Origin of the sequence: Streptomyces sp. AC558_RSS880 (assembly GCF_019049255.1) — a bacterium.
Taxonomy (GTDB): Bacteria; Actinomycetota; Actinomycetes; order Streptomycetales; family Streptomycetaceae; genus Streptomyces.
This window is the reverse complement of the sequence record NZ_JAGMUJ010000031.1, coordinates 1-55961: the sequence shown is the minus strand read 5'-3', so window position 1 is coordinate 55961 and position 55961 is coordinate 1. Positions and strand designations below refer to the sequence as shown.

Genomic DNA, 55961 nt, shown 5'->3' with positions numbered 1-55961 from the left:
GCAGGTCCGGGGAACCGTACGGAGGAGGCGTCCCCTCCTCTTCCGTACGGGTGGTGAGGGATCGGCGGGTGGCCGTCAGTGCATGGCCACCGGCACCGCCAGCTCGTCCCCGACGGCCTCGTCGGCGGACCCGGCGACCGCGGTGCCGCCCGGCTTGCCGGCGTTGATCAGGACCAGGGCGATGGCCGAGGCCGCCACCAGGATCCCGACCGCGAACCAGATCGCGCTGGTGTAGCCCTGCACCTGTCCCTGGAGCTGGACCAGCTGCTGCTGGGACGGGCTCGTGGCGCCGCCGATGTGGTCGGTGATGTAGGACGTGGTGGCCGAGGCCGCGATCGTGTTCAGCAGGGCCGTGCCGATGGCGCCGCCCACCTGCTGCGAGGTGTTGACCATCGCGGAGGCGACACCGGAGTCACGCGGCTCGACGCCCATGGTGGACAGCGACATGGCCGGCATGAACGCCGTACCCATGCCGAGACCGAGCAGCAGCATGCCGGGCAGCAGGACGGCCGCGTAGGAGGTGTCGATCTCCAGCTGGGTCAGGAAGAGCATGCCGAGCGCGGCGACCAGGAAGCCGGGGCCCATCAGCAGCCGGGGCGCGACCCGGGTCATCAGCCGGGTGCCGATCTGGGTGGAGCCCGTGATCATGCCCGCGATCATCGGCAGGAAGGCGAAACCGGTCTTGACCGGCGAGTAGCCCTTCACGACCTGCAGGTAGTACGTCAGGAAGAGGAACAGGCCGAACATCGCGATGATCGCCAGGCCCAGCGAGAGGTAGACCCCGCCGCGGTTGCGCTCGGTGAGGACGCGCAGCGGCAGCAGCGGCGCCTTGACCTTGGCCTCGACGGCCACGAAGGCGGCGAGCAGCACGGCGGAGGCGACGAACATGCCGATCGTCAGCGAGTCGCTCCAGCCCTCGGACTCCGCGCGGGTGAAGCCGTAGACCAGCGCGACCAGACCCACGGTCGACAGCACCACACCGGGGATGTCCAGCGGCGAGCGGTTGCGGCCGCCCTCGGGCTCACGGATGACGAAGTACGCGCCGGCCGCGGCGACCACGGCGAACGGGATGTTCACGAAGAACGTCCAGCGCCAGTCCATGTACTCGGTGAGGAAACCGCCGAGGATCAGACCCACGGCACCGCCGCCACCGGCGATCGCGCCGTAGATGCCGAACGCCTTGGCGCGCTCCTTGCCGTCGGTGAACATCACCGCGAGCAGGGACAGCGCGGCGGGCGCGAGCAGCGCGCCGAAGACACCCTGGAGGGCGCGGGCGCCGAACATCATGGCCTCGTTGGTGGCCGCGCCGCCGAGCGCGGAGGCCGCGGCGAACCCGCCCAGACCGAGCACGAAGGCCCGCTTGCGCCCCCACAGGTCGGCTATCCGGCCGCCGAACAGCAGCAGTCCGCCGAAGGCGAGGGCGTAGGCGGTGACCACCCACTGGCGGTTGCCGTCCGAGATGCCCAGGTCCTGCTGGGCGGAGGGCAGGGCGATGTTCACGATGGTGGCGTCGAGGACGACCATCAGCTGGGCGAGCGCGATGAAGACGAGCGCTTTCCAGCGGTTGGCGTCGGGGACGCTCAGGGCCTTTCCGGCCGCTGAGGCTGTCTGAGACATGGGGGTACCCATTTCGGAAGTGTGTGACGGAAATTTAGAAAGATGTAACGAAAAATCGGTGTCGTCAGGGAACGACTCGCCCCGGGGACGGCCGCTGTACGGGAATCCTGCTCGCGTCAGAGATCGCTCAGCAGCGCAGATCCTCCACGGTCACTGCCGTACCCGGCAGAACGGTCGGGGCCGGGGCCCGCATCCCGTCCAGGAACAGCTGCAGATGGCGGTGGACGAAACGGTCGGCGCTGACGCAGCCGGTACCGGCCGGGGGCCGGCTCAGCTGGGCGACGCCCACCATCAGATCGCCGTACTCCACGTCGGCGCGGAGCTGACCGGCCGCCTTGGCGCGGTCCATCAACTGCGCGACGAGGCTCTCGGCGCGCCGGCGTGCGTCCTCCAGGTCGGGGTGGTGCTGGTCGAAGGTGCTGGAGACCATCGGGCACAGCGCGCTGATCCGCTCGTCGGCGGCCGTGTGCGCGAAGTGCTCCAGCGCCTCGAAGGCGTCCCCGCTCTCGCTGAGCGCCTGCTCGGCCGCCCGCACCGTACGGTCCATCACGGAGCAGACGACCTCGCGCACCAGCGCGTCGCGGTCGGGGAAGTTGCGGTACACCGTGGCATTGCCGACGCCGGCCCGGCGGGCGACGTCGTCGAGCGGCACATCGGGCCCGAACTCGACGAACATCTCCCGGGCGGCGGTGACGATCCGCTCCCGGTTGCGCAGGGCGTCGGCACGGGGCCGGGGCGCCTTGCGCGGCACGGGGGTGGCGGTCTGCACGGTGCACTCCTAGGTCGCTGTGGGTTTGCCTTGCCGTCATCCCGGCGATCCGGGGAGCAAATCCCCGTTTCGCACGGACACAGGTTCAAACGGGGAAACGATCCCCGGTTATTTCCCACCCCCGGACTCTTTTCCTGTGACCCGCCTCACACCGCCCGGGTCGTACGGCCCCACGATCGGACCTCCCAACAGGCGCCCGCACACCCGGCGACGCAGGGTGATCGCAAGGGTGCAGTCGGAGACCGGCGGCTGCCGTGTGGAGCGGAGGTCCCCGCATGCAGCCGCAGCCGAGCCGACGCCGGATATCCCCGCGCCGGCTGGCCGCCCTGGCATCGGTGACCGCCCTGACCCTCGCGGTCAGCACCTCGGCCGGCAACGGCCGCCTCTCCCCCGCCCCCTCCCCCGCCGGCGCCGGCCCCAGCGCCCTGTCCCCCACCTCCGCGCACGGCCCCTGCACGATCACCGCGGACCGGGAGACCCAGATGTCCGAGGGCATCCCCACGGCTCCCGGCTACACCCGCTCCACCGGCACCGTCCGCGCCCTCACCCTGATGATCGACTTCTCCGACGCGCCCGGCGAGGGCGACGCCCTCGACCGCTACCGCGAGTTCTTCCCCCAGACCCGCCAGTGGTTCGCCACCAGCTCCTACGGCCGCCTCGACTACCGTCCCGAACTCCCCGTCCCCGACTGGATCCGGATGCCCAAGTCGTTCCGCGCGTACGGCATAGAGCGCGGCGCCCCCTTCGACCCCGGTTACCGCGAACTGGTCCGCGACATCGTGGCCGAGGCCGATCCCGAGGTGGACTTCCAGTCGTACGACCTGCTGAACGTGCTGGTGAGCCCCAACGCGGGCCCCGCCGCCCTCGACACGGTCCTGTCCGTGACCTTCGCCGGCAACAAGGAGGCCCCGAGCGCGGACGGCGTCCCCGTCGCCAACGCGTCCTTCGTCTACTCCCGCCAGGACGACGGCTCCGGCTCCTACGACCGCACCGGCTACCGCGTACTGCCGCACGAGAACGGCCACGTCTTCGGCCTGCCCGACCTCTACACCGCCGAGGGCGGCGGGGCGGTCGGCCACTGGGACATCATGAGCGAGGACTGGGGCGCCAACAACGACTTCCTCGCCTGGCACAAGTGGAAGCTGGGCTGGCTGGACGCGTCCCAGGTCGGCTGCGCGACGGACCCGGGCACACGGGAGTACGTCCTCACCCCCCTCGCCCTGACAGGCGGCCCGAAACTCGTCTTCATCCCCCTGAACGGCCACTCCGGCTACGCCGTCGAACTGCGCACCCGCGCCGGCAACGACGAGGCGGTGTGCCGCCCCGGCGTCCTCGTCTACCGCGTCGACGCGAACGTGGACACCGGCATGGGCCCGATCACCGTCCACGACTCCCGCCGCGACAGCGGCGGCTGCACCCGCTCCCCCAACGTCCACGCGGAACTCTCGGACGCGACGTTCACACCGGGCGAGACCTTCGTGGACCGCCGGGCGGGCATCCGGGTGACGGTGACGGCGGCGGAGGCGGAGGAGTACCGGGTACGGGTGACCCGTACGGCACAGGGCTGATCCCCGGCGCGACGGAAGCCGGGCTTCTCGACGCCGACACCCCGACACCAGAGAGGACGCGACGTGACACGACACGACCGGCGACAACCGCCGGACCGCGCCCCTCGAACCGGTTCCAACTGAGACGCTTCGTACGGCAGTTACGCATCGACAGGGGAGCTTCATGGCGGAGACACAGCCGGCAGCCCCGAAGTCCGGGACGACGGAGGTGCCCAGGGGACGGACCCGATGGGGGACGGTCGCCGCGATCCTCGGGGTCCCGTCACTGGCAGTGACCGGATTCCTGACCCTGATGGCACTCTGGGTGCTGTTCGGCGCATCCTGACGCGGGCCGCACGGCCGCCGATGCGAAGGGGGCCTCCGCGGCAGACGAGACGACGACACCGACCGGTGCTCCGCCCACCCGGCAAACCGTCACACCGCACACCGTCCACGGCACGGGCACCCGTCGAACACGGTGTGGCACGGTTCGACATCGTGGCGGATCTTCCGTCACGCCCGCCGCGGCCCGAACCGCACGACGTCAATCGCCGGAGTCGTCCTCACTCCTGAGCAGCACCGCTGAAGAGGCCCACTGTAATGGGCGTGACTTTACGCTTCGTTTCCGTGGTGGGCGACGACATTTCTTCGCTGCCCTGTTCCTTGAGTCATTACGGGGAGCCGGGAGTCGAAAGCTTCCATGTGGTACACCACGTCGAAAGCCGCACGAACCCGACTTTGTCGAAGGGGTCTTTCTCAACCAGGTCAGCGCCGACGGCCGGCTCACCGACCCGCTGCCGTACGGCGCGGAGCCGCTGTGGCGCCAGTATCCGGGCAGGGGGTCGGCGGTGGCACGCCGGTCACACCGTCGCCGGGCCGCCGTCCCGCCGGAACGGGGCGATGATCTTCCTTACGGCCTCCGCGGCTCCCCAGTCGTCGTCGTCATGGGCGATGACACTCAGGAGTTCCCGGAGATGGAAGAGGTCCATCCGGTCCCGCCAGCCGTCGTCGATCCCGGTGATCTCCTCGTACACGGCGAAGAAGCGATCCGAGGCGGGTGGGCGCGGGGAGCACCACAGCATGCTGAGGTCGATCTCCGGCCAGTTGCAGGACACGGCGGGGTCGATGAGCACGGGCGCGCCGTCGGCGGTGGCGACGATGTTCTCCTGCCACAGATCGCCGTGCGTCAGGCACGGGGGCCGGTCCGGCACGAGCTCGGGCAGGGCCGCGCAGAGCCGCTCCAGGGCCTGCCGCTCCGCGGCGTCGAAGGCCGCCTCGACCAAGGGCTCCGACAGCCAGCGCAGGATGCGCCGCTCCGCGAGGAACGCGTGGCCGTCGCCGTCCCAGGTGTTGTCCTGGCGCAGTCGGCCCAGCCAGCCCGGACGGTGCCAGCCGAACCGCTCGGCGGTCGTGGAGGTGTGCAGGCCGGCGACCGTGTGGGCGAGCCGCTCCCAGAAACGCTCGTCGTCGCGGCGCGGCTGCATCTTCTCCAGCACGAGCAGCCGGGGGGAGGCGTACAGCACTTCCGGCGTGATCGCCCCGCCGGTTTCGCGGAGCTCCGTCAGGCCGATGGCTTCGACGGGGAAAATGTCCCGGTCCGGCCCGAGAAGCGTTTTCGCGAATACCTGGGAATCGTCCTCGAGGGTCACCAGCCCGGCAATTGCGACCACTCCGCCAGTGGCTTTCTCCGCCTTTTCGGCCGCGTATCCAGCTTCACGGAGACGCTTGACGAGTATCTCTTCCTCGGACACCCGGAAATCACACCACATTTTCCTCGCACACACCAGGGACTCATTCCGGCCGGTTCGTCGGCAGCCGCGGGCCTGAAGCGTGTACAACTCCGCGTAGAGACCGCCGCGACACAGCAGTGTGGCGTGGCCCTCGGCTTCCGCTGTCCGGCCCCTCGATCACGACGACGAGGTCGTCCGTTCCCACCGTCGAGAAATGGTGAGAAACCAGCAGCATGATCCCGTCGTCGGCCGCCGGCCGCCGGCCTTTCGGCTTGAGCTGCATAACGCTGGGAAAGGGCGTGTTCCGCCTCGGCGTCGAGGGCGGCGGCCGGCCGTCCGGAACCATCAGAAGCGGCCCGTCCTGCATGGACGCGCGGCCGAGCGCCAATTTCTGCCACCGGCCGCCGAAGAGTTCCGCTCCGTCGGTGCGGCTCCTGTCGAGCCGGGTGGCCGGCCCTTCCGGCAGCACGGCGTTGTGCAGGACGAACGCGGTGTCGTGCGCCTCGTCCAGTTCGTTCGCCGTGCCCCATCGGGGCCGCCACCCGGACTCGGCGAGGCAGGGCAGCTCGCTGCGGACGGCCTCACCGACCCCGCCCGGCTCGCCGGTGGTGCTGACATGGAGGATCGCGGCCCATCCGGGTTCATGCGCCGCTCTTCTTCGGCTCGGCATACAGGACACGTGCGGGGAACGCCCTCTCGCAGGCGACGAAGCCCAGTCCGCCGAGTGCGACGAGTACGCCCAGTACCAGCCACAGAGCCAGGCTGTTCCACTGCAGGAGCACCCCGACGACGGCGGGACCGACGACGCCGGAGACGGTCCACGACATCTGGAAGACCGACGAGTACCTGCCGCGCAGCGGCACCGGTGCGGCCTCCATCGACAGCGACTGGGCCGGCGGTCCGGCGGACATCTCGCCGACGGAGAAGAGCATGATGCCGACCAGCGCGAGCCCCGTCGCGACCACCCGGGAGCTGCTGCCCGCGCCCGCGAACACGGCGAAGGCGAGCAGGAAGGCACAGGCCCCGACCAGCACCGCCCGGGTGCGCCGCAGGACTGCCAGGGAACGCGAGACGACCGTCTGGAACAGCACGGTCATGGCCGTGTTCACCGCGAACGCCACGGAGGGCACCCACGCGGGCAGGCCCAGCGTGTCGACGAAGTAAACCGGCAGCACGACGCCGGGCAGCAGCCACGCCACGGTCAGTGCGGTGTGCGCCACGGTCATCACGACGTACGGGCGGTCTCCCAGGACCACGCGCCATCCTCCGGGCCCGGCCGCCGGTTCCGCGTCCGGGACCCCGGCGCCGTCCGCATCGCCCGCGGCGGCCCGCGGGTTCATGCGCAGCCGGAAGAACACCGCGGCCGACAGGAAGGAGGCGGCCACGGCGACGACCAGGATCGCCCGGAGCGTGCCGACGTCACCGGCGGCGAGGGCGACGGCGGCGGTCACCGCGCCGAGGCCGAGGGCAGCGCTCTTGAAGGCGTTGACGACTGCGAACCAGCGGTCCAGCGTCTCCCCCTCGGCGACCTGTTCTGCGATGAACACCGGCCAGCCGACCCAGTACAGGCGCTGCGAGAAGGAGATGAACGCGACCGCCGCGACCAGCTGGAACCAGCCGTGGATGTCGACGAGTCCCAGGTAGCCGAGTCCGCAGCACACGTTGGCCAGCACGAGGGTCCGCTGGGCACCCCAGCGGTCGGCCGCACTGCCGGCCACGGGATTCAGCACCAGGGCGACGAGGCCGCCCCCGGTCAGGATCAGGCCGATCTGCGCGACCGGCAGATCAGTGCTGAGCGTGAGGTAGAGGAACGTGAGGGGGTAGAAGGCCCCGGCGGCGATCGTGTCCACGAGCAGGACGCCGAGCATGATCTTCCGCTGGGAGGTGTCGGCCAGTGGTCTCCGCGCGGCCGTTCCGGTCACCGCGGGCCGTTCCCGCCGGAGAAGGCGACCCGCACCGCGCCGCCGATCCGACGGGTCTCGCCGAGGGGGTCGCCGGACCAGTGTTGCCATAGTCCGCGCAGCCGGGATGTGATCACCGCGAGGTAGGCGGAGCCCGGTTCGGGCATGGTGGTTGACGAAGGCCGCTCCTGATCGCCTTTCACCGCAGGCGTGACCTGGGTCATCTGTGGTTCCTTTCTCACAGAACGGCGTTGCGTGCATCTCGTGCGTGAGTGAGCTCATGCCGTCCCGACGGTCACCGCGTGGAAGCGAGGGTGACCGCGAGATGGCATGAGCGGCTGTGCTGTGCATGCACCGACGCCACGGGCATGCGCGGCCTGGAGGCGAACCGCGTCATCGGCCGGCCTGGATCGGGGCGCACACCGGTGCTCACCAGAACTGCTGAGGGCTCGTCCCGTACGGACCGGGCCGGTACCGACGCATGACGGTGACGGTCAGGGGCAACGAACGGACGCGCTTCTGAGGCGTGGCGTCACTCTGCTGACAACGGTCGTCAGGGGACCGTGGGAAAGCCGGTCAGGGACAAGCGCGTCCATGCCCGGCGCATACAGAAACCTACGGTGTCGAGATGATCGTGATGTTCCGGTACGGCCATGACAGCGTTCAATTCCCCCGTCGACAACCAGAAGTGACGCGACGTCAATACACAGGTTCCGATACGGACAGACACAGAGCGTGCTGCCCCCCGCCATCTGCGGCTTGGGAGCGCTCCCACAAGCCTGGCATGGTCGTTGGCCCGCGTCAACAGATCTTGTTCAGGCCTCCGTTCGACCGGCCCGGCGGGTGAAGCTCTCGAACCCGGGGTCGCCGTGTCCGACCTGAGCTACGGCGACGCGGCCGGACTCCTCGGTCCGCATGGCGCGACCACCTGGCCGTCGAGCCTGCCGGAAGCCGCCTCATCTCCTACGGCGCCGAAGCCCGGAAACCGCACACCCTCCGGCTTCCCCCTCGCCCAGAACTCCACCAGCCGCGCCCTCCACGAAGGAGCCACCCCCTCTGCCGACCCCACCACCCGACGGCTCCACGATCAACCCACCACACCAGCGCCCGTCCGAGCTCCGATCCGGTACGCTGTGGATCGAGCGCCTTGGCGGCCGCTGCCGCATGACACCCGGGCCCCGCCCAACCCACGCGGCAGTCTGTCGGCTACAGGACGCTCAGGGCTTGACAGAGAGACCTCGCCACGGGCACTCCACCGAGTTCCGCGCAAGGTTTCGATCAAGCCCCGCCTTCGTAGCTCAGGGGATAGAGCACCGCTCTCCTAAAGCGGGTGTCGCAGGTTCGAATCCTGCCGGGGGCACCAGGCAAAAGGCCCCGGACCGATCTTGGTCCGGGGCCTTTGGCATCAACGCGGGCGGTCACTCACGCTCAGGGCTACCGGGGCGCCGCTTCCTGAGCAACCGGTCCATGTGGCTCATGGCCTCGCGCTGCGTGTCCTGCACGACGTGCGTGTAGACGTCCATGGTGATGCTGATCTGTGAGTGGCCCAGGATGGGGTCTGATGCACGGTCGGGTGACATCTGAACTGGCTTTCCCTGCGGGGCGGGTGGGAAGGGTGTCGTTGTGCCCAAGCCCTGTCCGGAAGAGTTCCGCCAGGACGTCGTGCGGGTCGCGGGGAACCGCGGGCCGGGTGTGACGGTCGAGCAGGTGGCCACCGATTTCGGGGTCCACCCGATGACGTTGTGGAAGTGGATGCGCCGGGCGGACATCGATGACGGGGCCAAGGCCGGGGTGACCAGCCAGGAGAGCGCCGAGCTTCGGGAAGCGCGGCGGCGGATCAAGCTGCTGGAGCAGGAGAACGAGGTCCTGCGGCGGGCCGCGGCCTATCTGTCGCAGGCGCATCTGCCGGGAAAAGGATCTACCCGCTCGTGAAGGAGCCAGCCGGGGACGGGATGCCCGTCACGGTCGCGTGCCGGGTGCTGAAGCTCGCCAGGCAGCCCTGCTACCGCTGGCTCGACAAGCCGGTGACCGGTGCCCTGCCGGAGGAGGTGCATCGCGCGAACGCGCTGTTCGACGCGCACCATGACGACCCGGAGTTCGGCCACCGCTTCCTGGCCGACGAAGCGCGCGGTTCGTCGTCCTCACCCAGGTCGTGGCCCATCCGCACACTCAGCACCGCGATATCGCCCGCCGCCTGCAACAACGTCTGCTCACAGACCTGCACTCCTCCCTCGGGGGGCATCCTGGGGCCGGCAGAACCTGGGTGAGGTCGTCGGGCTGCCCGGCCCCGTCGCCCCCTGTGTGTTGACCCTGTCTTCCGAAGGGCAGCCCTCGGCACGCCGATGATGTGGCAGAGGAGCGATGAGCCGGCGGTCGTACCCGGCCGGGGCCGTCACCCACCCGTCGTCCGCCGTACGGACGTGTCCCGACGCGATGGCTGTCTGCCTCCCCACGCGATGGCCGCGCGCCACGCCGCTTGCCACGGCCGGGAGTAGCCTGACAGGTACCGAGAACTGTCGGGCGCACGACCACGGCGGCGCCGTTCCCGGCGAGTAACAGACACGGGCAGCCGGAAACCGCCCGGATCGGGATCGCACGATGAACGCCATCACCAAGCCCGCCGAAGGTACGGCCCCAGGTGACGGACACTCCTACCGGATGCCCTTGCCCCGGCTGCGCCTCACGCCGGATGTCAGCCATGGCCCGCTGGACGGCGCATGGTGGCCGCGCTGCGACGCACTGGAACTGGAGCTGCCCGCGCTGGTCGGCTCCTTGGATCCGAGCATCGGCACCGTCACGCGCGTGACCGTGGGGACCGCCGCCTGGCCCGATGCCCCGCAGGAGGTGATGGCACCGGGGCATGTGATCGAGGTGGCCCTGAGCGACGGGGCCGCCGAGACGCATGCCATCACCGTGGACTGCGGCACCGTGGGGCGCTGGGAACTGCTCGTGGTCCCACCGGACGAACCGGCCGAAACGGCAGCCCTGCTGCTGACCGCCGCCTCCGACCCCGAGAACCCCTTGTCGGCCCCGCGCCTGCTGGCACTCGCCGAGAGCGGCCTAGACGGACAAGACACGTGGGAGTCGGAAGGAGGAGCCGGACCCAGGTAAGCAGCCCGACCCGGCCTGCCACGCGTGGCCGGCGGGCCCGGGCATCCACGACCCCTTGATGGAGCCATGGCACCGACAGAACCTTTGTCATACCGGCCCGCCCTGACCATGGCGGGTGAGGGGATGACGGCAGGACGGCGCGCGGACCGCTCCGAGAGCTTCGGGGAAGCTCTCCTCGGAGAGATCCTCGACAGCGCGCACGAATTGCCGCCCCATCTCATCGGGCCCCTGGTCGCTGACGTGGTGGAGCGGCTCGGTGGCCGCCGACCGCAGGTGCTGTTGCAGGACTACGGCCAGCTGCTGCTCGTACCGCTGCCCGGTGAGGGCCTCACGGGCGGGGAACCTCAGGTGATCGACGACTCCGAGGCGGGCCGCTGCTTCCTCGACGCGGTCCCCGTGGAGGTGCGCCAGGAGGACGGCGTCCGGGTCCACCTGCCCCTGCTGGACGGCGGTGACCAGGTGGGGGTCATGGCGGTGACGCTGGACGGCGTCGACGACCACGACCGCCGCCTGTTGCTCAGAATCTCCGGCCTGGTGGCCGACCTGCTGGTGACCAAGCACGGCTACTCCGACCTGTTCTTCGGTGTCCGACGCGGTGAGGCGATGAGCGTCGCCGCGGAGATCCAGTGGTCGCTGCTGCCACCGCTCGCGATGATCATGCCCAGGGTCGCCGTGGCGGGGATCCTGGAACCCGCCTACGACGTGGGCGGCGACAGCTTCGACTACGCGCTCAACGACGACGTCCTCCACGTGACCATGATCGACGCGATGGGCCACGGACTGGACGCGGCCACGATGGCCACCGTGGCCATCGGCGCCTACCGCCACGCCCGCCGCGCCGGCATCGGACTGCCGGAGATCTACGACTTCATGGACCGCGCCGTGGCAGAGCAGTTCGGTCCCGAGCACTTCGTCACCGCACAGATGATGCAGCTGGACACGACGACGGGACGGGTGCAGTGGATCAACGCAGGGCACCCGCCGCCGATCCTCGTCCGCGACCACCGCGTCGCACAGCGTCTGGCCGCCCCGACGACCCTTCCCGTCGGCCTGGGTGGTTCGGTGCCCCGGATCAGCGAGCTGGGGCTGGTGCGCGGGGACCGCGTCCTCTGTTTCACCGACGGAGTGGTCGAGGAGCACAAGAGCGGTGGGGAGGAGTTCGGGGAGGACCAGCTGATCGACTGCGTGAACCGACTGGAGAGGACCGGGCGCGGCATCCGGGCGGTGACGCGATCCCTGTCCCACACGCTCAAGCAGGCGAGGGGCGGACGGACCAGCGATGACGCGACCCTGCTCATGGTGGAGTGGCGCGGCTGACCTCTCGCCCCCGCCGTCCGACACCGTTGTGCCGACCGCGCCCGGCGGCGACGGCCCTGCAGCCCGAAGGACGGGGACCCCCGGCACGCGCTGAGGCACTGCCGGGAGATCATCCGGCCGGTACTCCACTCCATGTGACCGCTGCTCCGCGCCGCGACGAAACGCGGAGTAGTGTGGACAGTACCGAGGGCATCTCGCACACCGGCTTCCACGCCGGGTCGTCCCCGGCGAAAGATGAAACCCGCGCCGCCGCAGAGGCGGCCCGGAGACGGGTCCGCATCATGTCGGCGACCTTGCTTCCGACCCTGCCGCACGCCGAGCCCGTCGCAGCCCCGGCCGCGCGTCTCGTACTGAAGACCGACGGCACCTCCCGGGGACTCCTGGACGGAGCCTGGTGGCCTCGGTCCTGGGATCTGCTGAGCGAACTGCCGGCGCTCACGGACGTGTTGGATCCCCTGTGGGGCCGCATCACCCGCATCGCCGTCAACCCGGAGCACTGGCCGGTCATCCCCCGCGAAATTCCCGTGGACGGGCACATCGTCAAGGTCGGCTGGTTCACCCCGGAGATCGACCCGCACAAGCTGCTGCTGCTCTCCTACGGCACCGGCCGCTGGGATCTCCTCATCGTTCCGCCCGAGACCGGGGCGGAGTCGGCGGCCCGGCTGATGGCTGCCGCGTCCGAGTACGACGGCCCGCCCCTGACCGCGAGCGCGCTCATCGCCGCGGACGAGGCCCGGCACGGCGTCCTGGCGGCCGGCCAGTCACTGGGCCCGGACGAGGCAGGGGAGTACGAGGGCGGCGCCTCCGCGGTGTCCGTAGCCGTTCCCCAACGGACCGGCCCGCCCGGCTGGGCCAGCCGACTGATCATCGGTATGTGAGGTGGCCGCCATGAACGCCTTCCTGACAGCCACCGCCTTCGTGGTCCTCATCGCAGCGGCGGCGTACGTGATCCACCGGCTCGACCTCCAGCACGCCGACAGGATCGCCGCGTACCGGTACAGCGCCCCCCGGCCCGGCCGCCGCGGCCGCTGCGTGCCGCAGCCGTACCACGCACCACGGGTGATCATCCGGCCGCCCGGCCGCGCCTCGGAACCGTCGGCTCAGTCCGCGGCGACGCGTGCCCGGGGCGTACATCCGGGCCCCGGACCGGGCGGGGAGCGGCCGGGACCCGTGGACCGAGGCATCTGAACATCCGAACCGAGGCGTCATGACTTTTCCGCAGCTGAACATCTACCGGCACGACCGGGACAGGCGGGCACTGGTCACCCTGGCCGGTGTGATCGACCCCGTCACCGCGCCCCGGGTGCGCGCCGCTCTGGAGCGGTGCCTGCAGGACGGCATCGCCCTCATCGACGTCGATCTGACCACCGTCGACCGCTGTGACAGCAGCGGCCTGCGCGTCTTCCTCGACGTGTCACGGCACGCCGCCGAGACCCACGCGTCCCTGCGGCTGCACCACCCCTCCCCGCAGACCGAACGACTGCTCATGGACACGGGCTCCGACCGTCTGCTCCGTGTGACGAGGCCGGGAGGGGCGCGGCCTCAGCGGGCCGGGCGCCGAGGAGATCGCCACGCGGAGCGGGCCGCCAGGTAGAGCAGATCGGCGATGAGGAGCAGTACACCGGCGGAGGACAGATAGAGCATGCCGTCGACGCCCGCCCCGATGGCGATCAGAGCGATTCCGGCGACGAGCAGGGTCAGGAAGAGGACCATGGCGGGATGCCTCCCTTGAGGGAAACCGCGGCGTGGATGGCTCCGGGGCAGTCGTGAAGACCTGCGCTGCGGGCCAGATCCCCCTCTCCCTTGGGGGCCAGGTCTCCCTCCCCCCTCAGAGGGGCTGACCGGGTCCCCCGTCGGGAGTCCGGCCCCGGGGATCAGTCGGCGCGTCGTGCGTGGTGGCGGACTTCTTTGAGTCGGACCTTCGAGGGGAGGCTGTCCAGGCCGGCCGAGTCCCGCGCGTGCGCGAGTGTTTCCCGGCTCAGTCGCCCCAGCGTCCGCGCCGGATCGGCGTGCGGCTCCAACACCAGCCGTACGCGCGCGGCCGGAGCGGTGCTTCGGCCCGTCAGTCGTACCTGGGCCCGTGCGACCCCGTCCAGGTCCCGCGCCTCTGCCTCGATCACGTCCTCCAGTGCACGGCCGTCGAGCCGGGCCGCCGCGCCGTCCCCGCTTCCGACGAGGACGCCGCCCAGGCGGTGCCTGCGCTGGGCGAGGAGCCACCACAGCAGCAGGACCAGCAGCACGGCGAGCACCGCGATGACGCTCGGCCACCACCAGCCTTCCTCCCGCCACCGGGTGCGTCCCTCGGTGCCCAGCACCACGTCGTCGGGCCCGCGGAAGGGCCACCAGCCCGGCATGCCGAAGTCCCAGCGGTGCGGCAGGTCCAGCCCGCCCAGCAGCACGCCGCCGCCCAGGGCGAACAGTCCGAGGCCGAGAAGCCCCAGCAGCACCCGGTTCACCGTCCTGAGCATCGGGATCACCTCAGCCCTTCTTCGGACGCCGGACGCGCACGGTCAGCGTGGGCTGCCGGGCGAGACCCAGGAACGTCACGGCTTCGCCCAGCGTGGCGTCCAGGTCCGCGCGGACCTCCTCGAGATCGCGGAAATGAGCGCGCGCCCGGGCCTTGACCTTCCGGCGGCCGACGGAGACCTGTGCCGACTGGACACCGGGCACCCGCACGGCCCGGTCACGCAGAACCAGGCCGGCCGCGCGGCGGTCGAGCCCGGCGCGCACCTCCCTTTTCCCGGGGATGCCGACGGGCTGCCGCATGGGCAGCAGCCTGCGCAGTCCCGGCGTCACCGCCAGCAGGAAAAGCCACAGGCCGAGGGCCATCGCGACCGCGGCCCCGACGATCATCCAGACGTCGTCCAGTGGTCGGGTGGCCAGTTCCTCGGCGAGCCGCCGCCGCCAGCGCATCGCGGACCGGCCTGCACGGACAGAGACCACGTCGTACAGGAGCAGTCCGGTGGCCGCGGCGGACAACAGGGCCACCAAGGCGGCGGGAACCCGCCGCGTCGACCAGAAACGGCGCATCCGCCGGTCCGATGCCTCGACCGCCGGTGTCGAGTCGGCTGTGGTCGGGTCCTTGCCCCGACTACCGTCCGCGGACGGGTCCGCCTTTCCGGGTCCGGGGGGAAGGTCGCTGTCACCGGCCGGCCGCCGACGGGTGTTCGCGCTCATCTCACCCTCTCCTCGCCCGCGTGCCGCGTATGCGCCGAGTGCAGTCGCCCGACCGACACCACGAGATGTGACACGTCCATGCCGGACCATGTCCTGAGCCGTTCGATGACCTCCCTGCGCACGGCGGCGCACTGTGCCCCGATGTCGGACGGATAGCCGAGCTCGACGGTGATGCGCAGCCGTGCCTCGCCGACCGCCGCCTGCCGTCCGGCGGCGGACTCGCCGTCCCGTCCTGCGGTCTGCCGCTCCGGTGCCCGCCGCACGGAGGTGGTCACGTGGGGCGTCCGGCGGCCCGGCGGTACGTGGCCGACCGACTCGGGGAACCGGCTCAGCGCCTCGCGCGCCACGTGGGAAGCGATCTTCGCAACGACCCGGTCGGCGACGGCGATCGCTCCGCGCTCCCCGCCGGCGATGCCCGGACGCCGATCGGCTTCACCGGTCACTGCCGCCAGTCTCCCCGAGCCCGTCGCCGGTCATCGCGGATCCGCTCCTGCCGGTCCCGGCGGCGGACGAAGTCGCCCGGTTCGAGATCGCCTTCCATGAACCGCCCGACCACGAGACCGACGGCGCCCAGCCCGAGAACCAGCAGGAACGCCCAGAAGTCACCGAAATACGCGGCGAAACCCAGCGCCATCCCGGCCATCAGGCCCACCACGGCTCTGCTCATCACGCGCTCCTTCGCTCACGCGGGCTGCTGCGCCCCGGCTACTGGATCCGCTGCCGTTCTTCCCCTTCGTCCTCCTCGTCGGGGAGCTTCACATCGCTGACCGTGATGTTGACTTCGACGACCTCGCGATCCGCCATCCGCTCCACCGCGGAGATCACGCTCTCCCTCACCTCACCGGCCACGTCCGTGATCGAGACGCCGTAGTCGACGACGATCTCCAGGTCGATGGCCGCCTGCAGCTCTCCGACCTCGACGCTGACCCCGCGGGTGACGGACTTGCCGCTGCCGGCGCCGGGCATCCGCTCCCGCATGGTCCCCATCGAGCGGGCGAAACCGCTGCCCAGGGCATGGACGCCGGGCACGTCCCGTGCCGCCATTCCGGCGATCTTCTCCACCACCACATCGGCGACCGTCGTCCGGCCACGAGAAGCGGGAGCGCCACCGCGCCTTGCACCGGTGTTCTCGGTCATCGGGATATTCCTCCCTCAGAGGTCCACATGGTCCTCATTTGCCCGATTATATTCACTTAGTGTGCATTGTGGGATTTGAACGCTGCGAGGCACGGGGGTCCGACAAGTCGCCTGAGAGAGGGGGAGAGGCCGGTGAAGACCGAAGCAGGGACGCAGGCGGTACGGCACCGGTTCGGCCAGGGTCGGCTGCTCCCGCTGGGCGGGCCCGCCGACGGGACATGGATCACCGAGCAAGCGGCCGTCCAGGCCCTCGGGCGGGCCGCGAACGAGATCCCCGGGGTGCGGCTGGAGTCTCTGCGCATCGGGCCGGCGCCGCTCGAATCCGTGTCCGAGCCGGCCGTCCGTCCGCCGGCCGGCGCGATGCCGCCGGGCCCGCTCAGGATCGAAGCCGCCTTTTCGGCATCACTCGGGGAGCCACTGCCCGAAACCGCCGACCAGTTGAGGAGCAGACTGCTGGACGCGGCCGCTCGACGGCTCGGCCTGGCCACCGTGACGGCCGACCTGCGCGTCACGGATGTCCATGAGGTCCCGCAGACAGGTACGAAGGAGCGGACCGTTGCGAGATCCATGAGGCTCACGCCGCACAGCACAGCCGCGGCAACGACCGCAGCCGCACGGAGCTCGCTCCCCGTGACCGGACCGGGCTCCCCGCGAGGGCCCGTCGGGGATCCGGCGGACGTCGCAACGGGTGTTCCGGGCGTCGCCGGCCTCACCACCGTGCTGGGGAGCCGCCCGGTCAAGATGGAGGACCATGCCGACCCACCCGGCCGGCGTGTCGAGGTCCACCTCGCGGTCGCCCCCGGACACCACCCCCTGGAAGTCGCGCGCGCCGTCCGGGCCGCCGTGGCCGACGCGGCGGCCACCGGCGCCCCGGGCCCGGTCACCGTTGCCGTCCTCATCACCGAGACCGCGGCGTGACCGGCCAGGCGTCGAGCGCTCATCAGCCGTCAGCGGATCCGCTTCACCGGCCGGAGTCGGTTCCGCCGGCGTGCACGCGGACCGCTCCGGAGGCCCCGTCCGACACGGTGTGAGACGCCCGCGGCGGGGTACCCACGAGAAACAGAGGGCCTGCGCAGCAGCCGCTGACGGACGAAGCAGACGCCTCCCAGCTCCGTGGCCGCGTGATGTGTCCGCAACCACGGAGGACGAAAGGCCCTGCCTGCGGACCGGTCCCAGCGGCTCCCGGGGCGGCGCCGAGCCAACCGGCCTTCCTCGGAGAGAGTTTCACCATCATGAGCAGTAACACCACGGTCCGACCCCCGCCCTCGGAGGCGTCCGGGAGTGACTTCGCCCGCCTGTCGAGAAAGATCGCCGCCGCCGGGCTGCTGGGGCGCCGTCCCGGCTACTACGCGCTGCGGACCACGGTGGTGGCCGGGCTCTACGTCAGTGGGTGGGCCGCCGTCGCGCTCATCGGCGACAGTTGGTGGACTCTGGCGGTCGCCGCCTTCCTTGGCGTCGTCTTCGGCCAGGTCGCCCTGCTCGCCCATGACGCGGCGCACCGCCAGGTGTTCCGCCGACGCCGGGCCAGCGAGGTGGCCGGACGGATCGCCGGTGCCGGTATCGGGATGGGCTACGGCTGGTGGCAGGACAAGCACACCCGCCACCACGCCAACCCCAACCACGAGGAACTCGACCCCGACCTCGACCCCGACCTGCTGGTCTGGTCCCAGGACCAGGCGCGGGCCGCCAAGGGGCTCCCCCGCCTGATCGGCCGCTGGCAGGCGTTCCTGTTCTTCCCGCTCCTCACCCTGGAGGGCTTCAACCTGCACGTGTCGAGCGTGAAGGCACTGGCCAATCGTTCGCTCAAGCACCGCACGCTCGACGGCGTCCTGCTGTTCGCGCACTTCGTGCTCTACCTGACCGTGCTGCTGTGGCTGCTGCCGCCCGGCATGGCGATCGCCTTCCTCGCCGTCCACCAGTGCCTGTTCGGCGTCTACCTGGGCTCCCTCTTCGCGCCCAACCACAAGGGCATGCCGATCCTGACAGGCGAGGACCGCCCGGACTTCCTCCGTCGCCAGGTGCTCACCTCACGCAACGTGCGCGGCGGCAGGCTCACCGACATCGCACTGGGCGGGCTGAACCACCAGATCGAGCACCACCTGTTCCCCAGCATGCCCAGCCCCAACCTGCGCAGGGCCCGGACCATCGTGCGGCGCCACTGCCAGGAACTGGGTGTGGACTACGTGGAAACCGGGTTGATCGCCTCCTACCGGTTGGCCCTCGCCAGTCTCCACCGGGCCGGAGCACCGCTCCGGCACGCACGTGTCCCCATCTGAGAGCCCTGCCGGAGCCGTCGGAGGCCGTGATGTGGTCACCGTCGACACGCCTTGGTCCGCGCGGAGCACCGCGAAGAGCACGACGGCTGCAGTGGCGCGGCTGACCTCGCCCCGCCGTCCGACACCGTTGCGCCGTCGAGCCCGGCGGTGACCCGTCAGCCCGACGAACCGCGCCCGCTCCCGGTGTCGATGAGGATCTGTTCCGCCTGGCTGATGTTGTCCGCCCGGACCGCCTGGGCCATCGCGGTGCGGGCGGCGTCCGGTGCCGCGTCCGGCGGGACCACCAGGAACGAGAAGATGTCCCGGTCGCCCCGGGTGATCAGGACCGTGTCGTCACCGACCGGGAAGGAACCGATGTGCACCACGCGGTCGTCCACGAGGATGCGCGTCGGGAGACCTTCCCGAGCTGCGGTGTCCAGCCCCACGCGGGTCACGGGGCCGAGGTGGGCGATGAGGGCACTCAGCAGCGCGGGCAGCTCGGCGCCCATGTCGCGCGAGCGCGGCCACCACGCACCATCGAGGACACCTTCACGTGATGCGGTCGTCTCCAGCCGGAGAAGCGCACAACCCGGCCGCACGGTCTCGTGGACACCGCTGGGCAGACGCCGGGGAACAGGAGGTGTGTCCGAGCTGGTCATGAGGACCACCCGTCTGTAGGGCAGGTGCGACAACGGGACCGCCTCGCACCTGCCACGCCACTCCTGGTGCCACGCGCGCCGGCGTCTCCGAAATCGTCCTCCGTCGACCGGCCCCAGCCGGAACGGATCCAGCACACATGAGGCCGGGAAGCCCCGTGAACACACGAGAACCACGGAGGAGTGCTTTCCCAGGCCAGGCAACCTGAAGCGAGCGTTTCCGCAGGTCGCAGACCCGTTCGGAGAAAACTCCTCAAGCGGGTGTCGCAGGTTCGGGTCCTGCCGGGGCGCGGAGAGGAGGGCCGGATCGGGAGGGGTTCCCTCTCGGGACGGCCCTTCGTCGTGTCCAGGCATCGGACCACCGGACCCCTCACCCAGCCCGGTACGGGTCGCCACCACAGGGGGAGAGCGTGTCGGCATCGGAGTCGGGCAACAGCCCGCGCCGGACGGCGATGCGTGATCAGCTTGAGATGTGGAGACCATCATCGCCAGCGGCATAGCCGTCTTGGGAACTCTGCTCGGTTCGGGGATCACCCTGGCGTTCCAGCAGCGCACCACCGACAGGAGCCACCAGTTCGCCCGCCGCGAGAAGCTGCGACAGGAACGGCTCGACGCCTACTCCGCCTACGCCGGCGCACTGGTCAACTACCGCCGCTGCCTCGTTCACCTCTGGTTCTGCGAGCACGAACAACCACCGCCCGAGGACCCCGACACCGTGCGGATCCGTGCCTACGACCTGCGCTTCAACGCCCAAGAGGCACTGTTCCGGGTGCAGATGCTCACCGATGACGAGACGCTGAGCCGGGCCGCGGAGGACGTGCTGGCAGACGTCACGGCGCTGTCCAGGACGGACAGCAGAACCGAACTCGACGATGCCAGGGTACGGACCCGTGACGACATCAACCGACTGGTCGGAGCAGCCAAGCAACACCTCTGAGGGGCCCCGTCGTCGCCGGGTCCGCGTCGAAAAACGTTTGCGGGCCGCGGCGTCCACGGCTACGTTTCCGGAGGCCGTGCGAGAGAACGAGGAGGTGGTACCCGTGAACGCAGTATCGGCATGGGTGCTCCTCTCCGAGGTCACGGCCGGGCGACAGGTCGTCCGGGAGCGCCGTTTCTGAGCACTCCCGAAAGGCACGACCATGCGATTCACCTCCGAGCAACGCCTCGACGACGGCGTCCTCGAGCGCGAGTTCACCCTCGGCGAGATCCCCGGCACCCTGTGGACGCCTGAGTCCGCGGCACCGGCTCCGCTGATCCTGATGGCCCACAACAACGGCCTGCCCAAGGGGGACTCCCGGCTGGTGGCCCGGGCCCGGATCACCGCGGCGGGCGGCTACGCGGTGGCCTCCGTCGACGCCGCCGGGTGCGGTGACCGGCCCCGTTCCGCCGCCGACGAGCAGGCCCGCGCCGAGTTCCGCCGGGCGATGCGGGCCGGCGAGCCGGTCGACGGGATCTTCGAGTCCTTCGTCGGCCCGCTGGTCGAAAAGGCGGCCCCGGATTGGCGTACCACCCTGGACGCCCTCCTCTCGCTGCCCGGGATCGGCGGCCCGGTCGGATACTCCGGGTGGATGGCCCTGGGCATCCGGCTGGCGGCGGTCGAGCCGCGCATCGTGGCCGCATGCTTCTTCGCCGGGGGCTATGTGCCCCGCGCCCAGCGCGAGGAGGCCCGGCAGGTGACCGTTCCGCTGCTGATGCTGCTGCAGTGGGACGACGAGGGGAACCCACGGCAGCGGGCCCTGGACCTGTTCGACGCCTTCGCCGGCGAGGAGAAGACGCTGCACGCCAATTCGGGCGGGCACACCGGCACCCCGTGGTTCGAGCTGGAGGACAGCAAACGGTTCTTCGGCCGGCACCTGAAGTGAGGCCGGGCCGCCAGGCCGGCGGCAGGGCGGCCCGGCGTGCTCAGCCCGTGCCGAGGAGGCGGTCCAGCGCGGGGGCGAGGACCGGGGTGAGGGCCTCGGCGTAGGCCTCGGAGAGGTGGCTGTCGTCGCGGTAGACGGCGGTGTCGCCGACGACGACGGGGCAGGTGCCGGTGCGGGGGGCGCAGACCCAGGGTTCGGGGTCGATGACCGAGGTGCCGGTCGCGGCGGCGGCGCTGCGGAGGGCGGTGTGGCGGGTCGCGTCGTGGATCGCGTCCGGCAGGTGGTTCGCGCAGGCGCGCAGGTGCAGGGAGTTCTTGGCGGCGCAGTCGACCGGGTCGCCCTTGGGCCACGGAGTGTCGAGCAGGACGGCGACGTGGGCGCCGGAGGTGCCGAGGTCCCGGAGGGTGTCCTCGAAGCCGGTGGTCCACTGCTGGAGGGGGTCGTCGGCGGGCTGGGCGGGGTCGCCCGCGTCCGAGGAGGAGACGACGACCAGTGCGGGGTGCAGGGTGCTGATCTTCGCGACGGCGTGGGAACGCCAGGTGTCGCAGGCCGTGTACGGCTCGTGGTCGCTGATGATGGTCACGTCGGCGACCTTGCAGGAGGCCTTCGTCAGCGAGACCAGCTTCCACCCGCGCGCTGTCGCGAGCCGCTGCAGGGCCGGGAACCACTGGGCCGCGTGGGAGTCGCCGAAGAGCACGACGGTCCGGGAGGACGCGGGGTCCCCGTAGACGCAGGACGGGGTCCGGGTGCTGTCGTGGTCGACGTGGCAGCCGTCCCGGTAGACCGCGGACCGGGAGGACTTCACCTTCGGCAAGGCCGGGGTGAGGTTGCTCGGCAGGCTGACGGGGGACGACGCCAGGAGTTCGGCCAGCCGCGTCTGCGGGTCCGGCGCGTCGGCCAGCGCCTCCGCCAGTACGGGCGCGGGCCCGCCGACCTCGATCGTCGGCGGTACCGCCGCCGCCGTCAGGGACAGCGCCGTGGCCCCCGCCGTCAGCCCGGCCCCGAGCGCCAGGGCCCGGCGGGGCCGCCCCCGGAACGCCCGGTGGAAGCGGACGGGGTTCTCGACGAGGCGCAGCGTCAGCCACGCCAGGCCCAGCGCCACCGCGCACAGCCCGAGCGCGAGCGGCACCCCGGCGGTGCCGTCCGTACGGCCCAGCGCCGCCGGGGCTATGACCAGCAGTGGCCAGTGCCACAGGTACCAGCCGTAGGAGAGTTCGCCGAGCCACACCAGCGGTCGCCGCCCGAGCAGCCACCCCGCGCCGTGCGGGGCGGGCGCGCAGCCGCCGGCCAGGACGAGCATGGTGCCGAGGACCGGCAGGAGGGCGTGGTGACCCGGGAAGGGCGTCCGGTCGTCGTACCAGACCGCCGCCAGCACGACGCAGACCAGGCCGAGCCAGGTCAGCGGGCCCGCGAGGGCGGCGGGCAGCCGTTCCAGCCGGGCGGTGGCCAGCGCCAGCAGCGCCCCGGCGCCGAGTTCCCAGCCCCGGGTGAGGGAGATGAAGTACGCCCAGGAGGGTGAGGAGTCGGTCATGAGGACGCTGACCGCGAACGACCCCAGGACCAGCGCTCCGAGCGGCACCACGACCAGCCGGCGCCGACCGCGGGCGGCCCGCCAGCCGAGCAGCAGGAGCAGCGGCCACACCAGGTAGAACTGCTCCTCCACGGCGAGCGACCAGAAGTGCTGGAACGGCGACGGCGGACTGTTCTGGGCGAGATAGTCCGTACCGGCCGCCGCCAGCCGGAAGTTGACCGCGTACAGCGCGCTGGCGAGGGCGTCGCCCGCGTACGCGGCGAGTCGCGCCTTCGACAGGAACAGCCACGCTCCGGCCAGTGTGACGGCGATGACCAGGGACGACGCGGGCAGCAGCCGCAGCGCCCGGCGGGCGTAGAAGGCGCGGATCGACACGCGGCCGGTGGCGGCGAGTTCACGCAGAAGCAGGGACGTGATGAGGAAGCCGGAGATCACGAAGAAGACGTCGACCCCGACGTAACCACCGCTGACCTGCGCCACCCCGGCGTGGGAGAGCACCACGAGCCCGACGGCCACCGCGCGCAGCCCTTGGATGTCGAGCCGTAAGGGGTGGCTTCCGCGCGGTGCGGATCTGCCGCTCGCTGGGACGGTACGGACCTCGGCGAGCGTGGTGCTCAGCATCAGGGGGTGGCTCCTCGTGGGGACTGGCATGGACCGACTACGCACTGTCCATCCGCCACCCGTGGTTCAGATGGCCATCTCCTCAACTTCACAAGAACTACGGCACTTACCTGTGCGTCACGCCTCACACCTTCGTCGGCGCGCTACCGGCCGCCGAAGTAGCAGGTCGGCGCGATGGCCAAGCACCTGGACGGGCGGGTCGCCGCCTTCCGCGACCGGCCCCTGGACGCCGGCCCGTACGCGTTCGCCCGGATCGACGCGATCGGTGCGTGTTGCCCGAGGCCCCTCCGAAGGGAGCGCTGGTTCCCTTGGTCGAGGTTGATGCTCCCGGCCCCGCGTCGGGTGCGGGACGAGGTGCGGTGGTCCGCCGCGCCTCGTCCCGCCGCCGGCGTCTTCTTCCTCGCCGCCCCGGCATCGGCCCGGTGCCGTCGGCTTCAGGCGCGTTCCCGTTCCACCGGGAGCCACAGTTCGGCGTCGGCCTCGGTCCCGTCCGGGGAGAGGGTGGTGCGCAGGATCTCGGGGCCGGGGCGGCTGCGGTACGGGTTGGACGGGAACCACTGGGTGAACACGTCCCGCCACAGCTCCTGGATGGCCTGCGGGGCCGGTCCGGAGGTGGTGAAGACCGCCCAGGTGCCGGCCGGGACGGAGAGCGCCGTGGTGCCCTCGGGGGCGGCCGCCGTCGTGATCACCCCGTGGTAGTAGTCGAGTTCGGTGCCCTCGGCGCGGCTCGGGTCCAGGTCGTCACAGACCGCGACGATGCCCTGCGGCTCCTGGTCCGACAGCTTCTCCAGGCGTTCCCGCGTCTGCGGGCCGATCCCGCGGACGAAATCGATGATCGCCTGGTTCGGTCCCGTGTGCACCAGTGGCACCCGGGCCTTGGGTCCGACGACGGTGAAGTCGGGCTTGTCCACTACGCGATAGCGCATGCTGCTGCTCCCTTCGACGGTGAGGCGGAAGGACAGCCGGGGCTGGGAGACGAGTGCGGCGCCGGTGCGCCGGGCCTCGCCCGGCCCGATGCCGTGCATGGCGCGGAACGCCCGGGCGAACGCCTCGCCCGAGCCGTAGCCGTAGCGCACCGCGACCTCCAGCAGGGACTCCCGCCCCGCGAGCACCTCGGCACCCGCGACCGTGAGCCGACGGCGCCGTACGTACTCCGACAGCGGCATGCCCGCGAGCGCGGAGAACATCCGGCGCAGGTGGTACTCCGAGGTGGCCGCGATGCGGGCCAGCTCGGTCATGTCGATCCGCTGGTCGAGACGGCCCTCGATGTACTCCAGGGTCTGGTTGAGACGCTCCAGCACTCCCGGTCTCCTTCCTCTTTCGCGCTCACCACGCTAGGGAGCGGACCCCCTCCCCGACCCGACATCCTGTGCCCGATCGGATCGGTCCTGGACGAGGGCCACGGAGGGGGACTCCTCCGTGCCGTACCAGGAGGAGCCGGCAAGCCGACACGTGCACACGTGCACATATCAAGGGCTTCGACGCCTTCCCCCGGTCCCGATGGACCGGAAGGTGTGCGGTGCCGCACGACGACGTGGGCACCGCCCGGGGGATCCGCTCCTGGGGCCACGTGGTGCCGGGCCGTGGCGGTCAGCGTCGGCGACGCGGCAGCGATCCGACGGCCAGGCCGGCGCCCAGGCCGATCAGGGCGCCGGCCGAGGTCCTCCGGCGGCGCGCCGTCCCCAGCGCCTTGGCCACCCGGCGGGCCACCGGTGGTGTCGGCCCTGGACGATGACGGGCTGTCAGGTCGATCACCTCCGTACCGGCCCGCCCCTGTGGCCGGACCGGGCCCGGGCAGCCTGCTTCCAGCCGTTGCCCCGGATCGTGTGCGGAACGGCCCGGACCACGCGGTGCCCGTCATGCGGTCATCCGGCCCGTCCGTCGGGTCGTCCGACGCCGGTTCGCTCTGGGGGGATGCGGCGGTGGATGTCCGCGAGGAGGTCGCGCATCGCCATGCGGAAGATCTCGGCCTGGTGGCCGTCCATGAAGGAGGTGTGGCCGAACACCTCCAGGACGACGAGACCGTGCATGTGGCCCCATCCGCTCAGCATGAGCACGGTCGCGGGGGCCGGCAGTGCCGGCGCGCCGTCCGGTGGCAGGGCTTCCAGATGCGCCCGGAGCGGGGGTGAGAGCGTGCGGGTGTCGGCGGCGGCGAGCTGCTCCTCGGTGAACCCGTCGAACAGCACGCGCTGGAAGACCTCGCTCATCCGGCGCATCGCGCGGGTGGTCGGGCCCTCGGCGGGTGCCGCGTAGTCGCGCAGTGGTGTTCCGTACAGGAGCTGGAACAGTTCGGGGTGGGCGATGGCCCAGCGGCGGTAGCCCTCGGCCGCGGTCACGAACCGCGGCACCGCCGGGTCGTCCGGCGCGGTGTCGGCCGCGGTCCGCACGGCGTCGGCCAGGTCGTCGTACGCCTTGGCGATGAGCACCGTGACGAGGGCGTCCCGGTTCGGGAAGTAGTGGTAGAGCGCCTGGACGCTCATGCCGAGGCCCCGGGCGACCGCCCGCAGGGACAGGGCCGCGGGGCCGTGTTCGGCGATGTGGTGCTCGGCGGCGTCCACGATCTCCCGGGTGGCGACGGCCCTGCGGCGCTGGCGCAGCGTGAGCGGGGCCGTCGGGTGTTCGTCTGCGGGCATGGGGTGACCCTACGACGGAAATCCGCGGCCCGGTCGGAAAATCTGACACTGTCAGAAAAACTTCCTTCTGCTCAACAAGTCGTCGTCTCACTAACGTCGTTCGCGGCGACGAGGAGTGCGACACGCACCCGTCCGCACGGGGCGGGTGCCCCTGCGGGGCACCGCGCCGGGTCCCCCGCGCATCCGGCCGACACGCGTCGTCTTCACCTCTTCCGACACCAAGGAGATCGCACGTGTTCGAACGTTTGGCCGAATTTACGATTCGACGATCCCGGCTGGTCCTCGTCGTCGCCGTCCTGGCGGTGGCCCTCATGGGCGTGCTCGGCGCCGGCGCGTTCGGCAAGCTGCTCGGTGGCGGCTTCGACGACCCCGCCTCGGAGTCCACCCGGGCGGCGGAGGTCATCGACGAGAAGTTCGGCGGTGAGACGAACCTGGTCCTGCTGGTCCGGGCCTCCGACGGCCGGGTCGACGCTCCCGCCGCCCGGCGGAGCGGGCAGGCCCTGACCGCCGACCTGGAGGAGGACGAGAGGCTCACCAACGTCGTCTCGTACTGGGAGTCGGGCAGCGACGACCTCCGCTCCCGGGACGGCCGCGAGGCCATGGTGCTCGCCCATGTGACGGGCGACGAGACGCGGCAGCGGGAGCACGCCAAGGAGATCATCGACGCCTACACCGGGACGTACGAGGACGTCCTCACGGTCCGGGCCGGAGGCGGGGCCGCCGTGGGCAGCGACTTGTCGAAGCAGGTGGTCGACGATCTGGTGCTGGCCGAGGCCATCGCCGTACCGCTCACCCTCGTCCTGCTGCTGTTCGTCTTCGGCAGCGTGGTCGCGGCCCTGCTGCCGCTGGTCATCGCCCTCGTCGCCATCATCGGCTCGTTCGCCCAGCTCTCCCTGCTCGCGAGCGTCACCGACGTCGCCGACACCGCGACCAACCTCACCACCGCCCTCGGCCTCGGCCTCGGCATCGACTACGCCCTGCTGATGGTCAGCCGCTTCCGGGAGCAGCTCGCGGCGGGGGCGAGCGTGGACGACGCCGTCCGGCGCACGGTGAGCACCGCGGGCCGGACGGTCGTGTTCTCCGCCGCGACCGTGGCGGCGGCGCTCGGGGCGCTCCTGGTGTTCCCGCAGTACTTCCTGCGCTCGTTCGGCTTCGCCGGGGTCGGGGTCGTCGCCGTCGCCGCCGTCGGCACCCTGTTCGTCATGCCGGCCCTGCTGACCGTCCTGGGGCACCGGGTCAACAGCGGGCGGCTGCCGTGGGCGAAGCCGGGGCGCTCCGGCACCCGGGCGCCGCTGTGGGGGCGGCTGGCCCGTACCGTCATGCGGCGGCCCGCGCTCACCACGCTTCCCGTGCTCGCGGTCCTGCTGCTGGCGGCGAGCCCGCTGCTGGGCATCACCTTCGGCACGTCGGACGAGCGCGTGCTGCCCGAGGACGCCGAGAGCCGCCGGGTCGCCACCGTCCTGCGGGAGGACTTCGGCGGCAGCGAGGACTCGGCCCTGCACGTCGTCATCGACGAACCGGTGGGCGGGGCGCCGCTGGCGGCGTACGCCGTCGCGCTGTCCGGGGTCGAGGGGGTCGTCCGCGTCGAGACCAGTGCGGGCGGCTACGCCGGGGGGCGGTCCACGGCGGCCGGTCCCGGCGACGCCGCGCTCGGCCGTGACGACGCGCAGCGGATCACCGTGGTGAGCGGCCTGGTGCCGAAGTCGGACGCGGCCCAGGACCTGGTGGAGGACGTCAGGGCGGTCACCCCGCCCGCGGGGGCGCATCCCCTGGTGGGTGGTGTCGACGCCCAGCTGGTCGACTCCAAGGACTCCATCGGCGGCCTGCTCCCGGTCGCCGTCGCGCTGGTCGCCCTCACCACCTTCCTCCTGCTCTTCCTGTTCACCGGGAGTGTGGTGCAGCCGCTGCGCGCGCTGGTCCTGAACCTGATCAGCCTGGGCGCCACCCTCGGCGTCATGACCTGGATCTTCCAGGACGGCAACCTCTCCTCCCTGCTCGGTTTCACCGCGCAGCCGATGGAGGTGGCGATGACGGTGCTGATGTTCTGCATCGCCTTCGGCCTGTCGATGGACTACGAGGTGTTCGTCACCAGCCGCATCAAGGAACTCCACGACGCGGGCGAGGACAACGAGTCCGCCGTCGCGGGCGGACTCGGGCACACCGGGCGCATCGTCAGCGCGGCGGCCTGCCTGCTCGCGGTCAGCTTCTTCGCCTTCGGCACCTCGGAGATCAGCTTCATGCAGATGTTCGGCCTGGGCAGCGGGCTGGCCGTCCTCATCGACGCCATCGCCGTACGCGGCGTCCTCGTCCCCGCGGCGATGCGCCTGCTCGGCCGCTCGGCCTGGTACGCGCCGCCCTTCCTCCGCAGGTTCCACGACCGGTTCGGGCTCAGCGAGGGCGGGCCCGCGGCCGCCCCGGCGCCGGTGGCGGTGGCGGTGGCGGAGTCGACGTGTCCGAAGGACTCGACGAAGGTCTGACAGGGCGCGCGTCGTCCGGCCGGCCGGCATGGGAGCGCGGCAAGGGGGCATTCGGAACAGGCAAGTCAAGAGTGAGGAAACTAGGGCCCGTTCGGTCCGTGCAACCGACAACCGGGAGTATCCAATGACGAGTTACGGCAGCTCTTCCGCCGCGTCCTCCGGCTCGCGCACCAACGGCCTGGCGATCGCGAGCCTGTGCTGCGGCATCATCGGACTGTTCTTCCTGAACATCGTCCTGGGCCCGCTGGCCATCGTCTTCGGCGCCGTCGCCCGCCGCCAGGCGGCGGCCGGGAACGGTGCCGGGATGGCGAAGGCCGGCATCGTCCTCGGCATCGTCGACGTGGTCCTGTGGATCGTGCTCCTGATCGTCGCCGCGAACAACGGCGGGTTCAGCTGGTACGTGGGCGGCTGACGGCCCCGCGGGAGGACGAGTTCGCACGTGCGGGTGGGCACCGGGTGCTCACCCGCACTCCCCTGTGCGGCCGCGGTCACGGAAACCGGCGGACCGGCCGGTGCGGGCGCGCTCAGCCGTGCGGCGCGCGGTGGGCCGAGACCGCGCCGGGGTGCGGGGGGACGCCGCCGGTGCCGTCGGGTCTTCCAACTCCCAGCGGGTGATGGCCGGTTCGCCTAGGTTGAAGGCGACCGGCCATCGACCGTTCCCAGGAGGATCGCCCGTGTCCGAGGACATCACCCAGGACAGTTCCGGTTTCGCGGCACATGCCCGGATCGACACGACCAGGCCGCACTCGGCGCGGTTCTGGAACTACTTCGTCGGCGGGAAGGACCACTACGAGGTCGACCGGGAGATAGGCGACCAGATCAAGGGGATCTTCCCCGGGCTGGTCGACGTGGCGCACACCAGCCGGCGGTTCCTGGGGCGGGCCGTCCGGTACCTCGCCGGCGAGCAGGGCGTACGGCAGTTCCTGGACGTGGGCACGGGGCTGCCGACCGCCGACAACACGCACGAGGTGGCCCAGCGCGTCGCCCCGGACTCCCGGATCGTGTACGTCGACAACGACCCGATCGTCCTCGTCCACGCGAACGCCCTGCTCACCAGCACACCCGAGGGGAGGACGGCGTACCTCGACGCCGACCTGTACGACCCCGAGTCCGTGCTGCGGGCCGCCGCCGGGACGCTCGACCTGTCCCGGCCGGTCGCCCTGGTGATCCTCAACACGCTCGGCCACGTGGCCGACTACGGGCAGGCCCGCGACCTGGTGCGCCGGCTCATGGCGGGGCTCCCCCCGGGCAGCCACCTGGTGATCAGCGACAGTACGGCCACCAGCGAGGGCATGATCGCCGCGTCCGAGGCGTACAACTCCAGCGGTGCCGTGCCGTACCACGTGCGCGGCGTCGACGAGATCGCCGGGTTCTTCGACGGGCTGGAGCTGGTGGAGCCGCGCGTCGTACGGGTGCCGGAGTGGCGGCCGGACGGGGACGGCGACGGCGCGGCGCCCGTGGACGCCTACGGCGGTGTGGGCCGCAAGCCCTGACCGCCGGCCGACGCGACGACCGGGGCGCCGCGCGCCGTGGGGTTAGGCTCGCGCTCATGACGACTGCAGAGAACGACGGCACCTCTCCCCTCGACGTCGAGATCGGCGCGCTGAACGGCGGCTCCGCCTCGCTCGACCAGTACGCGGGACGGGCCGTGCTCGTGGTGAACGTGGCCTCCAAGTGCGGGCTGACCCCGCAGTACGCCGGTCTCGAGCGGCTGCACGAGCGGTACGCGGAGCAGGGCTTCACCGTGCTCGGCGTGCCCTGCAACCAGTTCCTCGGGCAGGAGCCGGGCAGCGCGGAGGAGATCGCCGAGTTCTGTTCGGCGACGTACGGCGTGACCTTCCCGATGACCGAGAAGGTCGAGGTCAACGGGGAGGGGCGGCACGCCCTGTACGAGCGGCTGACCGGGTTCGCCGACGCCGAGGGGCACAGCGGGGACATCCGCTGGAACTTCGAGAAGTTCCTGATCGGGCGGGACGGCGAGGTCGTCGCCCGGTTCGCGCCGCAGACCGAGCCGGAGTCGGCGGAGGTCGTGGCGGCGGTGGAGAAGGCGCTCGGCTGACCGCTCCGCGGAGAACGACGGGCCGAGCCGAGAGGGTGCGGGCCGAGCCCTCTCGGCCAGGACGGCGAACTGTCGAGAGGGCCCTGTCGGTGGTGCTCGTGCCGGTCCGGCGTCGCCCGGTGGGCGGTCGCCGGACCGGTCAGCCCTTGACCGAGGCCACGAAGGCGCTCCACGCGTCCGCGGGGAAGGCCAGCTTCGGACCCTCGGGGACCTTGGTGTCCCCGAGTTCCAGCGCCGCCCCGGTGGTCGACCGGACCATCACGCACGCGCCGTTGTTGTTGGTGTAGGAGGACGTCGTCCACGTTTCCGTGGCGCCCAGACGAATTGCCATGTTCGCTCCGTAGCCAGATGCTGAGTTGCTGTCACCGGCCTGCGCGTTCCGGCGTGGACCCGCAGAACGGATTTTGCCAACCCTCACGGGGTGGTTGGCGTGATCGACGCTACTCGCCACCCTCTTCTTCCGGAGCAGCCGTTCACTCGACCGGGTGGCATATACCAGGTGAGACTTCCAGCCCAACCTGTCAGCGGTGTACCATCCCGCCGCCTCCCGGCCGATGTTCAGCGCGCGTAGTCCTTCGCGAGGCGCTCGACGAGCTGCCGGGACTGGTCCACGTTCAGCGACTGGGCCCGCAGGTGCTCGTACATCACCGTGTACTTCTGCACGTCGTGCGGCTTCTCCAGGTACAGGTCGCTGGTGACGCCCTCGATGTAGACGACGCTGGAGTCGGCCGCGTCGGCGAACTCCAGGATCGAGTACTGGCCGTTGATGCCGGCGTGCGCGCCGACCTCGAACGGCAGCACCTGCACGGTGATGTGCGGCAGCTGGGACAGCTCCATGACGTGCTCCAGCTGTTCCCGCATCACCTGACGGCTCCCGACGACCCGGTGCAGCGACGCCTCGTCCAGCACCACCCACAGCCGCAGCGGGTCCTTCTCGGCGGTGATCCGGCCCTGCCTGCGCAGCCGGACCTCGACCCGCTTGTCGTTGTCCTGCTCGGACGACTCCGGCGAACCGCCCTGGACGATCGCCTCGGCGTACGCGCGGGTCTGCAGCAGACCGGTGATGATCTGGGGTTCGTAGACACGGAGCGACTCCGCGTCCGTCTCCAGGCCGATGTAGACGCTGTACGGGATGTCGCCGAAGGCGTGCCACCAGCCCTGCTGGCGCGAGTCCTTGGCCATCTGCATCAGCGACTCGACGATCCGCTGGTCCTCCACCTCGTAGACCCCGCACAGATCGCGGACGTCACGCTGGCTGATGCTGCGCCTGCCGTTCTCCAGGCGGCTGATCTTCGACTGCGACACCAGCAGCCGTTCCGCCACTTCCTCGGCGGTCATGCCCTTGACCTCGCGGAGCCGGCGCAGCTCCTGGCCCAGCCGGCGCCGCCTGACGGTGGGATTGACATTGGACGCCACGGGACGTGCACCTCCGGCTGCGTGCCTCGTACTTGCCACTTTGCGTGTCTGCTGTGGAGCAGACTGCCACCAAGGTGCTTCCTACCGCTGGGAAACGGTGGATATACGACGGGTACACGCCACTTCACGATGTGGTGGCGGGTGTCGGTGCGCGACGGCACCGGACGCGGGTGCGCCGAGCGGGGTGGGGAGAACCCGTGTGTTCTCCCCACCCCGCTCGGACTGCGGCTCCCGTGACCGGGTCTGTCGGCCGCGGATCCACAGGCCGTGCCGTGCCGTTGGCCCCGGGGGACGTACGGCTCAGTGGGCCGCGGCGCGTGCCATGGATCCGCGGTGCGGTTGCGCCGGAACGCCTCGGGCGGGTTCCGGTGCGCCCCGGCCGCCGGCGGGGGCCTGCCGGCCTGCCGGAGCGGGGCTGCGGCGCGGCTGGGCCGCCACGCCGTTCTGGACGTCCATCACGGCGTGCGCGACGAGTCCGCCCATCGGGTCGTGCCGGATCAGATCCCGCAACCGGGAACGCGAGGAGCGTCCCTCGTTCCCCGGGTACAGGTGCTTGCCGAGGCCGACCGCGTGCGCCAGTGCGGCGAGCGCCGCGGTCCGCGGGTCCGGCGGGACGCCGGTGCGGATCGCGGAGTCCAGCCGGGCCCTGATCTCCCGGCTGATCTCGGTGTCCGTCGCCTGGTAGCGAGTCGTCGGCAGCACCCCGCACATCTGTCCGGCCACGGCGTGCACCATGCCGCACCGCTCCAGATGCGAGAGGTAGGTCTGGCGCAGCCCGAGACGCGGCCCGCCGATCCAGTGGACCGCCCGTACCGGAGCGCCGCGCCTTCGCAGCAACTCCAACGCGCAGTCCAGTGTTGGGTCTCCAGTCGGCCGTGGCACCACCACGGCGATACGATCCCCGTCTGGGGCTATCCGTCCGGCCAGCGCCAGCTCCACTAGCTGCGCTCCGGCCAGACCCAGGTCGAGCGACTGCGGCTGTGCAGTGGTACCCGTGGTCGGGTCCAGTGCCAGCAACAGAAGCTCCTCCGGAAGTGTTCTGCGGCTCCTGCCCATCCATGCCTCCCCGCGTGGATGAATGACAGGGTGACCCCTCTCACATTGGTCTGTCGAGGGTGCGTGACCGGTTCGTAGTGGAACCAGTAGGTATGTCGTTCTCGTCTACCGCGTGGGGGAAGCCCGCACACAGGACACTGGTACATGGTTCGGACAGTGTCGTGGAGCACTGTCGCGGGCGGGCGGTTCACGGTTCGGTTGGCGCACGCGAGGCGTGCGGCGCATGGAGGAGGCATCGGTGGCGGGCGAGTCCCCCGACAGGTCGAAGCAGCGCGAGTCGTCGGCAGAACCGACGTCGGGGAGCGGGGGTCCGGTTCCCGGGAAGCGGGATCCCCGGTTGGCGGTGAGTCGCGAGACCGAGCCCTCCGAGGGCCACGGGAACGTCGACACGGCCACCCGTGTGCTGTCCACGCGTGACGGCGCACCCGCCGGCGAGGGTGGCGAGTCCGGCCGCCTGCGCGAGGCGGTGGCCACGTGGGTCCGCCCGGCGGAACCGGACGAGGACCCGGACGGGGCGGAGGGCGGCACCGGGGGTGCCGCCGGCGAGGCGGAGGACGCCTCCGGGGCCGGTGCGGCCGCGAGCACGCCGGTGTCCGGCGCCTCCGGCGCCCAGGACGGGCCCGGGACGGAACCGGAGCCCGGCCGGGCGGACACCGCGGGCGAGGACGCTCCCGAGGACGCGACGGACGCCTCCCACGACCAGGACGGCCCCGAGGACGCCGGGAGCGGGACGCCCACCGCCACGGCCGACGCGCCCCGCGACGAGGAGGAGTCCGAGGACGCCGCGCAGGCCACCTCCGGGACCGCCACGGACGCGCACGCGCCGAAGGCCACGGTCGACGCGCCCCGCGACGAGGAGGGGCCCGAGGACGCCACTGACGCCGGGACGGACGCGAACGCGCCCAGGACCGGAGCCTCCACGGGCGACGCGCCCCGCGACGACGACGGGCCCGAGGACGCCGCGCAGGACGTGCCGGGCGCCGGTGCGGAGAAGAGCGGCATCACCGGGGCCGCCGGTGCGGCGAAGGGCGCGGCCCCGGGCGAGGAGGGCCCCGAGACGGGTTCACCCGAAGGCGACGGCGGGAAGCCGGCCGCGGGTCCGGTCCCCGGGGCCCGGGGGGCGACCGACGACGCCTCCGCCGAGGACGACGACCGGCACGACGAGGACGAGCCCGAGGACGGGCCCGGGGACGGGCCCGGGGACGGGCCCGGGGACGGGCCCGGGGACGGGCCGGCGGCGGATGACGCCCCCGGGGCCGGCACCGCGGGTGGCGGGGCGAAGGACGAGGGCCAGGAAGGCCGGCCGAAGGCCGAGGGCCCCGTCGACCAGCCCACCGCCGTGTTCCGGACCGGGCGGCCCTCCGCGCCGGCCGTGGACCAGCCCACCACCATGCTGAAGCTGGGCGGCGCGGGCCGCGCGACCGCGGCCGAGTCCGAGTCCGAGCGGACCAGCAAGTTCGTCGCGCTCAAGCGGGACGAGGACCTCGGCGTCCGCAAGCCTTCCGCCTCCCTCGCCGAGCCCACCGCCTCGCTCCCGCAGGTCGGCCCCGAGCGGACCACGCAGCAGCCGCTGCCGCCCAAGCCGCCGCTGGACCTGCTGGCCGAGCTGACCAACACCCCGCCGCCCCCGCAGACCCCGCTGCGGACGGCCGTGCGGCGGGTCAAGATCTGGGCGCCACTGCTCGTGCTCCTCGCGATCGTCTTTGCGATCGTGCAGGTCGTACGCCCGCTGCCGACCCCCACCCTGGCGCTCACCGCGGAGGACACCCACACCTTCGACGGCGACCAGGTGAAGCTGCCCTGGCCGGACGAGGGCCAGGGGTGGATGAGCGGCGACGGCATCGGCGCGATGGACCACTTCGGTGAGCAGAAGCCGGTCGCCATCGGCTCGGTCGCCAAGACCATGACGGCGTACATCATCCTGCGCGAGCACCCGCTGAAGCCCGGTGAGGAAGGCCCGAAGATCGAGATCGACGCGAAGGCGGAGAAGGAGGGCGGCTACGACAAGGACGGCGAGTCCACGCTCAACACCGTCAAGGCCGGCGACTTCCTCACCGAGAAGCAGGCGCTGTCGGCCGTCATGGTCCCCTCCGCGAACAACATCGCGCGTCTGCTGGCGCGTTGGGACGCGGGCTCCGAGGAGGCGTTCGTCAAGAAGATGAACGACACCGCCAAGGAGCTCGGGATGACCAACACGACGTACACCGACCCCTCGGGGCTGAAGGAGACCACCGTCTCCACCGCCGAGGACCAGACGAAGCTCGGCATCGCGGCCATGAGGATTCCGGCCATGGTGGCCATCACCAGCGCGGCCAGCTGGACGGACCCGACCGGGAAGTACTGGACCAACTACAACGAGCTGCCCTACACCATGGGCGCGATCGGCATCAAGACCGGCTCCACCACCAAGGCCGGCGGCAACCTGCTCTTCGCCGCCCGCAAGGAGGTGGGCGGTCAGGCGGTCATCGTCGTCGGCGCGATCCTCGGCCAGCACAAGGGCCCGTCGATCCTGAAGACGGTCAACGAGGTCAGCAAGCCCGCGCTGCGCGCCGCCCAGGAGGCGCTGACCTCGGCGAAGATCCTGAAGAAGGGCACTGTCGTCGGGTACGTGGACGACGGTCTCGGCGGCCGTACGCCCGTCGCCGTCACCGAGGACGTCAAGGCGGTCGGCTGGGCGGGCCTGTCGGTGAAGCTGACGTTCGCCGCGGAGGAGCTGCCGCACACGGCGGAGGCCGGCACGAAGGTGGGCACGCTCACCGTGGGTGACGGCACGAGCGGTGCCGTCAAGGTGCCGGTCGCCCTGCGGGAAGACCTCGTGGAGCCCGGCTTCACGGACAAGCTGACGCGTCTCGGCTGATCCGGGACCGTACGGAGCCGGCGGCCGCCGCCCACCCGGGCGACGGCCGCCGGACTGCGTGCTAGCGTCACGAAACGGGCAAGCAGACGGGATACGGGGAGTGCCTTCAGGTGGCCACAGCGGAGCCGACACGCGCCGACGACGCCGATCCGGACCCGGGATCCGGCCCGCGAATACCCGTACCCGGAGATCAGCGGCAGCGGCCTCCTGAGCAGCCGCACGGCGCCCCCGTGGCCGCCGTCCTCGCCGTGCGCGCCCGCATGCTGCGGCACCCGGTGCTGTCCGTCACCGCGCTCGCCGGCCTGCTGCACGTCGTCTGGTTCTTCACGTTCGCCAACAGCGGCGGCGATCTCGCCGCACAGGACGCGTGGGCGGAGTTCGTCGGCCGGCACCCGGACTCGGCGTACAACCTCGCCTGGTACGGCGGTATGCACCCGGTGTCGTACAGCGTGGTGTCGCCGTACCTGATGTCGGTCCTCGGCGTGCGGACGACGATGATGATCGCGGGCACGGTGTCGGCGGGGCTGCTGACGCTGGTGCTGATGCGCAGCCGGGAGGTGCGGAACCCCCTGTGGGCCGCGCTCGCGGGTGTGTTCGCGCTGCTGTGCAACGCGGCCTCGGGGCGGGTGACGTACGGGCTCGGCACGATGTTCGCGCTCGGCGCGGTCGCCGTCGTCTTCTGCTGGCCCCACCGGTGGCGCTACAAGCGGTGGGCGAAGGCCCTGTGCGCGGCCCCGCTGGCGGCGCTGGCCACCATGGCCTCGCCGGTCGCGGGCCTGTTCGTGGGCCTGGTGGCGGCGGCGCTGTTCCTGCAGAAGCGCCGGCCGGGCGCGTGGGCGCTGGGACTGGCGCCGACTGCGGTGGTGGCGGTGTCGGCCTGGCTGTTCCCGTTCTCGGGGACCCAGCCGATGGGCATCGGCTCGGTGGTCCTGCCGCTGCTGTACTCGATCCTGGTCTACGTCCTGGTCCCCGCGGACTGGAGGACCGTACGGATCACGGCCGCGGTGTACGGGCTGGGGATCGTGCTGGTCTGGCTGATCAGTTCGCAGATCGGGTCGAACATGACCCGGCTGGCGATGCTGTTCGGCGGGGTGGTGCTGGTGGCGGCGCTGCCGTTCGCGGTGCCGAAGACCCTCAAGTGGTACGCGATCGTCGTCGCCTTCGTCGGCTTCACCGGCTGGATCGGCTTCAAGACGGTCGACGACGTCGTGCACACCACGCCGCGCGCGTCCTGGGCGCGCGAGCTGGCGCCGCTGGTGAACGAGCTCCAGGAGGTCGGCGCCGGACGGGGCCGCGTGGAGGTCGTCCCGGCCCGCTCGCACCGCGAGGCGTCCGCCCTCGCCCCGTACGTCAACCTGGCCCGGGGCTGGAACCGGCAGGCCGACATGGAGCGCAACCCGCTCTTCTACGACGACACCCTCAACTCGGCGAACTACCACGAGTGGCTGAAGCGCTGGGGCGTGCACTTCGTGGTGCTGCCCAAGGACGAGCCGGACGGTGACGGCGGCCAGCGGGAGCGGGAGCTGGTGCAGCGCGGGCTGCCGTATCTGAAGCAGATCTGGGGCGACGCCAACTGGCAGCTGTTCGCGGTGGAGGCGCCGACCCCGCTGGCGGAGCCGAACACGGTGGTGGAGCGGGCCGAGCAGGGTGAGTGGACGCTGCGGGTGGAGAAGGCGGGCCGGATCCTGATCCGCGTCCCGTACTCGCCGTGGCTGGGCCTCGTCGACGCCGAGGGCGAGGCGCTGGAGCCTCCGCGGGAGACGGAGGAGTCCGAGGACCGTCCGGAGGGCGAGCCGAGGACGTACGAGAACGTCAACGGCTGCCTGATGGAGACGGAGGAGGACGCGAACGGCGACACGTGGACGACGCTGCTCGCGCCGAAGCCGGGGACGTACCGCCTGGCGGCTCCGTACAAGTGGGGGGAGCGGGGCACGCCCTGCCCGGACGAGCTGCGCTGACCCGGGGGTTCCGCCCCCTCCGGACTCGTTCATGACTGTGAACGCAGGTCAGCTAGTCGAACATTTTTACCTGCTCTTGACCTTACGCTTCCTTGTCGTGATCGCGCCATCACGCCCACGATGAGCGGGCACTTCGCGGCCTTCCTCGCCCCTACCCCGCTCAGGCGAAGTGCCAACCAGCTGAGTGGAGTTCACAAGGAAGACCCTGGAAGGGGGGACATGAACGGTCTCGACTGGGCGGTTCTCATCGGCTACTTCGCCGTGATGGTCGCCATCGGTGTCTGGTCGCACAAGCGGGTGGACAACGTCAGCGACTTCTTCACGGCCGGCGGCAAGATGCCGTGGTGGCTCTCCGGCATCTCCCACCACATGTCGGGGTACAGCGCGGTGATGTTCACCGGCTACGCCGGCATCGCCTACACCTACGGCGTGACGTCCTTCGTCACCTGGTCGTTCCCCATCGCCTTCGGCATCGCCATCGGGTCGAAGCTGTTCGCCCCGCGGATCAACCGGCTGCGCTCCCGGCTCCATGTGGCGTCCCCGCTGGAGTACCTGAAGAACCGCTACGACCTGAAGACGCAGCAGGCACTGGCCTGGTCCGGCATGTTGCTGAAGATCGTGGACGTGGGCGCGAAGTGGGCGGCCATCGCCACCCTGCTGTCGGTGTTCACCGGCGTCTCGCTCAACCAGGGCATCCTCATCACCGGCGTCGTCACGGCGATCTATTGCACCATCGGCGGCCTGTGGGCGGACGCGCTGACCGAACTCGGCCAGTTCATCATCCAGCTGCTGGCCGGCATCGCGATGTTCGTCGCGGTGGTGGTCGAACTCGGCGACCACGGGGGCTTCTTCGGGGCGTGGGACGAGCCGGAGCTCCAGGGTCACGGGGAGCCGCTGGTCGGACCGTACGGCACGATCTTCCTGCTGGCGTTCCTGTTCATCAAGCTGTTCGAGTACAACGGCGGCATGCTCAACCAGGCCCAGCGCTACATGGCCACCCCCAACGCCCGCGAGGCGGAGCGCTCGGCGCGGCTGTCGGCGGTGCTGTGGCTGGTCTGGCCGGTGATCCTGTTCTTCCCGATGTGGATGTCGCCGCTGCTGGTGGAGTCCCAGAAGGCGGACGGCTCCGACTCCTACGCCCTGATGACCGAGCAGCTGCTGCCGCACGGCCTGCTGGGCCTGGTCATCGTCGGCTTCTTCTCCCACACGATGGCCATGTGCTCCTCGGACGCCAACGCCATCGCGGCCGTCTTCACCCGTGACGTGGCGCCGGTGCTGTCGAAGAAGGCGCGGCTGTGGGGCGAGCGGTCCGGCCTGCTCGCGGCCCGGATCACGACGGTGGTCTTCCTCGGCCTGTCCATGGCCGTCGCGACGCAGGTCAACTCGCCGACCTTCAAGGACATCATCACGGTCGTCATCAAGTGGGTGGCCGGTCTGATGGGCCCGATCGCCATCCCGATGATGCTGGGTCTGCTGCGGCCGTTCCGCCGCTCCGGTCCGACCGCGGCGCTCACCAGCTGGGGTCTGGGCCTGCTGGCCTTCTGGCTGGTGAACTACCCGATCCACTGGGCCGTCGACGGCGGCGTGCCGCTGGAGTACCAGGTCTCCATCCCGCTGGCGGTCTCGCTGGTCCTGTACGTCCTGATCGGCTATGTGAAGCCGGAGGACACCCCGGAGCGGATGGCGATCATCGAACGCGTCAACACCGACGGCGACGACGACTCGGCCGCGGCGGCGGTCCCGTCACCGGCCCCGGTGAAGGACGAGCGCCTGTCGTCCTGAGGCCCGCGGAGGGTCAGGCCCCTCGCGGATAGCGCGCCAGCCACGCCGGGGACGAGCCCGCGGGCCCGTGCAGCGCGGGACCCTGGGTCATCTCCATCGCGAAGTCGTCGGCGAGTTCCAGGATCGTGGGACGGCCCTCCAGCTCGGCCAGCCAGGCCGGCGGGAGGGCCGTCTCGCCGTGCAGCGCCCCGAGCAGCCCGCCGGCCAGCGCCCCGGCGGCGGCGCTGGGACCGTCGTGGTTCACGGCCAGGCACAGCCCCTGCCGTACGTCCTCCCCCACCAGCGCGCAGTACACGGCAGCGGCGAGCACCCCTTCGGCGGTGGCGTTCCCGACCAGCTCCGTGACCCGTTCCGGAGTGGGTATCCCCTGCCGTACGGCGCCCAGCGCGTGCTGGAGCGCGTCCGACACCGGCTGATGGCCCGGCCGGGCGGCCAGCAGCGCGAGCGCCCGCTGCACCGCCGTGTCCAGGCTCTCGCCCCGGGCCAGCGCGTGCACGATCACCGCGTACGCGCCCGCCGCGAGGCAGGCGACCGGGTGGCCGTGGGTCTGCGCCGCGCACTCCACGGCGAGCTGGGCGACGAGCTGCGGCTCCCAGCCGACGAGCAGCCCGAACGGCGCGGACCGGGCGGCGGCCTCGGGCCCCGCCTCACCGGGGTTCTTGGGCGCCTCGGGCGTCCCCATCACCTCGTCCCCGAGCCCCAGCAGCAGCGGGCGGGCGGGGTTCCGGCGGGCGTACAGCCACTCCTCGCGCGCCAGCCACCCGTCGTCCTTGCGCCGTTCGTCCGGGCCCCAGTCCCGCTGGGTGGTGGCCCAGCGCAGATACGCCCGGTGCAGATCGGTCGGCGGGTGCCAGGCGCCGGTGTCGCGCCGTACCTGGGCGCGGATCAGGCCGTCCACGGAGAAGAGGGTGAGCTGGGTGTGGTGGGTGACGGCACCGCGCCGGCCGTGGGCGGGGGCGAGGTCGGCGAGACCCTCCGCGCCGTGCGCCTCCCGTATCCCGCCGGTCGTCACCCCGTCCACGGGCGCGCCCAGCGCGTCCCCGAGGGCGACCGCGAGCAGCGTCCCGCGCACCCGGCTGCGGAAGTCCTGCTGCTCGCGACGCCCCCACACGGGCCCGGCAGTACCGGTCACCACGACCTCCCAGGCACCGTCCGCTCGTACGACGCCCAGCACTGTAATCGAACGGGGACGGTCGGTTGAGGGGGCGGATCGGGATGCGGAGTGTGAGGAGTGTGAACCGGGTGATCGGAAGGGGGCGGACAGGGGGATTTCAGCCGTCCAGGTGACGTACGACCTCGTCGCGCCGGTCCCGCGCCCACGCGTAGGAGGGGCTGAGTTCCAGGGCGCGGTCCAGGTCGGCCAGGGCGTCCGCGGCGCGGCCGAGGTGGAAGCGGGAGACCCCCCGGCTCGCGTACGCCGACGCGTAGTCGGGGTCGAGGGTCAGGGCGACGTCGTAGTCGGTGAGGGCCTCCTCGTCCCGGCCGGCGGCACGCAGCGCGTCCCCGCGCTCGCAGTGGGCCCAGGGCGAGTCGGGCTGCAGGGCGACGGCGCGGTCGAGGTCGGTGAGCCGGCGTCCGGGTTCACCGAGCTCCCGCCAGACACGGGCCCGGCGGATCAGCGCCCAGGCGTAGTCCGGGTCGAGTTCAAGGGCGCGGTCCAGTGCGATGAGCGCGGCCGCCGGGGCGCCGAGGGCGAGACGGGTGGCGCCGAGGGAGGCCCAGGCGTAGGCGCGCCCCGGATCCAGGGTGAGCGCGTGGCGGAGGTCCCGCACCGCCGCGGAGTGCTGCCGCAGGACGCGGCGGTACTCCCCCCTCAGGGCGAAGAGACCGGCGTCCCGCGGCGCCAGCCGGATCGCGTACCGCAGCCGGGCGACGGCGCCCCCGTAGTCGCCCCGGGCCGCGGCCAGGACGGCCGCGCCGCGCTGGAGCCGGACGGCCAGGGAGGCCGGGAGCAGGGTGCCGGGGTCCGGGTCGGCGGCCCCGGGAACGTACGGCTCGGAGTCGGGGTCCGGGTCGCCGGTCCAGGGCACGTCGGCCTCGTCGGCCTCGTGGTCCTCGTCGTGCCGCCCCGCGTCGGCGCCCGGGGGGACCGGCCACAGACCCGGCAGCAGGTCGGCGTCGTCACCGACCACCAAGGGGCGGCGGTTCGCCCGGGCCTTCTTGACGGGTGGTTGGGGCAGCAAGCCCAACAGCCGGTCCAGGACGGCCGCCGGGCCGCCCTCCCCGAGCGCCTCGGACAGCTCCCGCCACCAGCCGGTCAGTGTCTCCAGGTCCGCGTCCCGGCCCGCGTCCTCCAGCAGCCGCACCCACCGCTCGGCCGCGGCCTCGCCCTGCTCGCAGGCCGCGATCAGATCCCCGACCACCGCCTGCGGCGCCCCGCGCTCCCGGGCGCACAGCAGGTGGTACGACTCGGCCAGCCGCAGTTCCCGCCACTCCGCGTCCGCCCACAGCTCCGCGGCGTCCCGCCCGGCCTCGGTCTCCTCCCGCCACCGGCGGAACGTCCCCGCCAGGTGGCGGTGCCGTTCCGCCCAGCCGCGCGGGGAGCGGGTGCGCTGCCACCGCAGCATCGGGGCGCGTACGACGTCGTGGTAGCGGAGCCGGGCCGCGCGTTCGTCGGTGAACGCCAGCCCGCTCAGCCAGTCGTACAGTTCGTCGCGCTGCTCCTCGGGGCAGTCGGCCGCCACCCGGAACACGTCCGCGTCCAGCCAGCGCGGCAGCGCGCCCCAGATCGCGGCGGCCCTGCGCGCGGGTTCGCGCTCCCACTTCAGGAACCGGTCCAGCGCCGTCGCGCTCGGGTCGTGGACGTCGTCGGGTCCGGCGGGCCGGGTCCCGGCGAGGGTGGAGACCAGGACCGGGAGGCCGCCGGTGAGCCGCAGGACCTCGGTGACGACCGGCTCCGCCGTGACGCCCCGGACGGCGAGGAGATTGCGTGTCTCCGCCTCGGTGAACGGTTCGAGCGGCACGACGGTCGTGAAGTCCGCGAAGCCGCCCCAGCGGGCGGTGTCGAAGGGACGCTGGCCGGCGGTCACCACCACGACGGTGGCGGGCAGGGCACCGTGCCGGCCGGTCGTCATCACGTCGTGCAGCCAGCCGTCGAGGAAGGGACCGGTCCGCTCGTAGGTGTCGAAGAACAGCACGATCCACGGCACCGAGGCGGCGGCGTCGGCGAGTTCCTTCGTCAGCACCGGGGTGAGGACGCTCTCCGGGGAGAGGACCAGCCGCACGTCCTCGTGGCTGCGGAAGCGGGCGCCGAGCCCGGAGCGCAACCGGTCGGCGCCCTGGGCGAGTTGCCCCGGATCGACGGCGCCGGCGAAGGCGCCGACGCCCGGGATGAGTCCGAGCCCGGCCAGTCCCGCCCGGGCCAGCGCCAGGCTGCCCGCCGACGGGCCGCCGGCGTCCGGCTGCGGGTCCAGTGCGGCGAGAGCGGCCAGCTCCGCCTCGTGGCGCCGTTCGCGGTGTGCGAGCAGGAGCTTGTCCAACTCCTTGAAGCGGTGCCCCTGGTCACCGGCCTGACGGCACACCGCGGCCAGCACCTCGGGCACGCTGCCCGCGCTCTCGTCGACGTACGCGGTCAGCGCCCCCCGTTCCCGGGCGATCTGCTCGAACTCCCGGACCAGGAAGGTCTTCCCGACGCCCGCGTCGCCGTGCACGTGGAACAGGAAGCGGTGCCGTTCCTCCTCGGGCGAGGTGTCGAAGTTCGTCCGGAACAGCTCGCGTTCGGCGTCGCGGGCCACGAGTCCGGCGCGTGTGCGCCGCTGGACGATCTGCTGCATCGACGACCGTGCCTGCGCCACGCGAACGTCTCCTCACCCCGGAACCCGACGCGCCCCATTCTCGCTCAACCGGCAGGGGAGGCAACGGCCTTCGCGGGGAAGGAAGAAGGCATGCCCACCACGACCGCACGCGGCGCGCTGCCCCTCGCCGCCACGCTCCTCACCGCCTCCGTCGCCCTCTACATGGCGCTGGTCGCCTTCGGCAACATCACGGACTTCGGGACGAACCAGGACTTCGTACGGCATGTCCTCGCGATGGACACCACGTTCAAGGACGACGACCTGATGTGGCGCGCGATCACGAACGAGGGCGTGCAGGACGCCGCGTACGTCGCGATCATCGTCTGGGAGACGGCCGCCGCGCTGGTCCTGGTGTACGGCACCTGGCTCTGGGCCCGCCACGACCACCCGCGCGCCCGCCGCGTCTCCACCTACGGCCTGCTGATGGTGATGCTCCTCTTCGGCGCCGGCTTCATGGCGATCGGCGGCGAGTGGTTCGCGATGTGGCAGTCGGAGGACTGGAACGGCCTGGACGCGGCGCTGCGGGTGTTCGTCTTCAGCGGGGTGGTGCTGCTGGTCGACCAGTTGCCGGTCCAGCAGGGCGGGCAATCCGGTCACCGCCCCGATTGACTTCGGAATACATTCCGAAGTATCGTCGACCCGTGTCCACTCCCACGGTTGCCTTTTCCGAGCTCTCGAAGAATTCGAAGCGGGTCGCCGAGACACTCGACCGGACGCAGCGCGTGCACGTCACGCGTCGGGACGGCGAGGATCTCTACCTGACCACCGCCCGCCACGACCAGCAGCGCGAGGAGACGGCGGACATCACCGCCCGTCTCCTGGCCGCCCTTGTGCGCAGTGACGCCGGCGAGCGGGCCATACTGCGCGCGCTGCCATCGGTCTTCCCGTGGGTCCGCCACTTGAACGCCGAGGAGTCGCGGGAGTTCGTGACCGAACTCATCGACGCCACGCACGACGCGGCCCAGCTGGACGTCCATGGCAATCTTCATCGCCTCGTCGTCGAATGGCGCGCGACGGCTCGTATCCTCGCCGATCCTGAGCTCACGGCACAGCTCACCCGCCCACGGCCGGACGAGGACCACGGCGAGGTGACGGTGCCGTGAGTCCGAAGCGCGGTGACGACGTCGCTCCGCCGCCGGTGGACGGTGAGTGGCGCCTGCGATTCGCGACCAACGAAGCAGCCAAGGGATGGGGCGAGCTGGGCGCGGAGGCCCCGGGGAACACACGTCGGTGCTTCGAAGCCCTGCGCCGCGATCCACTGTCCCGGGCCGACCCGGACCGTCAGCACAGGCTCCGCGGCCGACTGGCCACCGGCGGCCTCGGTGGTCGGGATTATCCCCAGTGGGAGTACGAGGTGACGTCAGGCGGCCGCGTCCGCTACCTCGTCGACGAGGCACGCCGCACGGTTCATTTCGTGTACGCGTCCACTCGCCACCCGAAAGACACCGAGTAGCCACGCACGTCGCCGCGACCGGTCTTCTCGTGCTCCGCCGCGCCTACTCGACGACCCTGACCGTCGTGCCCGCCGCGCCGAAGGCCCACAGGGCCTTGCCGTCGGACTTGCCGACGCGGATGCCGCCCGTCTGCGCGCCCGGGTCCGCGGGCGGGGGCGAGGAGCCGTCGACCGCGTTGGAGAAGGCGACGAAGACACCGGACTTCTGGGCGAAGTACATGATGTGCTCGACCGGGACGCCGTCGCTGCCGGTGGTGGCCTCGGTGCGCTCGCCGATCGTGTACGTGCCGGGGTCCGGGGTGACCGTGCCCGGCCAGACCGCGAAGGAGCGGCGGGGGGTGTCGCTGGCGTCGACCAGCCAGACCCGCTTCTGGCCGAGGGAGTAGACGATCCGGCGGCCGGTGCCCGAGTCGGCCGGTACCGCCGCCGGCTTCTTCTCCTCCGGCTCGGCGGACGGTTTCGCGTCCGCCGTCGCCGACGCGCTCGGCCGGGTCGTGGCGGCGACGGGCTTCGTCCCCTGGTCCGCCTGGACGGCCAGGACCGCCACCGCGGCAATCGCCCCCGTGGTCAGCCCGGTCACCCAGGCCCACGAAGGAAGACGGGCAGGCACCGGTACGCATCTCCTCAGCTACGGGTCCCGATCGAAGACCACGGCACCCGGTCGAACGCGGTTCGGATCATCCTACTGCCCGCACCGGCGCTTCCCCGGCGCTCTCAGTCCAGCACCGGCAGCAGCTCCGGCAGGTGGCCGTCCGACGCCTCCGCCGCACGACGGCGCTCCTCCGGCACCTCGCCGTACAGGGTGGTACGGGGCTTCGCCGGGCGGCCCGCGGCCTCCGCGACCGCGATCAGGTCCTTGACCGACTTGTAGGAGCCGTACGACGAGCCCGCCATCCGCGAGATCGTCTCCTCCATCAGCGTGCCGCCGAGGTCGTTCGCGCCGGAGCGGAGCATCTCCGCCGCGCCCTCCGCGCCCAGCTTCACCCAGCTCGTCTGGATGTTCGGGATGTGCGGGTGGAGGAGGAGGCGGGCCATCGCCGTGACCGCTCGGTTGTCCCGGACCGTCGGCCCCGGGCGGGCGATGCCCGCCAGGTAGACGGGGGCGTTGGTGTGCACGAAGGGAAGGGTCACGAACTCCGTGAAGCCACCGGTCCGCCGCTGGATGTCCGCCAGGGTCCGCAGGTGGCCCAGCCAGTGGCGGGGCTGGTCGACATGGCCGTACATCATCGTCGAGGAGGAGCGGATGCCCAGCTCGTGGGCCGTCGTCACCACCTCGGTCCAGGTCGCCGCCGGCAGTTTCCCCTTGGTCAGGATCCAGCGGACCTCGTCGTCGAGGATCTCCGCCGCCGTGCCGGGGATGGTGTCCAGACCGGCCTCCTTCGCCGCCGTGAGCCACTCCCGGATCGACAGGCCGGTGCGGGTCGCGCCGTTGACGACCTCCATCGGGGAGAAGGCGTGCACGTGCATGCCGGGGACGCGCTCCTTCACCGCCTTCGCGATGTCGAAGTACGCCGTGCCCGGCAGGTCCGGGTGGATGCCGCCCTGCATGCAGACCTCCACCGCGCCCACGTCCCACGCCTGCTGGGCGCGGTCGGCGACCTGCTCCAGCGAGAGCGTGTAGGCGTCCGCGTCGGTGCGGCGCTGCGCGAAGGCGCAGAAGCGGCAGCCGGTGTAACAGACGTTGGTGAAGTTGATGTTGCGGGTGACGATGTAGGTGACCTCGTCGCCCACCGCCGACTTGCGGACGTCGTCCGCGACCCGGCACAGCGCGTCCAGCGCGGGACCGTCGGCGTGCAGCAGCGCCAGCGCCTCCGCGTCCGTGAGCCGCGTCGGGTCGTCGGCCGCGGTCGCCAGGGCCCCGCGCACGTCGGTGTCGATGCGCTCCGGGACCATGCCGGGGGCGGCGGCCTCGCGCAGGGCGTCCCAGTCGCCGTAGACCTCGTCGAAGTCCTCGCGGCGGTCGCCCGTACGCCCCTCGGTGTCGATGGTGCGGTGCAGGTCGGTGCGGCCGGTCGCGGTGAACGCCTCGTCCGGCTCCTGCCAGGGCAGCCCCTCCGGGAGGGCGCCGGGGCGCGCCAGGCCGGTGGCCGGGTCGGCGAGCGCGGCCACGTGCGGGCGCAGCCGCGGGTCCAGCCACGGCTCGCCGCGCCGCACGAACTCCGGGTAGACGCAGAGGCGTTCGCGCAGCTCGAAGCCGGCCGCCCGGGACCGCTCGGCCAGTTCCTCGATCTTCGGCCAGGGCCGCTCGGGGTTGACGTGGTCGATGGTGAGCGGGGAGACCCCGCCCCAGTCGTCGATCCCGGCCGCGATCAGCCGCCCGTACTCGGCGTCGACCAGGTTCGGCGGGGCCTGGAGACAGGCGGCGGGGCCGAGGACGAGCCGGGCGACGGCGACCGTGGCGACCAGCTCGTCGAGTTCCGCGTCCGGCATGCCGCGCATCGCGGTGTCCGGCTTGGCGCGGAAGTTCTGGATGATCAGTTCCTGGATGCCGTGGTGGGCGCGGGAGATCTTGCGGAGGGCGAAGAGGGACTCCGCGCGCTCCTCGTAGGTCTCGCCGATGCCGATGAGGATGCCGGAGGTGAAGGGGACCGAGGAGCGGCCCGCGTCCTCGAGGACCCGCAGCCGCACGGCCGGTTCCTTGTCCGGGGAGCCGTGGTGCGGGCCGCCGGGCTCGGACCACAGGCGGGTCGCCGTCGTCTCCAGCATCATGCCCATCGACGGCGCGACCGGCTTGAGTCGCTGGAAGTCCGTCCAGGTCAGGACGCCCGGGTTGAGGTGCGGGAGGAGTCCCGTCTCCTCCAGGATCCGGACGGAGATCGCCCGCACGTACGCGATCGTGTCGTCGTAGCCGTGCGCGTCGAGCCACTCGCGCGCCTCGGGCCAGCGGTCCTCGGGCTTGTCGCCGAGGGTGATGAGGGCTTCCTTGCAGCCGGCGGCGGCGCCCTTGCGGGCGATGTCCAGCACCTCGTCCGGCGACATGAACATCCCGTGCCCGGCCCGGCGCAGCTTGCCGGGCACGGTGACGAACGTGCAGTAGTGGCACTTGTCCCGGCACAGCCGGGTCAGCGGGACGAAGACGCTCTTCGAGTACGTGATGACACCGGGCCGCCCCGCCGCCTGAAGCCCCGCGTCCCGCACCCGGGCGGCCGACGCGGAGAGGTCCTCGAGGTGCTCACCGCGCGCCTGGAGCAGGACCGCCGCCTCGGAGACGTCCAGGGAGACACCGTCCCGGGCGCGTCTGAGGGCGCGCCGCAGGGAGCTCTCGGTGGGGCCGCCGGTTCCGGTGGTCACGGAATTCGTCATTCTTTGAGCATACGTTCGGACTGATCAGGCCCCTTGTCCGTCCTCACCGGGCCCCTTCCTTCTCCCCGTCCACGAACGGCTGGAACGCGTCCAGCGTCCGCAGCACCTCCGTCTCCCCCTCCGGCGGCAGCTGCACCACGACCTCCTCGACGCCCAGCTCCGCGAAGTGGGCCAGCTTGCCCTCGCTGGGACGCACGGCGTACGGCACGACCTGGAGGGCGCCGGGGTCGCGGCCCGCGTCGGCCCAGGCGGTGCGCAGCGCGGGCAGCGACTCCGTCAGGCCCCGCCCGCCGATCGGCAGCCAGCCGTCGGCGTACTCGCAGATGTGCGCGAACAGCTTCGGTCCCGCCGCCCCGCCGACCAGGGTGCGCGGCCCGACCACCGGCCCGCGCGGCTTCCGCACCGGCTTGGGGTGCGCGAGGCTCGCCCGCACGCTCCCGAACTCCCCCTCGTACGCCGTCGGTTCCTCCGCCCACAGGGCCCGCATCAGCCCCATCCGGTCCCGCACCAGCTCGCGCCGGGTCCGCCACCGCACCCCGTGGTCGGCGGCCTCCTCGACGTTCCAGCCGAAGCCGAGCCCCAGCGTGAACCGGCCGCCGGAGAGGTGGTCCAGGGTCGCGATCTGCTTGGCCAGGTCGATCGGGTCGTGCTGCGCGGCGAGCGTGATGCCCGTGCCGAGCCCCAGCCGCTCGGTGACGGCGGCGGCCTGCCCGAGCGCGACGAAGGGGTCGAGCGTGCGGCCGTACTCCCGCGGCAGCTCCCCGCCCGCCGGGTACGGGCTGGTCCGCTCGACGGGGATGTGCGTGTGCTCCGGCAGGTACAGCCCGGCGAACCCGCGCTGCTCCAGCTCACGGGCGAGCCGGACCGGGGTGATCGTCTCGTCGGTGAGGAAGATCGTGACGGCGATGCGCATGAGCGGCCTTTCGTACGCGGACGACGGACCCATCAATACCCGCGCGACCCCCATCTGTCCATACCGACCGGTCGGGATTTCCTCCCGACCTCCCGACCTCCCCGGGCTCCTCGCGCCCCGCTCAGTGGAAGGCCAGCCAGCCGATCCCCGCGACCGCCGTGACACCGCCGACGGCCAGGTCGGCCGGCCGGTGGCGGCGCAGCGCGAAACCGAGCAGCACGGCGGTGAGCAGCACGGCGGCCGTTCCGATCGCGCCTTTCACGGGGCCATGGCTGAAACCGAACTCGTCGATGTGCCGGGTGAGCCAGACGAACCAGGCGAATCTCATGGTCTGCTGTCGATTCCCTTCTCTTACACGGCAGTTCACCGCTCACTACAAAGGTTGCACCGCACCGACCCCTGCACCACCCAAGCCCTGTCATCGAACGACACCTGGGAGCAGCAGCATGTGCGAGGAGCATCAGAGCGGGATCGGGCGGCGCGCCGTGTTCGTGACGGGCGCCGCCGCCGCGCTTACGTGGGGAAGCGTGAGCTTCGCTTCCGCGGCGGACCGGGACGGCCGGGAGACGAGGACGGTGCGCGGCACCCTCCCGCCGGGCGCCCCCGACTTCGTGTACGTCCCCGTCGAGGTGCCCGACGGCGTCCGCGAGATCAAGGTCGCCTACACCTACGACCGGCCCACCGTGCCGGCCGGCACCACCGGCAACGCCCTCGACATCGGCATCTTCGACGAGCGCGGCACCGGCCTCGGCGGCCGGGGCTTCCGGGGCTGGTCGGGCGGGGCCCGCACCGAGTTCTTCCTCCGCGCCGACGACGCCACCCCCGGCTATCTCCCCGGCCCGGTACGCGCGGGCACCTGGCACATCGCGCTGGGCCCCTACACCGTGGCCCCGCGGGGACTGTCGTACGAGATCACCGTGACGCTGACCTACGGGGAGCCCGGCGAGACCGTGCGGCCGGTGTACCCGCCGGAGCGGGCCAGGGGGCGGGGGCGGGCCTGGTACCGGGGCGACTGCCACCTGCACTCCTGGTACTCCGACGGCCGCCGCACCCCCGCCGAGATCGCCGCGCTCGCCCGCGCGGCCGGACTGGACTTCATCAACAGCAGCGAGCACAACACGCACGCGGCGCACGCCCACTGGGCCGAGGCGGCCGGCGACGACCTGCTGGTGCTGCTGGGCGAGGAGGTCACCACGCGGAACGGCCACGTGGTGGCGATCGGCACGGACCCCGGCACGTTCGTCGACTGGCGCTACCGCGCCCGCGACAACCGCTTCGGCCGGTTCGCCCGGCAGATCCGCCGCGCCGGCGGCCTGGTCGTCCCCGCCCATCCGCACGCCACCTGCATCGGCTGCAACTGGAAGTTCGGCTTCGGCGAGGCGGACGCCGTGGAGGTGTGGAACGGCCCGTACACGCCCGACGACGAGGTGGCGCTGGCCGACTGGGACGGCATGCTGGTGGCGTCCGTGCGGGACGGGCGGGACGGGCACGGCTGGATCCCGGCGATGGGCAGCAGCGACGCCCACCGCGACCCGGACGCCGTCGGCAGCCCGCAGACCGTGGTCCTCGCCGACGACCTGACCCGGGAGGCCGTCCTGGACGGCATCCGCGCGGGACGCTCGTACGTCGCCGAGTCCGGCAAGGTGTCCCTCGGCTTCACCGCGTCCGGCGGGCGCGGCGAACACGCGGGCATCGGCGAGCGGTTGCGGGTGGACGGGGACACCCCGGTCACCGTCCGCCTGGAGGTCACCGGCGCCCCGCGCTGCACCGTCCGGTTCGTGACCGACCAGGGCGTGCTGCACACCGGCGGCCCGCTGCCGGTGTCCGGGTCGGGCGTGGTGGAGTGGCGGACCACAGCGTCGTACGCCGCCTACGTACGCGCCGAACTGCGGCACGAGACGGCCGCCGGACCGCTGCCCGGCGCCCTGGCCGGATTCACCAACCCGATCTTCCTCGGCCGCCGGTAGGCTCACCGCACGATGACTCCTGGGACCTCGCACGCCGAACGCAAGTACCGGAGCGCCACCGCCTTCCAGCGCCGGATCAATCCCGTCCTGCGCCGGCTGCCGCTCCAGACCCTCCTGGAGACCACGGGACGCGTCTCCGGCCTGCCCCGCCGGACCCCGGTGGGCGGCCGGCGGGCCGGGGACTCCTTCTGGCTGGTGTCGGAGTTCGGCGAACGGTCGCAGTACGTCCGCAACATCAGGGCGGACCCCCGGGTGCGGGTGCGCATCCGGGGCCGCTGGCACACCGGCACCGCACATCTCCTGCCCGACGACGACCCCGTGGCCCGGCTGCGCACCCTGCCCCGCTTCAACAGCGCCGCCGTGCGGGCCTTCGGGGCGGGGCTGCTGACGGTGCGGGTGGACCTGGACGGCTGAGGACGAACTGTGTGGGCACCGTGACGGCCCGTCGTTCCCCGTGTGATCGCCGTCTCCCACGGCTGCCGCATCCGCCATGAACAAGGCAAACTGGCGTAGTTGCTCAGGATGCAGAGGGGGACTGTATGGACGGTGTGCCGCGGGGACCGGAGCAGCGGCGTCCCGGCTCCTCGACGGAGCCCGCGGCGCTGCGCTTCGGCGTGCTCGGACCGGTGCGCGCCTGGCGCGACGACGAGCCCGTCGCCACCGGCAGCCCTCAGCAACGCGCGCTGCTCGCCGCTCTGTTGCTGCGCGAGGGCCGTACGGCCACGGCGGCCGAGCTGATCGACGCCCTGTGGGGCGAGGAACCCCCGTCCCAGGCGCTGGCGGCGGTGCGCACCTACGCCTCCCGGCTGCGGAAGGTGCTGGACCCCGGGGTGCTGGTCAGCGAGTCCGGCGGCTACGCGGTGCGCGGGCTCGGCGAGGGCGCGCTGGACCTCGCGGCGGCGCAGGAACTGGCGGCGGAGGCGGAGAAGGCGCGGAACACCGGGGACCTGTGCCACGCGCGGGAGGTGCTGAACCGGGCCCTGTCCCTCTGGGACGGCGAGACGCTGGCCGGCGTGCCGGGCCCGTACGCGGAGGCCCAGCGGGTCCGCCTGGAGGAATGGCGGCTCCAACTCCTCGAATCGCGCCTGGACATGGACCTGGAGCAGGGCTGCCACGCGGAGGCGGTCTCGGAACTGACGGCGCTGACGGCGGCGCATCCGCTGCGGGAGCGGTTGCGCGAACTGCTGATGCTGGCGCTCTACCGCAGCGGCCGCCAGGCGGAGGCCCTCGCGGTGTACGCGGACACCCGCCGCCTCCTCGCCGACGAGCTGGGCGTCGACCCGCGCCCGGATCTGCAGGACCTCCAGCAGCGCATCCTCCAGGCCGACCCGGGCCTCGCGGAACCCTCGGCCCCCATGGCGGAACCGGTGGCGGTCCCCGTCCGCCCGGCCCAGCTCCCGGCGACGGTCCCGGACTTCACGGGGCGCGCCTCCTTCGTACGGGAGCTGAGCGAGGTCCTCGCGGCGGCGTCCGGCGACGAGGGCTGGGTGATGGCGGTGTCGGCGCTGGCCGGCATCGGCGGCGTCGGCAAGACGACGCTGGCGGTGCACGTGGCCCATGCGGCGCGTCCCTCCTTCCCCGACGGCCAGCTGTACGTCGACCTCCAGGGCGCGGGATCCCGTTCCGCGGAACCGGAGACGGTCCTGGGCTCCTTCCTGCGCGCCCTCGGCACGGCGGACTCGGCGATCCCGGACTCGCTGGAGGAGCGGGCGGCGCTGTACCGCTCGGTCCTGGACGGCCGCAAGGTCCTGGTGCTGCTGGACAACGCGCGGGACGCGGCGCAGATCAGGCCCCTGCTCCCCGGCACTGCGGGCTGCGCGGCCCTGGTGACCTCCCGGGTCCGGATGGTGGACCTGGCGGGCGCGCACCTGATCGACCTGGACGTGATGTCACCGGAGGAGGCGCTGGCGCTCTTCACGAAGATCGTGGGCGAGGAGCGGGTGGCGTCGGAGCGGGAGGCCGCCCTGGACGTGGTGGCGGCGTGCGGCTTCCTGCCGCTGGCGATCAGGATCGCGGCGTCCAGGCTGGCGGCGAGGCGCACCTGGACGGTCTCGGTCCTGGCGGCCAAGCTCGCCGACGAACGCCGCCGCCTGGACGAACTCCAGGCGGGCGACCTGGCGGTGAAGGCGACGTTCGAGCTGGGCTACGGGCAGCTGGAGCCCGCCCAGGCCCGCGCGTTCCGGCTGCTGGGCCTGGCGGACGGCCCGGACATCTCCCTCGCGGCGGCGGCGGCGGTCCTGGACCTCCCGGCGGAGGACACGGAGGACCTGCTGGAGTCCCTGGTGGACACGTCCCTGCTGGAGTCGGCGGCGCCGGGGCGGTACCGGTTCCACGACCTCGTACGGCTCTACGCGCGTGCATGCGCCGAGAGGGACGAACAGCCGCCCGGTGAGCGGGAGGCGGCGCTTTCGCGGGTGCTGGACTTCTACCTGGCCACGGCGGCGGGGGTGTACGCGATCGAGCGGCCGGGGGATCGCACCGTGGACCACCTCGAGCCCACCGAGTTTTCGGGGAAGGAGTTCAGCGACGACGTCAACGCGCTGGACTGGCTCCATTCCGAGTCCGCCTGCATCCTGGCGTGCGTCAGGCAGTCGCTGAAGCCGAGCACGTTGCGGCGTGGTGTCGACCTCTTGCTCGCTTCGAAGGACCTGGCGGAATCAGGGGCGAGTTCGCTCAGCTACGAGGCAGCCGCCTTCGCCGCAAGGGATGCCACGGCGGCGTCGGGAGACGCTCATGCGGAGGGACGTGCGCGCACGACGCTGGCCCAGGTCCTCAGCAGGGCCGGGCGCTTCGACGAAGCGGGAGCGGAGGCCGAAGTCGCCATCGAACTCGGAAACCGGACCAGAGATCCCTGGACAAGAGGCAACGCCCACAACGAGCAGGGCATCATCGCCAATTGCAAGAACCAGCGTGCCGTCAGTGAAGCCCACCTCCTCGAAGCCATCGCGGCGTTTCGGTCCGACGGCAACCGGCCCGGTGAAGCGAGCGCGCTCTGCAACCTCTCGCGTGTCCTCGTATCGGTGGGACGCACGGCCTCGGGAATCGATCTGGTCCGTCAGGGAATCACCATCTACGACGAGCTCGGGTTGACCTTCCGTCTGGCCAACGCCCGGTACGCCCTCGGCATCGCGCTCAGCCACGCGGCGCGTCAGGTCGAGGCATTGAACGAGCTGTCCACCGCGCTTCAGACCTTCGTGGAAAACCGGCAGCGTCTGTGGGAAGGAGCCACCCACTTCCGCATCGCCCAGGTTCATCTCTCGGCTCATCGACCGGCTCAGGCGGCACAGCACGCCGAGCAAGCCTTGACGACAGGAAGCATCGGCGGGGATTGGATGCGGGCCAACATCCTCACGCTCTTGGGACGCTCGCTCAGCGCTCTCGGTCAGATTGATCGTGCGCGTGCGTGCTGGCGGGATGCTCTGACCATCTACGAGAAGTCCGAGGCACCGGAAGCGACCGATCTGCGGAAACTGTTGCGGCCAGTCGGAGCAGCCTGATCGGGCCGGGGCGTTCATCGAACGTTTATGGGCGGCTGTCACTCTCAACGCATCGATCCGTCGCGTCGGGGGGCAGACGGTCGTCGGGGTTTCACCTGTAGGGTGATCGACCCCGCAACGCCTGTTCGGCGGCCCGCGGGGGAGTCGCCGAACAGGCCTCACTCGTCAATCGCTCTGCCAATCTCATGGGGGCTGCAGCTATGAGCAACACCGCCAACAGCAACGAAGAAGCGAAGAACGACGCCATCACGACGCTCGACAGCCACATGCCGGCCCCGCCGAAGGACGGCACGGCCACCACTCAGGACAGCCACATGCCGGCCCCGCCGAAGGACGGCGCGATCACCACTCTCGACAGCCACATGCCGGCCCCGCCCGCCCTGGACCTCGACGGCGGCAAGTAGCCGTCCTTCCCGCACGGGGAATCGGCCGCGGCGGCGCGGAGGGGGAGCCGCCGCGGCCGATGTGTGTCCGCACAGGTTTCTGGTCAACCTTTGACGCGAACCGTTCGAATCACTCGAACAGCTGACTGTGTGCGTCCTAATGTCCCTTCCCGTACGGATCTGCTCTCCCACAACAGGAGTCCTAGTGACCCGCACCAAGAAGGTTCTCGCCACCATCGCCCTGGTCCTCGGCATCACCGGCGCCGTGGCGAGCCCGGCGCTGGCCGACAACCACATGCCGGTGAGCCCGCAGGACGGTGTCGTGGTACCGCTCGACAACCACATGCCCTGACGCATCGCCCGACCACCGATGGGGCCGGGGGAAACCTCGGCCCCATCGTCGTACGGCCGTGATCTACGTACCGTCCAGCTCGCACCACACCGTCTTGCTCCCACCCCCCGCCCCACTCCCCACCCGCACACCACCGCTTCGAGCGGCGACAGCCCGCGCCCCCTTCGTCCCCGGCACCGGCCCGGCGGAGGACAGGCCGCGTGCGCGGCTCAGCGGGCCGCCGGGGCGTACAGACCGGGGTCGCACTCGGCGACCAGGGTCACGTCCGTGTCGTCACCGACGTCCACCCGCACCGTCGCCGTGTCGTTCGCGGGCACGTCGACGTCCTGGGTCCGGGTGGCGACCTCCGCGCCGGCCGTGTCCTCGAAGATCACGGTGACGGTGAAGACGCCGTCCGTGGCGTTCGGGTTGGTGACCTCGACCGTGGCGTGCGGGGACGCCTCCGAGGCGCAGGTCACCAGTTCCACCGTGGCGTCCTGCACGGACGCGGACGCGTTTCCGCTTCCGCCGCCCGAGGTGTCGTGGTCGTCGTCATCGTCGTAGTCGCGGTGTGAGCCGCCTCCGGAACTCGACGACGAGTCGTGGTTCTGGTCGGAGCTGCTGCACCCGCCGCCGCTCCCGTCGCCGCTGCCGCCGCTGCCGCCGCGGCCGGTCGAGAAACCGGTGAGGGTGAGGACGACGAGCGCCGAGACCGCTGTGAGCTTGAGTGTGTTCCCCCGGGGATTCATGGCCGTCAGGCTAGCGATCTTTGTGTCACGGGCATGTCACCGCCTGGCGACCGTCGCGTACCCGGCGTAGCGTCTGCGGTGGGAGCGGCGGCCGCCGCTCCC

At 71.7% G+C, this 55961-nt stretch carries 54 protein-coding genes, 1 tRNA gene and 1 pseudogene; 29 read left to right on the top strand and 27 right to left on the bottom strand.

All coding sequences use genetic code 11. The features are described 5' to 3' along the window. Positions 1–75: 75 nt before the first annotated feature. Positions 76–1617, bottom strand: a complete 1542-nt coding sequence (locus KUM38_RS14135) for an MFS transporter (RefSeq protein WP_217129705.1) — start codon at positions 1615–1617, stop codon at positions 76–78. Positions 1618–1744: 127 nt separating this feature from the next. Next, the gene (locus KUM38_RS14130; RefSeq protein ID WP_217129704.1) at positions 1745–2386 is read right to left on the bottom strand and encodes a TetR/AcrR family transcriptional regulator; all 642 of its coding nucleotides are present in this window, start codon (positions 2384–2386) and stop codon (positions 1745–1747) included. 275 nt (positions 2387–2661) lie between these two features. Here KUM38_RS14130 and KUM38_RS14125 point away from each other — a divergent pair, with 275 nt between their 5' ends. Further along, positions 2662–3954 carry a M6 family metalloprotease domain-containing protein gene (locus KUM38_RS14125; protein ID WP_217129703.1) on the top strand — a complete coding sequence of 431 codons (1293 nt, stop codon included), beginning with the start codon at positions 2662–2664 and terminating at the stop codon, positions 3952–3954. A gap of 163 nt (positions 3955–4117) precedes the next feature. Then, positions 4118–4279, top strand: a complete 162-nt coding sequence (locus KUM38_RS14120; protein ID WP_217129702.1) for a hypothetical protein — start codon at positions 4118–4120, stop codon at positions 4277–4279. Between the two features lie 514 nt (positions 4280–4793). On the opposite strand, the gene KUM38_RS14115 is transcribed toward KUM38_RS14120, so the two are convergent. The 4 genes from KUM38_RS14115 to KUM38_RS14100 are packed head-to-tail and all read right to left on the bottom strand — an operon-like array spanning position 4794 to position 7788. After that, a complete protein-coding gene (locus KUM38_RS14115; protein ID WP_217129701.1) occupies positions 4794–5702 on the bottom strand; it encodes a fructosamine kinase family protein in 909 nt (302 codons plus the stop codon). Positions 5703–5724: 22 nt separating this feature from the next. Then, entirely contained in the window at positions 5725–6333 is a 609-nt protein-coding gene (locus tag KUM38_RS14110) for a hypothetical protein (RefSeq protein ID WP_217129700.1), read from the bottom strand. Beyond that, complete coding sequence (locus KUM38_RS14105) at positions 6305–7585, bottom strand: MFS transporter (protein ID WP_217129699.1); 1281 nt, start codon at positions 7583–7585, stop codon at positions 6305–6307. Before KUM38_RS14105 ends, KUM38_RS14110 begins: the two co-directional genes overlap by 29 nt. Continuing rightward, positions 7582–7788 (bottom strand): hypothetical protein, encoded by a 207-nt coding sequence (locus tag KUM38_RS14100; RefSeq protein ID WP_217129698.1) that lies wholly within the window; start codon positions 7786–7788, stop codon positions 7582–7584. The genes KUM38_RS14105 and KUM38_RS14100 overlap by 4 nt, the downstream gene beginning before the upstream one ends. A 1063-nt stretch (positions 7789–8851) precedes the next feature. Between KUM38_RS14100 and KUM38_RS14095 the strand changes: the two genes are divergently transcribed. Next, positions 8852–8927, top strand: a tRNA-Arg gene (locus tag KUM38_RS14095). 55 nt (positions 8928–8982) lie between these two features. Here the strand turns inward: KUM38_RS14095 and KUM38_RS14090 are convergent. Further along, positions 8983–9117, bottom strand: a pseudogene (locus KUM38_RS14090) (site-specific integrase); the annotation flags it as partial. Positions 9118–9187: 70 nt separating this feature from the next. Between KUM38_RS14090 and KUM38_RS14085 the strand changes: the two are divergent. The 7 genes from KUM38_RS14085 to KUM38_RS14055 all read left to right on the top strand — a co-directional run bounded on the left by KUM38_RS14085 (position 9188) and on the right by KUM38_RS14055 (position 13586). Beyond that, positions 9188–9496, top strand: a complete 309-nt coding sequence (locus tag KUM38_RS14085; protein ID WP_217129697.1) for a transposase — start codon at positions 9188–9190, stop codon at positions 9494–9496. Beyond that, positions 9493–9831: a hypothetical protein gene (locus tag KUM38_RS14080; protein ID WP_217129696.1), complete on the top strand. Its 339-nt coding sequence runs from the start codon at positions 9493–9495 to the stop codon at positions 9829–9831. Before KUM38_RS14085 ends, KUM38_RS14080 begins: the two co-directional genes overlap by 4 nt. A 331-nt stretch (positions 9832–10162) precedes the next feature. Beyond that, positions 10163–10675, top strand: a complete 513-nt coding sequence (locus tag KUM38_RS14075) for a DUF5994 family protein (protein WP_254397153.1) — start codon at positions 10163–10165, stop codon at positions 10673–10675. 123 nt (positions 10676–10798) lie between these two features. Further along, a complete protein-coding gene (locus KUM38_RS14070) occupies positions 10799–11992 on the top strand; it encodes a PP2C family protein-serine/threonine phosphatase (RefSeq protein WP_217129695.1) in 1194 nt (397 codons plus the stop codon). 173 nt (positions 11993–12165) lie between these two features. Beyond that, a complete protein-coding gene (locus KUM38_RS14065; RefSeq protein ID WP_217129694.1) occupies positions 12166–12870 on the top strand; it encodes a DUF5994 family protein in 705 nt (234 codons plus the stop codon). A 10-nt stretch (positions 12871–12880) separates the two neighbouring features. Next, a complete protein-coding gene (locus KUM38_RS14060) occupies positions 12881–13180 on the top strand; it encodes a hypothetical protein (protein WP_217129693.1) in 300 nt (99 codons plus the stop codon). Between the two features lie 19 nt (positions 13181–13199). Further along, positions 13200–13586 carry an STAS domain-containing protein gene (locus tag KUM38_RS14055; RefSeq protein ID WP_217129692.1) on the top strand — a complete coding sequence of 129 codons (387 nt, stop codon included), beginning with the start codon at positions 13200–13202 and terminating at the stop codon, positions 13584–13586. Here the strand turns inward: KUM38_RS14055 and KUM38_RS14050 are convergent. The 6 genes from KUM38_RS14050 to KUM38_RS14025 all read right to left on the bottom strand — a co-directional run bounded on the left by KUM38_RS14050 (position 13535) and on the right by KUM38_RS14025 (position 16306). Beyond that, the gene (locus KUM38_RS14050) at positions 13535–13705 is read right to left on the bottom strand and encodes a hypothetical protein (RefSeq protein ID WP_217129691.1); all 171 of its coding nucleotides are present in this window, start codon (positions 13703–13705) and stop codon (positions 13535–13537) included. The two genes, KUM38_RS14055 and KUM38_RS14050, sit on opposite strands and share 52 nt — an antisense overlap. Positions 13706–13866: 161 nt before the next feature. Continuing rightward, on the bottom strand, positions 13867–14460 hold the full coding sequence (gene amaP, locus KUM38_RS14045) for an alkaline shock response membrane anchor protein AmaP (RefSeq protein WP_217129690.1): 594 nt from the start codon (positions 14458–14460) through the stop codon (positions 13867–13869). A gap of 10 nt (positions 14461–14470) precedes the next feature. Further along, a complete protein-coding gene (locus tag KUM38_RS14040) occupies positions 14471–15169 on the bottom strand; it encodes a DUF6286 domain-containing protein (RefSeq protein ID WP_217129689.1) in 699 nt (232 codons plus the stop codon). Further along, the gene (locus KUM38_RS14035) at positions 15166–15612 is read right to left on the bottom strand and encodes an Asp23/Gls24 family envelope stress response protein (protein WP_217129688.1); all 447 of its coding nucleotides are present in this window, start codon (positions 15610–15612) and stop codon (positions 15166–15168) included. Before KUM38_RS14035 ends, KUM38_RS14040 begins: the two co-directional genes overlap by 4 nt. Then, positions 15609–15836, bottom strand: coding sequence for a hypothetical protein (locus KUM38_RS14030; RefSeq protein WP_217129687.1), 228 nt, complete (start codon positions 15834–15836; stop codon positions 15609–15611). Before KUM38_RS14030 ends, KUM38_RS14035 begins: the two co-directional genes overlap by 4 nt. Before the next feature lie 38 nt (positions 15837–15874). Then, positions 15875–16306 (bottom strand): Asp23/Gls24 family envelope stress response protein, encoded by a 432-nt coding sequence (locus KUM38_RS14025; protein ID WP_217129686.1) that lies wholly within the window; start codon positions 16304–16306, stop codon positions 15875–15877. 132 nt (positions 16307–16438) lie between these two features. Here KUM38_RS14025 and KUM38_RS14020 point away from each other — a divergent pair, with 132 nt between their 5' ends. Then, entirely contained in the window at positions 16439–17224 is a 786-nt protein-coding gene (locus KUM38_RS14020; RefSeq protein WP_217129685.1) for a hypothetical protein, read from the top strand. Between the two features lie 314 nt (positions 17225–17538). Continuing rightward, entirely contained in the window at positions 17539–18582 is a 1044-nt protein-coding gene (locus tag KUM38_RS14015) for an acyl-CoA desaturase (protein ID WP_217129684.1), read from the top strand. A gap of 155 nt (positions 18583–18737) precedes the next feature. Here KUM38_RS14015 and KUM38_RS14010 read toward each other — a convergent pair whose 3' ends face one another. After that, positions 18738–19220: a DUF5994 family protein gene (locus KUM38_RS14010; RefSeq protein WP_254397152.1), complete on the bottom strand. Its 483-nt coding sequence runs from the start codon at positions 19218–19220 to the stop codon at positions 18738–18740. 469 nt (positions 19221–19689) lie between these two features. Here KUM38_RS14010 and KUM38_RS14005 point away from each other — a divergent pair, with 469 nt between their 5' ends. Together KUM38_RS14005 and KUM38_RS14000 are read left to right on the top strand one after the other, a co-directional pair. Beyond that, positions 19690–20154, top strand: a complete 465-nt coding sequence (locus KUM38_RS14005; protein ID WP_217129682.1) for a hypothetical protein — start codon at positions 19690–19692, stop codon at positions 20152–20154. 202 nt (positions 20155–20356) lie between these two features. Further along, on the top strand, positions 20357–21079 hold the full coding sequence (locus KUM38_RS14000) for a dienelactone hydrolase family protein (protein ID WP_217129681.1): 723 nt from the start codon (positions 20357–20359) through the stop codon (positions 21077–21079). 40 nt (positions 21080–21119) lie between these two features. Here the strand turns inward: KUM38_RS14000 and KUM38_RS13995 are convergent, their stop codons facing one another. The 3 genes from KUM38_RS13995 to KUM38_RS13980 all read right to left on the bottom strand — a co-directional run bounded on the left by KUM38_RS13995 (position 21120) and on the right by KUM38_RS13980 (position 25864). Further along, the gene (locus KUM38_RS13995) at positions 21120–23231 is read right to left on the bottom strand and encodes an acyltransferase family protein (protein ID WP_217129680.1); all 2112 of its coding nucleotides are present in this window, start codon (positions 23229–23231) and stop codon (positions 21120–21122) included. Between the two features lie 434 nt (positions 23232–23665). Next, positions 23666–24532: an AraC family transcriptional regulator gene (locus KUM38_RS13985; protein WP_217129679.1), complete on the bottom strand. Its 867-nt coding sequence runs from the start codon at positions 24530–24532 to the stop codon at positions 23666–23668. A 564-nt stretch (positions 24533–25096) separates the two neighbouring features. After that, positions 25097–25864: a TetR/AcrR family transcriptional regulator gene (locus KUM38_RS13980; RefSeq protein ID WP_217129678.1), complete on the bottom strand. Its 768-nt coding sequence runs from the start codon at positions 25862–25864 to the stop codon at positions 25097–25099. A 233-nt stretch (positions 25865–26097) separates the two neighbouring features. On the opposite strand from KUM38_RS13980, the gene KUM38_RS13975 reads away from it, so the two are divergent. The 4 genes from KUM38_RS13975 to KUM38_RS13960 all read left to right on the top strand — a co-directional run bounded on the left by KUM38_RS13975 (position 26098) and on the right by KUM38_RS13960 (position 30400). Then, a complete protein-coding gene (locus tag KUM38_RS13975) occupies positions 26098–28341 on the top strand; it encodes an MMPL family transporter (protein WP_217129677.1) in 2244 nt (747 codons plus the stop codon). 124 nt (positions 28342–28465) lie between these two features. Continuing rightward, positions 28466–28753 carry a DUF4190 domain-containing protein gene (locus tag KUM38_RS13970; RefSeq protein WP_217129676.1) on the top strand — a complete coding sequence of 96 codons (288 nt, stop codon included), beginning with the start codon at positions 28466–28468 and terminating at the stop codon, positions 28751–28753. Positions 28754–29015: 262 nt separating this feature from the next. Beyond that, positions 29016–29834, top strand: coding sequence for an SAM-dependent methyltransferase (locus tag KUM38_RS13965; RefSeq protein ID WP_217129675.1), 819 nt, complete (start codon positions 29016–29018; stop codon positions 29832–29834). Positions 29835–29890: 56 nt separating this feature from the next. After that, positions 29891–30400 (top strand): glutathione peroxidase, encoded by a 510-nt coding sequence (locus KUM38_RS13960; protein WP_217129674.1) that lies wholly within the window; start codon positions 29891–29893, stop codon positions 30398–30400. Positions 30401–30539: 139 nt separating this feature from the next. Here KUM38_RS13960 and KUM38_RS13955 read toward each other — a convergent pair whose 3' ends face one another. The 3 genes from KUM38_RS13955 to KUM38_RS13945 all read right to left on the bottom strand — a co-directional run bounded on the left by KUM38_RS13955 (position 30540) and on the right by KUM38_RS13945 (position 32872). Continuing rightward, on the bottom strand, positions 30540–30731 hold the full coding sequence (locus tag KUM38_RS13955) for a DUF397 domain-containing protein (protein WP_217129673.1): 192 nt from the start codon (positions 30729–30731) through the stop codon (positions 30540–30542). A 227-nt stretch (positions 30732–30958) separates the two neighbouring features. Next, entirely contained in the window at positions 30959–31816 is an 858-nt protein-coding gene (locus tag KUM38_RS13950; RefSeq protein ID WP_217129672.1) for a helix-turn-helix transcriptional regulator, read from the bottom strand. A gap of 300 nt (positions 31817–32116) precedes the next feature. Then, a complete protein-coding gene (locus KUM38_RS13945; RefSeq protein WP_217129671.1) occupies positions 32117–32872 on the bottom strand; it encodes a GPP34 family phosphoprotein in 756 nt (251 codons plus the stop codon). A gap of 223 nt (positions 32873–33095) precedes the next feature. On the opposite strand from KUM38_RS13945, the gene KUM38_RS13940 reads away from it, so the two are divergent. The 3 genes from KUM38_RS13940 (at position 33096) to KUM38_RS13930 (ending at position 39469) form a co-directional block, all read left to right on the top strand. After that, complete coding sequence (locus tag KUM38_RS13940) at positions 33096–35729, top strand: D-alanyl-D-alanine carboxypeptidase (RefSeq protein WP_217129670.1); 2634 nt, start codon at positions 33096–33098, stop codon at positions 35727–35729. A gap of 110 nt (positions 35730–35839) precedes the next feature. Beyond that, positions 35840–37687: an MFS transporter gene (locus KUM38_RS13935; RefSeq protein ID WP_217129669.1), complete on the top strand. Its 1848-nt coding sequence runs from the start codon at positions 35840–35842 to the stop codon at positions 37685–37687. Between the two features lie 219 nt (positions 37688–37906). After that, a complete protein-coding gene (locus tag KUM38_RS13930; RefSeq protein ID WP_217129668.1) occupies positions 37907–39469 on the top strand; it encodes a sodium:solute symporter family protein in 1563 nt (520 codons plus the stop codon). Positions 39470–39482: 13 nt separating this feature from the next. Here the strand turns inward: KUM38_RS13930 and KUM38_RS13925 are convergent, their stop codons facing one another. Both KUM38_RS13925 and KUM38_RS13920 read right to left on the bottom strand, forming a co-directional pair. Beyond that, entirely contained in the window at positions 39483–40601 is a 1119-nt protein-coding gene (locus KUM38_RS13925) for an ADP-ribosylglycohydrolase family protein (protein ID WP_217129667.1), read from the bottom strand. Between the two features lie 139 nt (positions 40602–40740). Continuing rightward, a complete protein-coding gene (locus tag KUM38_RS13920; protein WP_217129878.1) occupies positions 40741–43242 on the bottom strand; it encodes a tetratricopeptide repeat protein in 2502 nt (833 codons plus the stop codon). Between the two features lie 111 nt (positions 43243–43353). Between KUM38_RS13920 and KUM38_RS13915 the strand changes: the two genes are divergently transcribed. The 3 genes from KUM38_RS13915 to KUM38_RS13905 are packed head-to-tail and all read left to right on the top strand — an operon-like array spanning position 43354 to position 44716. Beyond that, positions 43354–43872, top strand: a complete 519-nt coding sequence (locus tag KUM38_RS13915) for a DUF2165 domain-containing protein (protein WP_217129666.1) — start codon at positions 43354–43356, stop codon at positions 43870–43872. A 32-nt stretch (positions 43873–43904) separates the two neighbouring features. Beyond that, the gene (locus KUM38_RS13910; RefSeq protein WP_217129665.1) at positions 43905–44366 is read left to right on the top strand and encodes a prevent-host-death family protein; all 462 of its coding nucleotides are present in this window, start codon (positions 43905–43907) and stop codon (positions 44364–44366) included. Beyond that, on the top strand, positions 44363–44716 hold the full coding sequence (locus KUM38_RS13905) for a hypothetical protein (RefSeq protein ID WP_217129664.1): 354 nt from the start codon (positions 44363–44365) through the stop codon (positions 44714–44716). The genes KUM38_RS13910 and KUM38_RS13905 overlap by 4 nt, the downstream gene beginning before the upstream one ends. 43 nt (positions 44717–44759) lie before the next feature. Here KUM38_RS13905 and KUM38_RS13900 read toward each other — a convergent pair whose 3' ends face one another. From KUM38_RS13900 to KUM38_RS13885, 4 genes are all read right to left on the bottom strand, one after another. Then, complete coding sequence (locus KUM38_RS13900; protein ID WP_217129663.1) at positions 44760–45326, bottom strand: L,D-transpeptidase; 567 nt, start codon at positions 45324–45326, stop codon at positions 44760–44762. Positions 45327–45430: 104 nt separating this feature from the next. Next, a complete protein-coding gene (locus KUM38_RS13895; RefSeq protein WP_217129662.1) occupies positions 45431–48019 on the bottom strand; it encodes a bifunctional FO biosynthesis protein CofGH in 2589 nt (862 codons plus the stop codon). Between the two features lie 43 nt (positions 48020–48062). Then, positions 48063–48932: an LLM class F420-dependent oxidoreductase gene (locus KUM38_RS13890; RefSeq protein ID WP_217129661.1), complete on the bottom strand. Its 870-nt coding sequence runs from the start codon at positions 48930–48932 to the stop codon at positions 48063–48065. A gap of 121 nt (positions 48933–49053) precedes the next feature. After that, positions 49054–49260, bottom strand: coding sequence for a hypothetical protein (locus KUM38_RS13885; protein ID WP_217129660.1), 207 nt, complete (start codon positions 49258–49260; stop codon positions 49054–49056). Positions 49261–49378: 118 nt separating this feature from the next. Between KUM38_RS13885 and KUM38_RS13880 the strand changes: the two genes are divergently transcribed. The 5 genes from KUM38_RS13880 to KUM38_RS13860 all read left to right on the top strand — a co-directional run bounded on the left by KUM38_RS13880 (position 49379) and on the right by KUM38_RS13860 (position 55131). Beyond that, on the top strand, positions 49379–50899 hold the full coding sequence (locus KUM38_RS13880) for a CehA/McbA family metallohydrolase (RefSeq protein WP_217129659.1): 1521 nt from the start codon (positions 49379–49381) through the stop codon (positions 50897–50899). Between the two features lie 12 nt (positions 50900–50911). Further along, entirely contained in the window at positions 50912–51313 is a 402-nt protein-coding gene (locus KUM38_RS13875; protein ID WP_217129658.1) for a nitroreductase/quinone reductase family protein, read from the top strand. 125 nt (positions 51314–51438) lie between these two features. Continuing rightward, positions 51439–54396: a BTAD domain-containing putative transcriptional regulator gene (locus tag KUM38_RS13870; RefSeq protein WP_217129657.1), complete on the top strand. Its 2958-nt coding sequence runs from the start codon at positions 51439–51441 to the stop codon at positions 54394–54396. Between the two features lie 200 nt (positions 54397–54596). After that, entirely contained in the window at positions 54597–54800 is a 204-nt protein-coding gene (locus KUM38_RS13865; RefSeq protein ID WP_217129656.1) for a sigma-like protein, read from the top strand. Between the two features lie 184 nt (positions 54801–54984). Continuing rightward, positions 54985–55131: a hypothetical protein gene (locus tag KUM38_RS13860; protein WP_217129655.1), complete on the top strand. Its 147-nt coding sequence runs from the start codon at positions 54985–54987 to the stop codon at positions 55129–55131. Positions 55132–55340: 209 nt separating this feature from the next. Here KUM38_RS13860 and KUM38_RS13855 read toward each other — a convergent pair whose 3' ends face one another. Continuing rightward, positions 55341–55859, bottom strand: coding sequence for a hypothetical protein (locus tag KUM38_RS13855; protein WP_217129654.1), 519 nt, complete (start codon positions 55857–55859; stop codon positions 55341–55343). Positions 55860–55961 lie beyond the last annotated feature (102 nt).

Excerpts from the sequence above, each read along its gene's own strand:
- KUM38_RS14070 (WP_217129695.1), top strand. The coding sequence starts at position 10,799 with ATGACGGCAGGACGGCGCGCGGACCGCTCCGAGAGCTTCGGGGAAGCT.
- KUM38_RS13940 (WP_217129670.1), top strand. The coding sequence starts at position 33,096 with ATGGAGGAGGCATCGGTGGCGGGCGAGTCCCCCGACAGGTCGAAGCAG.
- KUM38_RS13890 (WP_217129661.1), bottom strand. The coding sequence starts at position 48,932 with ATGCGCATCGCCGTCACGATCTTCCTCACCGACGAGACGATCACCCCG.
- KUM38_RS14030 (WP_217129687.1), bottom strand. The coding sequence starts at position 15,836 with ATGAGCAGAGCCGTGGTGGGCCTGATGGCCGGGATGGCGCTGGGTTTC.
- KUM38_RS14055 (WP_217129692.1), top strand. The coding sequence starts at position 13,200 with ATGACTTTTCCGCAGCTGAACATCTACCGGCACGACCGGGACAGGCGG.
- KUM38_RS14135 (WP_217129705.1), bottom strand. The coding sequence starts at position 1,617 with ATGTCTCAGACAGCCTCAGCGGCCGGAAAGGCCCTGAGCGTCCCCGAC.
- KUM38_RS14040 (WP_217129689.1), bottom strand. The coding sequence starts at position 15,169 with ATGAGCGCGAACACCCGTCGGCGGCCGGCCGGTGACAGCGACCTTCCC.
- KUM38_RS13955 (WP_217129673.1), bottom strand. The coding sequence starts at position 30,731 with ATGGCAATTCGTCTGGGCGCCACGGAAACGTGGACGACGTCCTCCTAC.
- KUM38_RS13960 (WP_217129674.1), top strand. The coding sequence starts at position 29,891 with ATGACGACTGCAGAGAACGACGGCACCTCTCCCCTCGACGTCGAGATC.
- KUM38_RS13995 (WP_217129680.1), bottom strand. The coding sequence starts at position 23,231 with ATGCTGAGCACCACGCTCGCCGAGGTCCGTACCGTCCCAGCGAGCGGC.
- KUM38_RS13945 (WP_217129671.1), bottom strand. The coding sequence starts at position 32,872 with ATGGGCAGGAGCCGCAGAACACTTCCGGAGGAGCTTCTGTTGCTGGCA.
- KUM38_RS13920 (WP_217129878.1), bottom strand. The coding sequence starts at position 43,242 with ATGCAGCAGATCGTCCAGCGGCGCACACGCGCCGGACTCGTGGCCCGC.
- KUM38_RS13865 (WP_217129656.1), top strand. The coding sequence starts at position 54,597 with ATGAGCAACACCGCCAACAGCAACGAAGAAGCGAAGAACGACGCCATC.
- KUM38_RS13970 (WP_217129676.1), top strand. The coding sequence starts at position 28,466 with ATGACGAGTTACGGCAGCTCTTCCGCCGCGTCCTCCGGCTCGCGCACC.
- amaP (WP_217129690.1), bottom strand. The coding sequence starts at position 14,460 with ATGCTCAGGACGGTGAACCGGGTGCTGCTGGGGCTTCTCGGCCTCGGA.
- KUM38_RS14100 (WP_217129698.1), bottom strand. The coding sequence starts at position 7,788 with ATGACCCAGGTCACGCCTGCGGTGAAAGGCGATCAGGAGCGGCCTTCG.
- KUM38_RS13930 (WP_217129668.1), top strand. The coding sequence starts at position 37,907 with ATGAACGGTCTCGACTGGGCGGTTCTCATCGGCTACTTCGCCGTGATG.
- KUM38_RS14060 (WP_217129693.1), top strand. The coding sequence starts at position 12,881 with ATGAACGCCTTCCTGACAGCCACCGCCTTCGTGGTCCTCATCGCAGCG.
- KUM38_RS13855 (WP_217129654.1), bottom strand. The coding sequence starts at position 55,859 with ATGAATCCCCGGGGGAACACACTCAAGCTCACAGCGGTCTCGGCGCTC.
- KUM38_RS14115 (WP_217129701.1), bottom strand. The coding sequence starts at position 5,702 with ATGTGGTGTGATTTCCGGGTGTCCGAGGAAGAGATACTCGTCAAGCGT.
- KUM38_RS14125 (WP_217129703.1), top strand. The coding sequence starts at position 2,662 with ATGCAGCCGCAGCCGAGCCGACGCCGGATATCCCCGCGCCGGCTGGCC.
- KUM38_RS14050 (WP_217129691.1), bottom strand. The coding sequence starts at position 13,705 with ATGGTCCTCTTCCTGACCCTGCTCGTCGCCGGAATCGCTCTGATCGCC.
- KUM38_RS13885 (WP_217129660.1), bottom strand. The coding sequence starts at position 49,260 with ATGAGATTCGCCTGGTTCGTCTGGCTCACCCGGCACATCGACGAGTTC.
- KUM38_RS14120 (WP_217129702.1), top strand. The coding sequence starts at position 4,118 with ATGGCGGAGACACAGCCGGCAGCCCCGAAGTCCGGGACGACGGAGGTG.
- KUM38_RS13980 (WP_217129678.1), bottom strand. The coding sequence starts at position 25,864 with ATGCCCGCAGACGAACACCCGACGGCCCCGCTCACGCTGCGCCAGCGC.
- KUM38_RS14075 (WP_254397153.1), top strand. The coding sequence starts at position 10,163 with ATGAACGCCATCACCAAGCCCGCCGAAGGTACGGCCCCAGGTGACGGA.
- KUM38_RS13870 (WP_217129657.1), top strand. The coding sequence starts at position 51,439 with ATGGACGGTGTGCCGCGGGGACCGGAGCAGCGGCGTCCCGGCTCCTCG.
- KUM38_RS14110 (WP_217129700.1), bottom strand. The coding sequence starts at position 6,333 with ATGCCGAGCCGAAGAAGAGCGGCGCATGAACCCGGATGGGCCGCGATC.
- KUM38_RS13880 (WP_217129659.1), top strand. The coding sequence starts at position 49,379 with ATGTGCGAGGAGCATCAGAGCGGGATCGGGCGGCGCGCCGTGTTCGTG.
- KUM38_RS13875 (WP_217129658.1), top strand. The coding sequence starts at position 50,912 with ATGACTCCTGGGACCTCGCACGCCGAACGCAAGTACCGGAGCGCCACC.
- KUM38_RS13915 (WP_217129666.1), top strand. The coding sequence starts at position 43,354 with ATGCCCACCACGACCGCACGCGGCGCGCTGCCCCTCGCCGCCACGCTC.
- KUM38_RS14015 (WP_217129684.1), top strand. The coding sequence starts at position 17,539 with ATGAGCAGTAACACCACGGTCCGACCCCCGCCCTCGGAGGCGTCCGGG.
- KUM38_RS14025 (WP_217129686.1), bottom strand. The coding sequence starts at position 16,306 with ATGACCGAGAACACCGGTGCAAGGCGCGGTGGCGCTCCCGCTTCTCGT.
- KUM38_RS14010 (WP_254397152.1), bottom strand. The coding sequence starts at position 19,220 with ATGACCAGCTCGGACACACCTCCTGTTCCCCGGCGTCTGCCCAGCGGT.
- KUM38_RS14000 (WP_217129681.1), top strand. The coding sequence starts at position 20,357 with ATGCGATTCACCTCCGAGCAACGCCTCGACGACGGCGTCCTCGAGCGC.
- KUM38_RS13895 (WP_217129662.1), bottom strand. The coding sequence starts at position 48,019 with ATGACGAATTCCGTGACCACCGGAACCGGCGGCCCCACCGAGAGCTCC.